46 protein-coding genes and 1 pseudogene (1 of these 47 cut by a window edge) are annotated in these 57671 nt (G+C 72.9%); 26 read left to right on the top strand and 21 right to left on the bottom strand.

What is annotated here, in order from left to right:
* A protein-coding gene (locus ACWPWW_RS11835) for a TetR/AcrR family transcriptional regulator (protein ID WP_454050573.1) crosses the window boundary here: on the top strand, positions 1-552 show its 3' portion. Its footprint begins 135 nt before the window's first position; 552 of the gene's 687 nt are visible here — the last part of the coding sequence; its start codon lies beyond the left edge, outside the window; it ends in the stop codon at positions 550-552.
* A gap of 44 nt (positions 553-596) precedes the next feature.
* Here the strand turns inward: ACWPWW_RS11835 and ACWPWW_RS11830 are convergent, their stop codons facing one another.
* Positions 597-1451: an SDR family oxidoreductase gene (locus ACWPWW_RS11830; RefSeq protein WP_454050572.1), complete on the bottom strand. Its 855-nt coding sequence runs from the start codon at positions 1449-1451 to the stop codon at positions 597-599.
* A 79-nt stretch (positions 1452-1530) separates the two neighbouring features.
* Entirely contained in the window at positions 1531-2196 is a 666-nt protein-coding gene (locus ACWPWW_RS11825) for a TetR/AcrR family transcriptional regulator (protein WP_454050571.1), read from the bottom strand.
* Positions 2197-2308: 112 nt separating this feature from the next.
* Here ACWPWW_RS11825 and ACWPWW_RS11820 point away from each other — a divergent pair, with 112 nt between their 5' ends.
* From ACWPWW_RS11820 to ACWPWW_RS11805, 4 genes are all read left to right on the top strand, one after another.
* Positions 2309-3241 (top strand): NADP-dependent oxidoreductase, encoded by a 933-nt coding sequence (locus ACWPWW_RS11820; protein ID WP_454050570.1) that lies wholly within the window; start codon positions 2309-2311, stop codon positions 3239-3241.
* A gap of 77 nt (positions 3242-3318) precedes the next feature.
* The gene (locus ACWPWW_RS11815; protein ID WP_454050569.1) at positions 3319-4371 is read left to right on the top strand and encodes an LLM class flavin-dependent oxidoreductase; all 1053 of its coding nucleotides are present in this window, start codon (positions 3319-3321) and stop codon (positions 4369-4371) included.
* A complete protein-coding gene (locus tag ACWPWW_RS11810) occupies positions 4368-5045 on the top strand; it encodes an NADPH-dependent F420 reductase (protein WP_454050568.1) in 678 nt (225 codons plus the stop codon). The genes ACWPWW_RS11815 and ACWPWW_RS11810 overlap by 4 nt, the downstream gene beginning before the upstream one ends.
* Positions 5046-5162: 117 nt before the next feature.
* Entirely contained in the window at positions 5163-5567 is a 405-nt protein-coding gene (locus ACWPWW_RS11805) for a DUF6640 family protein (protein ID WP_454050567.1), read from the top strand.
* Between the two features lie 78 nt (positions 5568-5645).
* Here ACWPWW_RS11805 and ACWPWW_RS11800 read toward each other — a convergent pair whose 3' ends face one another.
* Together ACWPWW_RS11800 and ACWPWW_RS11795 are read right to left on the bottom strand one after the other, a co-directional pair.
* Positions 5646-7430, bottom strand: coding sequence for a glycoside hydrolase family 3 protein (locus ACWPWW_RS11800; RefSeq protein WP_454050566.1), 1785 nt, complete (start codon positions 7428-7430; stop codon positions 5646-5648).
* Positions 7427-8710, bottom strand: coding sequence for an MFS transporter (locus ACWPWW_RS11795; protein WP_454050565.1), 1284 nt, complete (start codon positions 8708-8710; stop codon positions 7427-7429). The genes ACWPWW_RS11800 and ACWPWW_RS11795 overlap by 4 nt, the downstream gene beginning before the upstream one ends.
* A 101-nt stretch (positions 8711-8811) precedes the next feature.
* Between ACWPWW_RS11795 and ACWPWW_RS11790 the strand changes: the two genes are divergently transcribed.
* Both ACWPWW_RS11790 and ACWPWW_RS11785 read left to right on the top strand, forming a co-directional pair.
* Positions 8812-10035, top strand: a complete 1224-nt coding sequence (locus ACWPWW_RS11790) for a TetR/AcrR family transcriptional regulator (protein ID WP_454050564.1) — start codon at positions 8812-8814, stop codon at positions 10033-10035.
* A gap of 191 nt (positions 10036-10226) precedes the next feature.
* On the top strand, positions 10227-13124 hold the full coding sequence (locus ACWPWW_RS11785; RefSeq protein ID WP_454050563.1) for a sugar-binding domain-containing protein: 2898 nt from the start codon (positions 10227-10229) through the stop codon (positions 13122-13124).
* 257 nt (positions 13125-13381) lie between these two features.
* Here ACWPWW_RS11785 and ACWPWW_RS11780 read toward each other — a convergent pair whose 3' ends face one another.
* The 6 genes from ACWPWW_RS11780 to ACWPWW_RS11755 form a co-directional block, all read right to left on the bottom strand.
* Complete coding sequence (locus ACWPWW_RS11780; RefSeq protein ID WP_454050562.1) at positions 13382-14158, bottom strand: glucosamine-6-phosphate deaminase; 777 nt, start codon at positions 14156-14158, stop codon at positions 13382-13384.
* Positions 14155-15186: an SIS domain-containing protein gene (locus tag ACWPWW_RS11775; RefSeq protein WP_454050561.1), complete on the bottom strand. Its 1032-nt coding sequence runs from the start codon at positions 15184-15186 to the stop codon at positions 14155-14157. The genes ACWPWW_RS11780 and ACWPWW_RS11775 overlap by 4 nt, the downstream gene beginning before the upstream one ends.
* Positions 15183-16850 (bottom strand): hypothetical protein, encoded by a 1668-nt coding sequence (locus ACWPWW_RS11770; RefSeq protein ID WP_454050560.1) that lies wholly within the window; start codon positions 16848-16850, stop codon positions 15183-15185. The genes ACWPWW_RS11775 and ACWPWW_RS11770 overlap by 4 nt, the downstream gene beginning before the upstream one ends.
* A gap of 5 nt (positions 16851-16855) precedes the next feature.
* Complete coding sequence (locus ACWPWW_RS11765) at positions 16856-17764, bottom strand: carbohydrate ABC transporter permease (protein WP_454050559.1); 909 nt, start codon at positions 17762-17764, stop codon at positions 16856-16858.
* Positions 17754-18713, bottom strand: coding sequence for a carbohydrate ABC transporter permease (locus tag ACWPWW_RS11760; RefSeq protein WP_454050558.1), 960 nt, complete (start codon positions 18711-18713; stop codon positions 17754-17756). The genes ACWPWW_RS11765 and ACWPWW_RS11760 overlap by 11 nt, the downstream gene beginning before the upstream one ends.
* A 65-nt stretch (positions 18714-18778) precedes the next feature.
* On the bottom strand, positions 18779-20035 hold the full coding sequence (locus ACWPWW_RS11755) for an ABC transporter substrate-binding protein (RefSeq protein ID WP_454050557.1): 1257 nt from the start codon (positions 20033-20035) through the stop codon (positions 18779-18781).
* Between the two features lie 288 nt (positions 20036-20323).
* Between ACWPWW_RS11755 and ACWPWW_RS11750 the strand changes: the two genes are divergently transcribed.
* From ACWPWW_RS11750 to ACWPWW_RS11740, 3 genes are read left to right on the top strand one after another with little or no spacing between them, the layout of a single operon-like run.
* Positions 20324-21481, top strand: a complete 1158-nt coding sequence (locus ACWPWW_RS11750) for an ROK family protein (RefSeq protein WP_454050556.1) — start codon at positions 20324-20326, stop codon at positions 21479-21481.
* Positions 21474-22424: an N-acetylglucosamine kinase gene (locus ACWPWW_RS11745; protein ID WP_454050555.1), complete on the top strand. Its 951-nt coding sequence runs from the start codon at positions 21474-21476 to the stop codon at positions 22422-22424. The genes ACWPWW_RS11750 and ACWPWW_RS11745 overlap by 8 nt, the downstream gene beginning before the upstream one ends.
* Positions 22421-25369 carry a glycoside hydrolase family 2 TIM barrel-domain containing protein gene (locus ACWPWW_RS11740; RefSeq protein WP_454050554.1) on the top strand — a complete coding sequence of 983 codons (2949 nt, stop codon included), beginning with the start codon at positions 22421-22423 and terminating at the stop codon, positions 25367-25369. The genes ACWPWW_RS11745 and ACWPWW_RS11740 overlap by 4 nt, the downstream gene beginning before the upstream one ends.
* Here the strand turns inward: ACWPWW_RS11740 and ACWPWW_RS11735 are convergent.
* Positions 25353-25505: a hypothetical protein gene (locus tag ACWPWW_RS11735; RefSeq protein ID WP_454050553.1), complete on the bottom strand. Its 153-nt coding sequence runs from the start codon at positions 25503-25505 to the stop codon at positions 25353-25355. The genes ACWPWW_RS11740 and ACWPWW_RS11735 overlap by 17 nt on opposite strands.
* A gap of 347 nt (positions 25506-25852) precedes the next feature.
* Between ACWPWW_RS11735 and ACWPWW_RS11730 the strand changes: the two genes are divergently transcribed.
* Together ACWPWW_RS11730 and ACWPWW_RS11725 are read left to right on the top strand one after the other, a co-directional pair.
* Positions 25853-26599 carry an MFS transporter gene (locus ACWPWW_RS11730; protein WP_454050552.1) on the top strand — a complete coding sequence of 249 codons (747 nt, stop codon included), beginning with the start codon at positions 25853-25855 and terminating at the stop codon, positions 26597-26599.
* 99 nt (positions 26600-26698) lie between these two features.
* Positions 26699-27592 (top strand): alpha/beta hydrolase family protein, encoded by an 894-nt coding sequence (locus tag ACWPWW_RS11725; RefSeq protein WP_454051803.1) that lies wholly within the window; start codon positions 26699-26701, stop codon positions 27590-27592.
* A 451-nt stretch (positions 27593-28043) separates the two neighbouring features.
* Here the strand turns inward: ACWPWW_RS11725 and ACWPWW_RS11720 are convergent, their stop codons facing one another.
* Positions 28044-33125, bottom strand: a complete 5082-nt coding sequence (locus ACWPWW_RS11720) for a GH92 family glycosyl hydrolase (protein ID WP_454050551.1) — start codon at positions 33123-33125, stop codon at positions 28044-28046.
* On the opposite strand from ACWPWW_RS11720, the gene ACWPWW_RS11715 reads away from it, so the two are divergent.
* Positions 33100-33408: a hypothetical protein gene (locus ACWPWW_RS11715; protein WP_454050550.1), complete on the top strand. Its 309-nt coding sequence runs from the start codon at positions 33100-33102 to the stop codon at positions 33406-33408. The two genes, ACWPWW_RS11720 and ACWPWW_RS11715, sit on opposite strands and share 26 nt — an antisense overlap.
* Before the next feature lie 80 nt (positions 33409-33488).
* Positions 33489-33827 (top strand): STAS domain-containing protein, encoded by a 339-nt coding sequence (locus tag ACWPWW_RS11710; RefSeq protein ID WP_454050549.1) that lies wholly within the window; start codon positions 33489-33491, stop codon positions 33825-33827.
* Between the two features lie 108 nt (positions 33828-33935).
* Here the strand turns inward: ACWPWW_RS11710 and ACWPWW_RS11705 are convergent, their stop codons facing one another.
* Positions 33936-34265 carry a VOC family protein gene (locus tag ACWPWW_RS11705; protein ID WP_454050548.1) on the bottom strand — a complete coding sequence of 110 codons (330 nt, stop codon included), beginning with the start codon at positions 34263-34265 and terminating at the stop codon, positions 33936-33938.
* 414 nt (positions 34266-34679) lie between these two features.
* Here ACWPWW_RS11705 and ACWPWW_RS11700 point away from each other — a divergent pair, with 414 nt between their 5' ends.
* From ACWPWW_RS11700 to ACWPWW_RS11680, 5 genes and pseudogenes are all read left to right on the top strand, one after another.
* Positions 34680-35678, top strand: a complete 999-nt coding sequence (locus ACWPWW_RS11700; protein WP_454050547.1) for an IS481 family transposase — start codon at positions 34680-34682, stop codon at positions 35676-35678.
* Between the two features lie 1145 nt (positions 35679-36823).
* Positions 36824-38341 carry a hypothetical protein gene (locus ACWPWW_RS11695; protein WP_454050546.1) on the top strand — a complete coding sequence of 506 codons (1518 nt, stop codon included), beginning with the start codon at positions 36824-36826 and terminating at the stop codon, positions 38339-38341.
* On the top strand, positions 38341-38766 hold the full coding sequence (locus ACWPWW_RS11690; protein ID WP_454050545.1) for a hypothetical protein: 426 nt from the start codon (positions 38341-38343) through the stop codon (positions 38764-38766). Before ACWPWW_RS11695 ends, ACWPWW_RS11690 begins: the two co-directional genes overlap by 1 nt.
* Before the next feature lie 89 nt (positions 38767-38855).
* Positions 38856-39236: pseudogene (locus ACWPWW_RS11685) on the top strand (hypothetical protein); the annotation flags it as partial.
* Between the two features lie 114 nt (positions 39237-39350).
* Complete coding sequence (locus ACWPWW_RS11680) at positions 39351-39683, top strand: hypothetical protein (RefSeq protein WP_454051863.1); 333 nt, start codon at positions 39351-39353, stop codon at positions 39681-39683.
* Positions 39684-40046: 363 nt separating this feature from the next.
* Here ACWPWW_RS11680 and dnaB read toward each other — a convergent pair whose 3' ends face one another.
* A complete protein-coding gene (gene dnaB / locus ACWPWW_RS11675; protein ID WP_454050544.1) occupies positions 40047-41417 on the bottom strand; it encodes a replicative DNA helicase in 1371 nt (456 codons plus the stop codon).
* Between the two features lie 329 nt (positions 41418-41746).
* Here dnaB and ACWPWW_RS11670 point away from each other — a divergent pair, with 329 nt between their 5' ends.
* Positions 41747-43081, top strand: a complete 1335-nt coding sequence (locus tag ACWPWW_RS11670; RefSeq protein ID WP_454051802.1) for an MATE family efflux transporter — start codon at positions 41747-41749, stop codon at positions 43079-43081.
* A 193-nt stretch (positions 43082-43274) separates the two neighbouring features.
* Here ACWPWW_RS11670 and rplI read toward each other — a convergent pair whose 3' ends face one another.
* The 5 genes from rplI to ACWPWW_RS11645 all read right to left on the bottom strand — a co-directional run bounded on the left by rplI (position 43275) and on the right by ACWPWW_RS11645 (position 47519).
* Complete coding sequence (gene rplI / locus ACWPWW_RS11665) at positions 43275-43724, bottom strand: 50S ribosomal protein L9 (protein ID WP_454050543.1); 450 nt, start codon at positions 43722-43724, stop codon at positions 43275-43277.
* Positions 43725-43738: 14 nt separating this feature from the next.
* Positions 43739-43975 (bottom strand): 30S ribosomal protein S18, encoded by a 237-nt coding sequence (gene rpsR, locus ACWPWW_RS11660; protein WP_013772910.1) that lies wholly within the window; start codon positions 43973-43975, stop codon positions 43739-43741.
* Positions 43976-44094: 119 nt separating this feature from the next.
* Positions 44095-44637, bottom strand: coding sequence for a single-stranded DNA-binding protein (locus ACWPWW_RS11655; protein ID WP_454050542.1), 543 nt, complete (start codon positions 44635-44637; stop codon positions 44095-44097).
* Between the two features lie 61 nt (positions 44638-44698).
* Entirely contained in the window at positions 44699-44992 is a 294-nt protein-coding gene (gene rpsF, locus ACWPWW_RS11650; RefSeq protein ID WP_454050541.1) for a 30S ribosomal protein S6, read from the bottom strand.
* Between the two features lie 178 nt (positions 44993-45170).
* Positions 45171-47519: a transglycosylase domain-containing protein gene (locus ACWPWW_RS11645; RefSeq protein WP_454050540.1), complete on the bottom strand. Its 2349-nt coding sequence runs from the start codon at positions 47517-47519 to the stop codon at positions 45171-45173.
* A gap of 271 nt (positions 47520-47790) precedes the next feature.
* Between ACWPWW_RS11645 and ACWPWW_RS11640 the strand changes: the two genes are divergently transcribed.
* Both ACWPWW_RS11640 and ACWPWW_RS11635 read left to right on the top strand, forming a co-directional pair.
* On the top strand, positions 47791-48447 hold the full coding sequence (locus ACWPWW_RS11640) for a PadR family transcriptional regulator (RefSeq protein ID WP_454050539.1): 657 nt from the start codon (positions 47791-47793) through the stop codon (positions 48445-48447).
* Positions 48444-49538 (top strand): inositol-3-phosphate synthase, encoded by a 1095-nt coding sequence (locus ACWPWW_RS11635; protein ID WP_454050538.1) that lies wholly within the window; start codon positions 48444-48446, stop codon positions 49536-49538. The genes ACWPWW_RS11640 and ACWPWW_RS11635 overlap by 4 nt, the downstream gene beginning before the upstream one ends.
* Before the next feature lie 60 nt (positions 49539-49598).
* On the opposite strand, the gene ACWPWW_RS11630 is transcribed toward ACWPWW_RS11635, so the two are convergent.
* Entirely contained in the window at positions 49599-50075 is a 477-nt protein-coding gene (locus ACWPWW_RS11630; RefSeq protein ID WP_454050537.1) for a hypothetical protein, read from the bottom strand.
* Positions 50076-50135: 60 nt separating this feature from the next.
* Between ACWPWW_RS11630 and ACWPWW_RS11625 the strand changes: the two genes are divergently transcribed.
* A complete protein-coding gene (locus ACWPWW_RS11625; RefSeq protein WP_454050536.1) occupies positions 50136-51437 on the top strand; it encodes an MFS transporter in 1302 nt (433 codons plus the stop codon).
* A gap of 5 nt (positions 51438-51442) precedes the next feature.
* Here ACWPWW_RS11625 and ACWPWW_RS11620 read toward each other — a convergent pair whose 3' ends face one another.
* Positions 51443-52909, bottom strand: a complete 1467-nt coding sequence (locus tag ACWPWW_RS11620; protein ID WP_454051801.1) for a CCA tRNA nucleotidyltransferase — start codon at positions 52907-52909, stop codon at positions 51443-51445.
* 171 nt (positions 52910-53080) lie between these two features.
* Between ACWPWW_RS11620 and ACWPWW_RS11615 the strand changes: the two genes are divergently transcribed.
* From ACWPWW_RS11615 to murJ, 3 genes are read left to right on the top strand one after another with little or no spacing between them, the layout of a single operon-like run.
* Positions 53081-53626, top strand: a complete 546-nt coding sequence (locus ACWPWW_RS11615) for an NUDIX hydrolase (protein ID WP_454050535.1) — start codon at positions 53081-53083, stop codon at positions 53624-53626.
* On the top strand, positions 53623-55860 hold the full coding sequence (locus ACWPWW_RS11610) for a DUF6049 family protein (RefSeq protein ID WP_454050534.1): 2238 nt from the start codon (positions 53623-53625) through the stop codon (positions 55858-55860). The genes ACWPWW_RS11615 and ACWPWW_RS11610 overlap by 4 nt, the downstream gene beginning before the upstream one ends.
* Positions 55857-57560, top strand: a complete 1704-nt coding sequence (gene murJ, locus ACWPWW_RS11605; RefSeq protein ID WP_454050533.1) for a murein biosynthesis integral membrane protein MurJ — start codon at positions 55857-55859, stop codon at positions 57558-57560. The genes ACWPWW_RS11610 and murJ overlap by 4 nt, the downstream gene beginning before the upstream one ends.
* Positions 57561-57671 lie beyond the last annotated feature (111 nt).

Raw genomic sequence — 57671 nt, 5'->3', positions numbered from 1 at the left:
AACGAGATCGCCCGCCGCGCGGGCGTGGGAGTGGCGACGCTGTTCCGCCGGTTCCCCTCGCGTGACGAGCTGATCGGCGCGGTGTTCGCCGACAAGATGGCCGGCTACGCCGCCGCTGTCGAGGACGCCCTGGCCGACCCGGATCCCTGGCGCGGGTTCTGCGGGTACATCGAGCGGGTCTGCGCGATGCAGGCCGACGACCGCGGCTTCGCGGGCGTGCTCACCATGACGTTCCCCAGCGCCCCCGCCCTGGAGGCCGAGCGGAACCGCTCCGCTCACGCGCTGACCGAGCTGCTCGACCGGGCCAAGGCGACAGGCCGGCTCCGGCCCGACTTCGTGCACCAGGACGTCCCGCTGGTGCTCATGGCCAACGCCGGCGTCGTGTCCGCGACCCGCGACGCCGCCCCTGGCGCCTCGGCGCGCCTGGTCGGCTACCTGCTCCAGTCGTTCACGGCGAGCGCGGCCGAGCCCCTGCCGCCCGCACCGAGCCGTGGGCAGATGTACCGGGCGCTCATCCGGGCCGGCGGCGGGGCGCACGCGGTCCCGGCGTGAGCGGACGCACGAGGGCCCGCGGTACACGCGGGCCCTCGTGCCGGTCAGACCAGCGGGCGCAGGCCGTCGACCAGCGAGGTGGTGGGCCGGCCGAGCAGGCGGGCGAGGTCTCCGTTCCGGTAGCTCATCGCCCCGGCGCGCATGCCGGCGTCCACGTCGACCGCCATCTCGGCGTAGGGCGTGGGCACACCCGCCGAGGTGAGCGTCGCCAGGTGCTCCCCGGCGCTCACGGGCCGGTACTCGACGTCCCGTCCGAGCACCTGGGCGAACGCCGCCGCGAGGTCGTCGTACGTCCACGCGACGTCGCCGGACAGCTCGTACGTGCTGCCCTCGTGCCCGTCACCGGTCAGCACGACGCCCGCGGCCTCCGCGAGGTCGGCGCGCGCGACGGACGCCACCGTGGCGTCGCCGGCACTGGACAGCAGCACCCCGCTCTCCCGGGCCGCGGCGAGATCGCCGGCGTAGTTCTCGATGTACCAGCCGTTGCGCAGGATCGTGAACGGGACCCCGGCCCCGCGCACGTCGGCCTCGGTGACGGCGTGGGCCGCGGCGAACCCCAGGGGGTTGCCCTCCGCCCGCAGGCCGCTGGTGTAGACCAGGCGACCGGCGCCGGCCCGCACCGCCGCGGTGACCGCCTGCTCGTGCTGCACGTTGCGGCGCACGAGGTCCTTGCCGGAGACCAGCACGAAGGTGTCACCGGTGGCGACCGCCGCCTCGACGGTCGCCGGGTCGTCGTAGTCCACGACCGCGGTGCGGACGCCCGCGTCGGCCAGGTCCCGGACGGCCTCGAGCGAGCGGGCACCGGCGACGATCTCCGTCCCGGGCACGCCGCGCCCGAGCAGGTCGCGCACAATCAGGCGGCCGAGGTGTCCGGAGGTGCCGGTGATGACGAAGGACATGGTGCGGATCACTCCTGGTGGCTGGCGCAGCGGGCCCCGGTGGCCCGCCATCACCCACCCAACCGGGGGACCGGAATCGCTATTCCGTTTCCGTCGCTGCCATGCCGCCGCGATCGGCGGCCAGCTCCGGCGGCACCGGAGGCAGCGGCTCGCGGTCCGGGGCGGGGCGGAAGGCGTCCAGCAGCATGCGCGCCAGCCTCTCGCTCGCCGCGGCCCGGCTCGCGGTCAGCACCCGCGCGACTCCCGCGTTCGCCAGCGTCGCGAGGAACAGGTCCGCGTGCTCGAGGTCCGGGCGCACGGCCCCCGCGCGGCGCGCGCGATCGACCAGCAGGATGGACGCACGGAAGGCGCGCGCGTGCTCGGCGGCGAAGATCGTCGACCCGGAGAACGGCGCCATGAGCAGGTCCGCGAACGCCGGATCGGCCGCCTGCTCCCGGAGCAGCATCGCGACGTAGCCGGCGAACGCCGACCACGGGTCGTCACGGGCCAGCTCGGCGGCCTCGACGGTCACGTCGGCGTACCGGCGCATCTTGTCCTCCATCACCGCCTGCACGAGCTCGTCGCGGTGCGGGAACCGGCGGTAGAGCGTGCCGACCCCGACGCCGGCCTCGCGCGCCACGGCGGCCGGCGGCGCATCGGTCCCCTCTCGGGCGAACACCCGTGCAGCAGCGGCCAGGATCGCCTGCCGGTTGCGCTCGGCGTCGGCGCGCAGCCCGCGTGCGGGCGCCTCCTCGGATGCGGTCATGGCGGTGAACCTACCCGGCCGCGCCTAACTGGAATACATGCTCCGGATGAGGTGTTAGGGTCCGATGAAGCGGAGCAACCGTTCCGCTTAGCAGCTTCACGAGGAGTTCGTCATGCGTGCCATCGCCATCGCCGAGTCGGGCGCCCAGCCCCAGGTCCACGACGTCGCCACCCCCGAGCCCGCCGAGGGCGAGGTCCGCGTGCGGGTGCACGCCGCCTCGGTCAACGGGTTCGACCTGTCCGTCGCCGGCAGCCACCTGGTCGGGATGATGGAGCACCGCTTCCCCGTCGTCATCGGCAAGGACTTCGCCGGCGTCGTCGACGCGGTCGGGTCCGGCGTCGAGGGCTACACGGTCGGGGACCACGTGTTCGGCGTCGTCACCAAGGAGTACCTGGGCGACGGGTCCTTCGGCGAGTACGTCACCGTGCCGGTCGCCGTCGGCCTGGCGCACCTGCCGGAGTCGCTGAGCTTCACCGAGGGTGCCGCGCTCGGCCTCGCCGGGACCGCCGCCGTCGACGCGATCGACGCCGCGCAGGTGCAGGCGGGTCAGACCGTGCTCGTCGCCGGGGCCACCGGCGGCGTCGGTAACCAGGCGGTGCAGCTCGCGGTGCACGCCGGTGCGACCGTCATCGCCACCGCGCACAGCGACCCCGAGCGCGACCTGGTCACCCGCCTGGGCGCGTCCGAGGTCGTCGACTACACCGAGGACGTCGCCGCGCAGGTCCTGGCCGCGCACCCGGGCGGCATCGACACGGTCCTGCACTTCGCGGGTGACCCGACCGCCCTGCTCGCTGCGGTGCGTCCCGAGGGCCGCCTGGCCTCCACCCGCATCATGTCCGCCGACCAGCTGCCGTCCGAGCACGTCACCGTGGCCTCGGTCTACGCCACGCCCTCGCAGCAGACCCTCGAGACGCTGGCCGACCACCGCGCCGCGGAGCGGACCACCGTCACGATCGAGCGCACCTACGCCCTCGAGGAGGTGCCGCAGGCGTTCGCCGACTTCGCCGCCGGCACCCTCGGCAAGCTCGTCATCACCATCGCCTGACCCACCCCCCTGGCTCGAGCAGGGGGCGGAGCCGCTCCGCCCCCTGCTCCGGCCGCGACCCGCAGGACGGACCCACCATGGAGCTCGGAGTCTTCTCCCTCACCGACATCGCCGCCGACCCGAACGGTGGCCCGGCGCCGAGCGTCGGGCAGCGGATGGACGAGATCGTCGGCTACGGCGTGCTCGCCGACCGCCTCGGCCTGGACGTCTACGGCGTCGGTGAGCACCACACCCACCAGTACGCCGTCTCCTCGCCCGCGGTGACGCTGGCCGCCGTGGCGCAGGCCACCGAGCGCGTGCGCCTGATCACGACGGCGACCGTGCTCACCACGCTGGACCCGGTGCGCGTCTACCAGGACTTCGCCACCCTCGACCTGCTCAGCCACGGCCGGGCCGAGGTCGTCGCCGGGCGCAGCGCGTTCGCCGAGCCGTTCGCCCTGTTCGGCGTCGACCCCGCGGACCTCGACCGCACCTACGCCGAGAAGCTCGATCTCCTGCTGCGGCTGCGCGACCAGGCGAACGTGACCTGGAGCGGGAGCACCCGCCCGCCGCTGCGCGACGCCGAGATCTCCCCGCGCGCCCACGCTGAGCAGCTCCCCGTCTGGGTCGCCGTGGGCGGGACCCCGACCAGCGCGCAGCGCGCCGGGCGCCTCGGCCTGCCGATGATGCTCGGCCTGATCGGCGGCACGATCGGCCACGCCCGCCGCCTGGTCGACATCTACCGCTTGTCCGGCGAGCAGGCCGGGCACGCGCCCGGGACCCTGCGGGTGGGCATCACCAGCCACTTCTACGCCGGCGCCGACCCCGTCGCCGCGCGCAACGAGATCTACCCGTACTACCACCAGTACCTGTCCCCGCGGACGAACGGCGGACGCGGCTGGGAGGTCAGCCGGGCGCAGATGGACGCGCTGTCCGAGCGCGGCGGCGCGTTCATGGTCGGCGGCCCCGAGGAGCTGACCGAGAAGATCCTCGACCTGCAGACGGTGCTTGGCGTCGACCGGTTCGTCGGCCAGGTCGACTTCGGCGGCATGCCCCACGCCATGGTCGAGGACTCCATCGCGCGGCTCGCCACGGAGATCGCCCCCGCCGTGCGCGAGGCCGCGTCCGCCCCCGCCGGGACGCCGCGGTGACCGGGCGCGACGGCACGGAGCGCCCGGTCGGGACCATCGGGGTGCTCGGCGCCGGACGCGTCGGCACCGCGGTCGCCCGCCAGGCGATCCGCGGAGGCTACGACGTGCTGATCGCGGCCTCCGGCGATCCCGCCGACATCGAGCTGATAGTGGGCGTAATGGCGCCGGGAGCGCAGGCCGTCACCGCCGCCGAAGCGGCGGCCCGCAGCGACGTGGTCATCCTGTCCCTGCCGCTCCGCCGGTACCGGACGCTGGACCCATCCACGCTGCGTGGCAAGGTCGTCGTAGACGCGATGAACTCCTGGCCCGAGACCGACGGGGACATCCCCGAGCTCGCCGATGCGCCGTCGTCCTCCGAGATGGTCCAGGCGTTCCTCACCGGCGCGCGCGTGGTCAAGACGCTCAACCACATCGGCTACCACGAGCTGGAGACCGACGGCACCACGCCCGGCACCCCCGGGCGGCGCGCCCTCGCGGTCGCCGGCGACGACCCCGACGCCCGCGGCGTGGTCATGGGACTGATCGAGCAGATCGGCTACGACGCCGTCGACGCCGGCTCGCTGGCCGCGGGAGCCGCCCTCGAGCCGGGCACGCCCGTGTTCGACGGCCGGCACGACGCCGCGGCCCTGCGCGGCCTGCTCGCGGCTGGTCAGGCCGCGGCCACGGCGGCGTGACGGCGGCCTTTTCGAGGAGCAGTCTCGACCCCTGAGCCCCTCGGGCCGGAGCGCGCACTCCCCCTGCGCCGCTCCGGCCCGAGGTCCTTTCGCACCCGGCGAACCACGGAGGATCAGATGAGACCACGCACGCTGCTCGGCGCGCTGGGAGCGGCCACGGCCGTCTCCGGCTTCGCCGCCGACTGGAACCGCACGCACCTGTTCAACCCCGCCTGGCCGCCGCACGCCCGGTTCCACGACGCGCAGACGATCACCACCGCCGCGCTCCTGGGCACTGCGGCGGTCGCGGTGCTGCGGCACCCGGATCCCCGCGCCGACACCGTGAGCGCCGGCCTGACCGGCGCCTTCTGGGCCTCCGTCGCCGCGAGCTTCCTGTACCCGGGCACGGGCGGCCTGGGGGCCGAGCGGCCCGACCTGATCCCGCACCTCGGGAAGTTCCCCCTCGACGAGCGGGTCGCCGCCACGGCGATGCTGGCGCTGACCGCTGCCGGCTGGGTCCGGGCGCGGCGCGGCCGCGGCTGACCGGCGGTCGTCCGCGGGTCCCGGCGGGCGCCGGCCGGCCGTGGCTGCGTGCTCACGGCCGGCCGGCGCCCACGAACCTCAGCTGTAGCGCAGCCCGTGGCCGAACCGGAACAGCGGGTCGGCGGTGTCGAACGGCACGTCCGGCCGGCTCGCCCGGACCGCGTCCATGCTGCTCGGCAGGTCGAACGGCAGCCGCCCCTGCGGCTCGGCGGCACCGACGAGCACGTCCAGCAGCGCCGACGGGCTGGCGCCGTAGGTCCCGGTGACGGCCGCGACCTCGTGCACGAACGGGGTGAGGATCGCCGGGCGGTCCAGGAACACGTCCACGACCGTCGGCACCGCCGCCGCGACCTCCCCGACGTGCGCCACCTGGTCCGCGGGGAAGTCCAGGGAACCGGAGTGGAACATGTTCTCGAACGTCGCGCTCCGCTCCTCGTAGGGCGCCTGCAGCCGCAGGATCGCGACGTCGGCCTCGTGCGGGTCCGTCACCACGACCCCGTACGCACCGGCGACCTCGGCGTCGATGCCCTCGACGTACAGCTTCAGGCCCCCGCGCAGCGGCAGCGTCGGGCGACCGTCCACCACCGTGTTGGTCACGAGCGTCACGGACGCGCGCTGCGCCGCCTTCCCCGCGGCGACGAACTCGGCGTTGCCGACCACGCGCCGGGCACGCTCGACGTCGACGTAGCGCTGGTCGTCGAACAGGCCGAGCACGAACTTCTCGCGCAGGACGCGGCGGGCGGAGACGTCGATGCGGTCCTCGCCGAGGTCGCCGGACCGCACCAGGTCGACCAGCAGCTCGGGGCACGCCTCGCCGCCGAACTGATCGACCCCGGCCTCGAGGACCTTGAGCATCCGCTCGCGCGGCGTGAGGTGCTCCACCCCCCAGGCCCGGGCAGGGAACGGCTCGCCGAACACCGCGTTGTCGGTGATCAGCCCCCAGTCGGTGCAGACGACTCCCTCGAACCCGTACCCATCCCGGAGGAGGCCGGTGATGACGCTCTTGTTGAACCCGAAGCCGACCTCCTCGTACTCGGTCCCGACCGGCATCCCGTAGTACGGCATGATCTGGCTGGTCCCGGCGGCGAACGCCGCCTCGAAGGGCTTGAGGTGGTGCTCGAACAGACCACCGGGGTACACCTGCTCGCGACCGTGCGCGAAGTGCGCGTCCTCCCCGTCGAGCTGCGGACCGCCCCCGGGGAAGTGCTTGGTCATGGTCGCCACGGAGTCGGCACCGAGCCGGGACCCCTGGAAGCCGCGGATGTAGGCGGCACCCAGCCGGGACGTCAGGTCGACGTCCTCCCCGAAGGTCTGCAGCTGGCGGGACCAGCGCGGCTCGGTCGCGAGGTCGATCTGCGGGTGCAGCGCGACCCGGATGCCCACGGCCGTGTACTCCTGGCGCGCGATGTCCGCGAACCGCTCGACTAGGGCCTCGTCGCCGATCGCTGCCAGCCCGAGCGGCTCGGGCCAGAGCGAGAAGGTGTCGGTCGCGACGCCCATGAGCGGGTTGTCGGTGTACGAGTGCCGCGGGTCGCTGGAGATGGTGACCGGGATGCCCAGTCGCGTCGAGGCGGCGAGCTCCTGGAGCCGGTTGTGCCACGTCGCCATGGCCTCGACGGTGGGCGCCGTGCCGAGGATGTTGAAGTGGGTCATCAGCCGGCCGGTGACGTACTCCTCGTTGCTCGGGAGGCCGAACACCGGGTCCCCGTCGCTGAGCTCGCCATCCGGACCCATGCTGATCATGGTCTGGAACAGCAGGCCGGCCTTCTCCTCGAGGGTCATCTGCGCCAGGAGGCGCTCGACGCGCTCGTCGACGGGCAGCGCCGGGTCGAGGTGGGTGGTGTCGATGCTGGACGTGGTCACTTCACTCCCTTGATGCGGTACACGAGGATGGCGCCGGCCAGAGCGACGAGGGCGCCGAACAGGTAGAACGTGGCGTAACCGCCGAGGGCCGTCGTCGCCCCGAAGGCGATGATCACGGGGGCGATCGAGGGTGCGAGCGACTGCGGCAGGGCGTTGGCCATGTTGAGCACGCCGAGGTCCTTGGCGGCGTCGTCGGGGTTCGGGAGCACCTGTGTCGCCAGCGCGAGGTCCACCGACATGAAGGAGCCCACACCCAGCCCGACGATCGCCTGGCCGACCACCACCGCCGTGACGCTGGGCGCGAACGCCAGGACGACCAGGCCCACGACCATGATCAGGCCCGCGACGGCGACGAACGGGCGCCGCTTGCCGACCTTGTCCGACAGGATCCCGCCGAGCGGCCCCGAGACGGCCAGGGCACCCATGAAGGCGACGTTCGCCAGGAGGACGGCCTGGATCGCGTCCTGCTCCCCGAGGCCGAACTGCTCGGTCAGGTAGAACGGCAGGAAGGTGGCGACTCCTGCGTAGCCGAACATCACCAGGAACTTCGTCAGCCACGTCCACCCGAAGTCGGGGTGCTTGACCGGGTTGAACACGAACGACCCGAGGAACTCCTTGACGGTGAACGCCGTCGTCGGCCGCTCCGTCAGGACCCGGTCGGGCAGCGCGCGGGCGAACACCAGGACGAGCGCGACGGCGACGACGGCCGGGACCGTGAACCGGGCGAAGTCGCCGGGGAGCACGTTGGCGACCGCCGTGCCGACGAGCATGCCGACCGGCCCTGCGAGGCCGACGATGCCGGAGACCATCCCGCGCCGAGCGGTGGGCACCTGGTCCGGGACCGTGGCGTTGGCGGCAGCGAGCACGGCATTCATCGCGGCCTGAGCTACGCACCACGCGATCAGCACGAGCCACACGCTCGTCGCAACGCCGATGACCATGAACGCGAGGAGCCCGGTGAGAACCCCGCCGACCAGCCACGGGCGTCGCATGCCCCAGCGCGACGTCGTTCGGTCGGACAGCCGTCCCGCGAGCGGGTTGGTGATCAAGGCGAACACCGCACCGACGCCAGTGACGAGCCCGAGGGCCGAGGTCGCCTGTGCCGACGTGGTGGTGATGTGCTGCACCTTGAACGCCAGCGTCACGAGCGCCGGCGTCATCAGCGCGAGCATGATCCCGAAGTTCGCAGCCGCGAAGGTGGGGACGTACCCACGCGGCGGACGCGCGGGCTCGGTCGACGACGGCACGGCCGCAGGCTGGATCAGTGACGACTCTGTCATGGCGGAACTCCTTGGACGGCGCCTTCGTCGGCGCGGGTGGCGTAAGTGAAACAGGTGGTAACTGAAAATGCAACGCTCGGTAACTCGCGTAGGCTGATCGCATGAGCGACGCCGCGACCGCCGTACGACCGCCGCGGGCGCGTGAGAACTCCGCGGCCCGCACGCGTGCGGCGATCGTCGACGCGGCCGCGGTGCTGTTCGCGGAGCGGGGCTACCGGGCGGTGTCGCTGCGCGAGATCGCCGCCGCCGCCGGCATCAGCCACCCCGGCCTGCTGCGGCACTTCTCCTCAGCCGACGACCTGCTCCGCGCCGTCGTCGACCGGCTCGACGACCTCAACCGGCACCTGCCGTCGAGCGAGGCCACCTCGCTCGATGCCTTCGTCCAGGTCGCCCGCCGGAACGACGCCACCCCCGGCTACTCCCGGCTGCTGCTGGGGCTCATCGGGCTCGCCGTGAGCCCCGAGCACCCGGAGCACGCCGCCGTCGCCGCGCGGTATGTGGCGGCGCGTGACCAGTTCGCCGACATCCTGCGGCGGCACGCCGACGACCTGGACGCCATGCTCGACCCGCTCGCGGAGGGGACGCGGACAGCCGCGGCCTGGGACGGCATCCAGCTGGTCGCGCTCTACCTGCCAGAGATCCGCGTTCCCGACGCGCTCCGCCGCCGCCTCGCCGCACTGGGAGCCGGCGCGCCGGGATCCCGCATGCCGCCGCTCGAGCCGTGCGACCCGCCTGCGACACCAGCCGAAGTACGGGCCACGGGGTATGCCACCGGCAGGGAACGGCGCGCGCAGATCATCGCCGCCGCCGCCGAGCAGTTCGCCAGGTCGGGCTACCACGTGACGAGCCTGCGGGAGATCGCCGCGGCGGTCGGCACGGGTGCCTCCACGCTCAAGCACCACTTCGGTGACAAGGAGCGGCTGCTCGTCGCCGTGCTCGAGCAGCAGGAGGCGGTGCTGGCCGACGGCGGTGACTGTCCGGCCGGCCTGTGGGGGCTGCCCCAGCGGTTCCGCCGCAACCTGGAGACAGCGCCCGGCTTCGTCGAGCTGCAGACCACGTTGTGCATCGAGGCCGCTGCGCCGTCACATCCCGCCCACGGCTACTTCGCCGAGCGCTACCAGACGCTCATCCGCTCGTTCGCCGACGACGTGATGCGGGCGCAGGAGGCCGGCACGGTGGCCCCGGGCAGGGACCCGTGGTTCGAGGCGCTCTGGATCGCCGGCCTGCTCGACGGGCTCTACATGCAGTGGCTCTACGACCCCGACGCGGTCGATCCCTGCGCGCTGCTGGCCGAGCACCTCGACCACCTCCGCGCGGTCCCGTAGTCCGGGCCTGCCGGACGACCGGCGACGGGAGCGTGAGCGGACGCATTGCGCCTGCTCGCACGGCGGGGAGATCCGATCGTCCATGCGTTGCGCGGTTTCTTCCATTCTCGTGCTGACGCCGCGTTCCGTACCGTCGTGCGCGCCGCCGCCCCGCGACGAGAAGCGGCTCCCTGCCCGACAGAAGGACCACCGTGGAACATCAGCGTGCGACGCCCGAGCGGCACCCTCCCGTAGGCCGGCCCCGAGCCGCCGCTCCGGGCAGCCCGCCGGAGGCCCGCCTCGACCTGTCGGGCAGGTGGGCGGTGGCGCTGGACCGCGACGGCGTCGGCGAACGCGAGCTGTGGTTCACCGGACTCGAGCAGTCGAGCACCGACGTCCGGGAGGTGCAGCTGCCGGGATCCCTGCAGGAGCAGGGCATCGGGGATCGCGTCGGGCCGGACACGCAGTGGACCGGCCTGGTCGTGGACACGTCGTTCTACACCGAGGACCGGTACGCCCCCTTCCGTGACCCTGCCGGCTACGCAGTCCCGTTCTGGTTGCAGCCCCACACCTACTACCGCGGTGCGGCCTGGTTCCAGCGGACCGTCGTGGTCCCGCAGGCGTGGGCCGGCAGCCGGCTCGGACTCTACCTGGAGCGGGTTCACTGGGAGTCGACGGTGTGGGTCGACGGCGTCCGGATCGGCTCGGAGCGGAGCCTCTCCACGCCGCACGAGTTCGCCATCGGCCGCCTCGCGCCCGGCGAGCACACCGTGGTCGTGCGGGTGGACAACCGCACCGTCGTGGATGTCGGCCCCAACGCGCACAGCATCAGCGACCACACGCAGGGCAACTGGAACGGCCTCATCGGGGACCTCCGGCTGCACGTCCTGCCGGAGGTCCGGATCCGGCAGATCCGCGTCGAGCCGGTTGTGGCGGACCGCGTCGCGCACGTCGCGGTCGACATCGAGTCCTCGGCGGCGGGTGCCGGCCGCGGCGTCGTCACCGCCGTCGTCCGGTCGCGCTCGGCGCTCGACGAGGTGCTCGGCCGCGCGTCGGCCGCGTATGACGCGGAGCACGGGCAGGACCTGGCTCTCCGTGGCATGACGGGCGGCGGTGCCCACGTCGACCTCGTGGTCGCGCTGGGTCCGCAGGCCGCGACCTGGGACGAGTTCGACCCCGCGCTGCACGACCTCACCGTGGAGCTGACGGCGCACGCCGACAACCGGGACCACCGGGACACCTCTCGCGCGACCTTCGGCCTGCGGGAGGTCGGGACGGAGGGCACCCAGATCACCGTGAACGGGCGGCGAACGTTCCTGCGCGGGACGTTGGAGTCGTGCGTGTGGCCGCTGACCGGCTTCCCGCCGACGGACACGGAACCGTGGCGCCGCGTGTTCCGCACCGCTCGCCGGCACGGGCTGAACCACCTGCGCTTCCACTCTTGGTGTCCGCCCGAGGCCGCGTTCGTCGCCGCCGACGAGGAGGGGTTCTACCTCCAGGTCGAGGCGCCGATCTGGGCGAACCAGGGTGCCGCCGTGGGCGAGGGCCGCCCCGTGGACCGCTTCCTGTACGAGGAGACCGAACGGATCCAGGACACCTTCGGCAACCACCCCTCCTTCCTGCTGATGGCCCACGGCAACGAGCCCGCGGGCCGGGACGCCGAGTTCCTCGGCACGTGGGTCGAGCACGCCCGCAGGCGGGACCCCCGCCGGCTCTACACCAGCGGGGCCGGCTGGCCCGCGATCGAGGAGAGCGACTACGACGACATCCCCGGGCCCCGCACGCACGGCTGGGGCGAGGGCCTGGCCTCCCGGCTGAACGCCCGGGCCCCGGAGACCGGCACGGACTACCGGGACTGGGTGGGCAGCACGCCGCGCCCGATCGTCAGCCACGAGATCGGGCAGTGGTGCGCCTACCCGAACTTCGCCGAGACGACCAAGTACAGCGGGCTGATGCAGCCGAAGAACCTCGAGGTCTTCGCCGCCTTCCTCGCCGAGGCCGGCATGGCCGACCAGGCGCAGGAGTTCCTGCACGCCTCCGGCCGGCTGCAGCTGCTCTGCTACAAGGAAGAGGTCGAGGCTGCACTGCGCACCCCGGGCTTCGGCGGTTTCCAGCTGCTCGGGCTGAACGACTTCCCCGGTCAGGGCACGGCGCTGGTCGGCGTCCTCGACGCCTTCTGGGACGAGAAGCCGTACGCCACGGCGGCCGAGTTCGCTCGCTTCTGCGGACCGGTCGTGCCCCTCGCCCGGCTACCCCGCCGGGTCTGGACCACCGCCGACACGATGACGTTCGAGGTGCAGGTCGCCAACTTCGGTTCGAGGGACCTCGATGCGGAGGTCACCTGGCGGATCCGGGCCTCCGACGGTGCGGTCGTGCGAGCCGGCACGTCGTTCGAGGGCCAGATCCCGCTCGGCAACGCCGAGCGCCATGGCGCCGTGCGGGTCGACCTCGGCGACCTGGAGACTCAGCGCCTGACGCTGGTGGTCACCGTCACGTCGGGCGAGCAGACCTGGGAGAACGACTGGGACGTGTGGGTCTACGCGGCGGCCCCGGCGCTCGACCGTCCCGACCCGGTGGTCGAGACGACCGACGTCGACGAGGCACTGCGACGGGCGAGCTCCGGTGCGACCGTGCTCCTGACGCCGCCCGCCCACGAGGTGGCGGGCGACGTGGCGCTGGGATTCACGCCGGTCTTCTGGAACACCGCCTGGACCAAGGACCAGGCACCCCACACGCTCGGCATCACCCACCCGAGCGATCACCCGCTGTTCCAGGAGTTCCCCTCCGAGGGGCACACCGACTGGCAGTGGTGGGAGCTGCTCCACGGAGCGGCCCCCATGGTGCTCGACCACCTCCCCGCGGCGGTGCGGCCCCTCGTCCAGCCGATCGACACCTGGTTCCGGGCGCGTCGCCTCGGACTCCTGATCGAGGCCCGCGTGGGGAGGGGTCGCTTGGCCATCTGCACCCTGAACCTGAGCCGAGGGGATCATCCGCGCCCGGAGGTCGACCTGTTCCGGCACAGCTTGCACCGGCACCTGTCGGACACCCCGCCCGAACCGTTGACGGAGCTCGACGCCGGTCAAGTTCAGCGCCTGTTCCGGGCACGCTGAGAACAAGTACCGCCCGCCGGGCAGCAGCGCATGCCCCCGATCTGGCACGAGATCGGCCGCGACGAGATCGCACGGCAGTCGCCGTCACGGCACGTCCCCGTGTGGTCATGGAGGTCTGCCGGCCAGGTCGGGCCAGGGCGCCGGGCCCAGCCGCGAGCCCCCCGTAGCCAGCCGTTGCCGATCGGCAGGGGCACCCGTCCACCGGCTACGCGTGCGTTCTCAGCACCACGGGTCCGGGGTCGGGTGCACCCGCGGGGTCACCGGGTCGGCACCCCTGCGGACGCCGGGTGCGCTCGGCAGCGCGACGACGGCAGCGCGCTCGCCGCCGCCTCGTCCAGCAGCACGGTCACCTGCGCGTGCCGCTGGAGCACGGAGGCCGGGACCCCCGGCGTGATCGGTCCGGTGAGCGCCGCGGCGACGGCGTCGGCCTTGTCCGCACCGGTCGCGACGAGCAGCAGGTGCCGGGCGGACGTGATCGTGCCGAGCCCCTGCGTCAGGGCGTGGGTGGGGACGGAGTCGACGGTTCCGCCGAAGAACCGCGCGTTCGCGGCGCGCGTCCGCGCGGTGAGCGGGACGACCCGGGTGCGCCCGTCGACCGGCGAGCCGGGTTCGTTGAACGCCAGGTGCCCGTTGTGGCCGATGCCGAGGATCTGCAGGTCGGCGTAGCCGGCCCGCGCCAGCCCGGCCTCGTAGGCCGCTGCTGCGGCGTCCGGGTCGGCGGCCGCGCCGTCGGGGACGTGCACGCGGACCGGATCGAGGCCGAGCGGCTCGGTGACCGTGCGCCGCACGACCGCGCGGTAGGACTCGGCGTGGCCGGCGGGCAGGCCGACGTACTCGTCGAGCGCCCACGCCCGCACCCCGGTCACGTCGAGCCCGTCGCGGACGTGCGCGGCGAGGGCGGAGTACAGCGGCTCCGGCGAGGAGCCCGTGGCCACACCGAGCACGAGGTCCGGCCGGAGGCGGATCTCGGCGACGACGACGTCGGCCGCGCGGTCGCCGACCGCCGCGGCGTCGGGCAGGACCTCGAGCCTCACGCGGGCACCGCCTTGCTGCCGAGCCGGCGGTGGAAGTCGGGGAACACGTCCTCCTCCGGGCTGAGCCCGCGGGCTCGGGTGAGCTCGACCGCGAGCAGCTGGAGCGGGACGACCGCGGCCAGGCGCGCGGCGTCGCCAGCCGGCGGCAGCGCGATGCGCACCTCGGCGGCGCCGACCGACGTCGTACCGCCGGCGATCACGTGCAGGGCGCGACCGCCGAGCTCGACGACGACCTGCGCGAGGCGGTCGGCGCGGTCGGCCAGCTCGCCGCGCTCCCCCACGACCACCAGGAGGCTGCCGTGGTGCAGGCGGCGGTGCGGGCCGTGCAGGAACTCCTCGACGTCCCACACCCCGGCGGGGACGCGGGCGGTCTCGAGGACCTTCAGCGCGCCCTCGTCGGCGACCGGGCGCCACGGGCCCCAGGTGACGACGTGCACGTCGGTCGGCGGCGGTGCGGCGACCAGCGCGGCGACCGGGGCGCCCGCGTCCGCGATGGCGGTGACCACGGCATCCGGCGCGGCCGCGAGGTCGCCGCCGTCCTGCGCGTCGAGCGCGCGGCCGAGCAGGTGCAGCGCGAGGACGGTGGCGGTGCAGCCCTTGGTCTTGGCCCCGACGGTCTCGGGGCCGCAGGCGATGTCGAGCGCCGGGTGCGGGCCGTCCGACGGCTCGCCCGTGACCAGGAGGGTGGCGGCCCCGGCGGCGCGCGCCCGGTCGAGGACGGCGCGGGTGCCGGTGCTGCGCCCGCTCTGCGAGACGCCGACGACGAGCAGGTCCGGGCCGAGCACGAGGTCGCCCGGGAAGTGCAGGGCGTCGGTGGGCACGAGCGCCCGCACCGGCCGCGCGAACGAAGACGCCGCCAGGCGCGAGGCGTGGTGCGAGGTGCCGGACCCGACCAGCAGCACGCGGGAGGTCCGGTCCGCGCCGGCGGCGGCGAGCGCGTCGCGCACCGCCGCGGGGAGCGTCGCGAGCTGGTGCGCGAGCACGTCCGGCTGCTCGCGGACGTAGGTCTCCACGGTCCCGGCGGTCATGACGTCCCCTCCGTCGTGACCTCGATCCGCAGGGGACGGTCGGTCCAACCGCCGATCAGCACCCGGGTGCCGGGCACGCGGTCCTCGCCGTGCACGTAGGTGAACAGCTCGCCGTCGTCGTACCGCGGCGGGAGGCCGCTGTCGTGCCCGGTGACGTGGACGCGCAGCAGGTCGCCGCCCGCCCGCAGGGTCAGCGCGCCGTCACGCAACCACCACGCATCGGTGAGCTCGGGATGCGGGTCGACGCCGAGGAGGTCGCCGGGGCCGAGGACCAGCTCCACCGCCAGGCGGGTCCGGGGACCGTCGCAGCGGACCTCGACGTCGGCCCCGTCGGCGCGCAGGTCGACCGCGACGGTGGTGGCCAGGCCCAGGTCGCTGCGCTCGCGCCGGGGGAAGTCCATCTGCGCGAAGAACCGTCCCTCGTCGGTCAGCCGGTACGCGCCGTCCGCCCTGCGGTCGGCGGCGGCCAGCGGCTGGTAGTACCCGCTGACCGTCTCCCCGGTGAGGAGCACCCGCTGCCCGTCGACCGCGAGGACCTCGGGGCGGAACGCGCCGGTGTCGAAGAACGCGGGGGCCACGCGCAGCGCGTGCAGGCGCGCCGCGCCCCGCCGGTGCTGCACCAGCGTGGCGGAGTTCGCCAGCCCAGAGGCGATGCGCCGGGTCCGGGCGTGGTCGGAGCCGCCGAACACGGTGCTGGCGGCCGGGCCGATCCGATTCCGGACGAGCCCGACGGTCGGCAAGGCCACGAGCCCGTCGGTCGCGGGGGCCGCCGGGGGCAGTGGCGCGAGCCGCACCGGGTCGACCAACCCGTCCGTGAGCTCTCGGGATGCCTCCAGGCGTGGGTCGCCGCACGCGAGGACGGCGAGGCGGGCGAGCGCGCCGTCCTCGTCGGTCACCGCGAACCGCCGGAGCTGGCCGGCGAACGACCGTACGTGGAACGTCTCGCGCTGGTCCTGCCGGCGGGAGTGGACGCTGACGACCTCGCCGTCCTCATCGACCAGCGGCACCAGGGAGCGCAGTGAGGCGCGCACCGGCTCCAGGAGCGCGGGCCGGTCGAGCAGCCGGGCGAGGGTGAGGAGCGAGGGGTTCGAGACGTAGGCGGCGTAATTAGGGCTGCGCTCGGAGTAGAAGCCGTCGGCGTCGATGTCCACGCCCTCGGCGAGCCACTCGTCCACCCGGTCGACGAGCCGCCGGTCGCCGGTCAGCCGGTGCAGGCCGGCCAGCGCGGCGGACAGCTCCCACCGGTGGTTCGGGGTGTGCACCCCGCCGACCAGCAGCGCCTCGACGGACCGCTCGGCGACCGCGCGCAGCCGCCCGGCGACGTCGGCCGGACCGGGGGCTCCCTGGGCGTCGAGCAGCTCGAGGGTCAGGCAGAGGTCGTTGACGGTGAACGACGAGTCCGGCGGGGAGACGAGGTTGTCCCCGTCGAACAGACCGGTCGGCCCCTGGGACGCCTCGAGGTGCGTCACGAGGGCCGTCGACGCCGCCGCGCGGTCCGGGTGCGGATCGTCGACGAGGTCGGCGAGGACCAGCACCCGCACGGCGTGCATGGTCGCCCGGTGCGGGAACGCCGTCGGGACGCCGACGCGGAGCGTGTCGAGCACCGCGTCCGCCTCGGTCAGGGTGCCGGCGACGAGGCGGTCGCGGTAGGACGCGTCGACCACGGGCGTCAGTCCTTCAGGCCGGAGTTGAGGTCGGCGCTCAGCACGTACCGCTGGGCCACGAAGAACATCACGACGAGCGGGATGATCGAGATGACCGAGGCCGGCAGCAGCAGCGTCCAGTCGATGTTCTCCGCGCCGACCAGGCTGCGCAGGGCGACCTGCAGCGTGAACTGGTCGGGGTCCGCCAGGACGATCAGCGGCCAGATGTAGTCGTTCCACCGCCACTGGAAGCTGAAGATCGCCAGGGTGATCGCGATCGGCTTGGCCAGCGGGAGCATGATCCGGAAGAAGATCGCGAGCTCCTTGGCGCCGTCGATGCGGGCGGCGTCGAGCAGCTCGTCGGGGACGGTCAGGAAGAACTGCCGGAACATGAAGATGCCGGAGGCGGTGATGACCGACGGCACGATGATCCCCGCGAGGGAGTTGTACAGGCCCAGGTCGCGGATGACGGTGAACGTCGGGGTCAGGATGACCTCGGTGGGCAGCATGGTCGTGGCGAGGATGCAGACGAACAGGGCGCTGAGCCACCAGGCCCGGTACTTCGCCAGGGCGTACCCGGTCGCGGCGCTGAAGAACACCGTCAGGACGGTGGTGATCGTGGCGACGACGAAGGTGTTGCGGAAGTACAGGGAGAAGTCGACCCGCTCCCAGGCGCGGAGGTAGCCGTCGAACGTCCAGGTCTCGGGCCAGATGGTCAGCGGGAACCGGAACAGCTCACCGCCCGGCTTCACGGAGCTGAGGAAGAACCAGACCAGCGGGAACAGGAACAGCACGACGAGCACCGCCAGGACGACGGTCGACGGCAGGGACCGGGCGAACCGCACCCGCAGCGGCACGCGGCGCATCCGCAGCGGCGGACGGTCGGGCGTCGGCGGGGTCGGGGCGGCGGGCGCGGAGGTGGTCTCAGAGGCCATCGCGGATCCTCTTCTCGAAGCGGAGCTGGACGAGGGCGACCACGAGCAGGATCACCATCAGGACCATCGAGACGGCGCTGGCGTACCCGACCTGGGCGCGGTCGAAGCCGGTCTCGTAGATGTACTGCACGATCAGGCGGTTCTCCGTGCCGGGCCCGCCGCCGTTGAGGGCCTGGACCATGGCGAACTCCTTCATCGACCCGATGGTCGACAGCAGCACGACCATGAAGGTCGTCGGGGCGATGCCCGGCAGGGTGATGGCACGGAACCGCTGCCAGGCGTTGGCGCCGTCGAGCTGAGCCGCCTCGTAGTAGGAGACCGGGACGTTCCGGATCGCCGCGACGTAGAGCAGCATGTTGAACGCGGTGTTGGCCCAGGCGGTGGCGATGATGACGACGGCCATCGCGAGGTTCGCGTTCGAGCTCCAGGCCAGCGGGTCCATCCCGAGACGGCCGAGGACGTCGTTGACGATGCCGAAGCTCTCGCCGAACAGCCACCGCCACACGACGCCGGTGACGATCGGCGACACGAGCCACGGGATGAAGAACACGACCTTGGCGAACCCCGTGCCGCGGGCCCACCTGTTGGTCAGGAGCACCGCGATGCCGAGCGAGAGCGCGACCGTCGCCGGCACCGACAGCACCACGTACACCGCGGTGCGGCTGAGGGCCGACCAGAAGTCGCTGTCGCCGACGAGCTCGGTGTAGTTATCCAGGCCGACGAACTCGAGGTCGCCGATGCCGCGGTAGTCGGTGAAGGAGTACAGCAGCCCGAGCGCCCCGGGCCAGACGAAGAACAGGGCGAACAGCGCGATGACCACCGCGGTGAGCAGGAGCGGCGCGAGCGTGTACTTCCCGTACGGGCGGCGGCGCGGTCGCGGCGCAGGGACGGTGGGCGATGGCGCCGCGACGGGGGCCGCGTCCGCACGGGGTGCGTGTGCCAGGGTCATCAGGTCCTCCCGGGTGGAGCGGGCGGGTGCGCCGGCCGCCCGTGACGGGCGGCCGGCGCACGGGGTCAGTCGGCGTACGCCTCGGTGGTCTGCTCACCGATCTCGCGCACGGTGGTGGCGAGGTCCTGCTCGCCGTTGAGGTACTTGACCGTCTCGTCCTTCAGCGGCTCGTACTCCAGGACCAGGCCCTCGTACCCGTTGCGCAGCGCGGTCGTGGCCTGGTCACCGGCGATCGGGTCGGATGCCTCGATCTCGGCGTAGTACATGTCGAACGCCTCGGCGTTGTCCGCGTACGCGACGTCCAGGCCCTCGACGGCCGGCAGGAAGCCGGAGATCTCCGAGAGCTCGGCGTAGTTCTCCTGGGTGTACATCCAGTCGATGAACGCCTGGGTCTCCTCCTCCACGCCGGTGCCGTCGAACGCGACCATCCAGTTGGTGCCGAGGTTGGTGGCGCGGGTGGGCTGCGCCGGCATGAGGGCGGTGGTCCACTCGAAGTCGGTGATGTTCTGGGAGAAGTCGGTGATCTGCCAGACCCCGGAGTAGTACGCGGCGACCTGCCCGCTCTTGAACATCGCCGAGGGGTCCTCACCGGACAGCCACACCGAGCGCGGCATGAGCTGGTCGTCGTTCATCGCGGCGAAGTACTCGAGCGCCTCGGCACCCTCCTCGTCGAGCGCCCAGGTGCCCGCGTCGTCGGGCTGCACGCCCTGGGACCCGAACTGGTACATGAACGAGCGCAGCCGGTGGGCGGAGCCGTCCATGACCATGCAGTACCGGGCTCCGGTCGCGGCCTGGACCTCCTGGAGCGCCGCGGTGAACTCGTCCCAGGTCCACGGCTCGTCGTCGATGCCCGGGTAGGCGACGCCCGCCTGGTCGAACAGCGACTTGTTGAGGAACAGGCCGACGGCGGTCAGGTCGCTGGGCAGCGCCTTGATCTCGCCGTCCTCGTTCTCGACGAGCAGCGACTCCATGACGTCGCGCTCCTCGGCGACGCTGGTGAGGTCGAGCAGCTGCGACTCCCACAGCGGGTCGATCTCGGAGGCACGGGCCAGCGCGGGCAGGTCGCCGGCCTGGGCACCGGAACGGAGCCTCGTGACGAGGTCGTCGTAGGGCACGTCGACGATCTCGACGTGGACGCCGGTCTCCTCCTCGTACTTGTCGGCCATGGCCTGGTAGCCACCGCCCTGGTTGGCGTCGCCGGACAGCACGAACTCCAGGGAGACCGGCCCGTCGGACGCGGCCTCGGAGCTGCCGCCGCAGGCGGTGAGGGTGAGCGCGGCGACGGCCAGCGCCGACGTCGCGGTAAGGGTGCGGAGCTTCACGTTTCCTGACCTCTCGGGGGACCACCGCCCGGGTTGCCGGGCGGCGGGAAGGACGGGCGGGGAGCGGACTGGGGCGCGTCCCCGACGATCCGGAGGTAGCGCGTGGTGGCCTTTGCTATCAGTGCGATGGCAAAGATTTCAAGGCGCCGTCCGCCGGACCTGCGGCACGAAACACAGAATTTACCCGGCGTCACACAGCCGCTACATCGGGGCCGATGGGGCTTGCCGGACCGTCGCGGGGATGGTTTTATCTCGCACTGATAGCAAAGTCACGGAGAGGCGGAAGCAGTGGTCAGGAACGCGGCGCGCACCGCCACCACGCGCACGGTCACGGACATCAACCGCACCGCCGTGCTCGACGCGCTCAGCACGCAGGGTCCCCTGTCCCGGTCCGCGCTGCGCCGCGTGACCGGCCTGTCCCCCGCGACGATCGACCGGCTGTGCGCCGCGCTGCTCGAGGAGCAGCTGGTGGCGCGCGCGGGCGTCGAACGCTCGTCCGGTGGACGCCCCTCGACCCTCCTGAGGTTCGCCGGGGAACGGCGGGTGATCGTCACCGTCGAGGTCACCGCTGCCGGGCCCCGCGGCATGCTCATGGGGCTGGACGGCTCGCGCACCGACCGCGTGGACCGTGCCACCGCGCGCGACGCGGACCCGAGCGCGCACCTCGACGCGCTGCTCACGCTGATCGGCGACCTGGTCGCCCGTGCCGCGGACGCCGGGCGCACCTGCCTCGGGATCGCCGTCGTGGTCCCCGGCGTCGTCGACGACCACGGACGCGTGTCCAACTCGGCCGAGCTCGGCTGGCAGCAGCTGGACGTCGGTTCCATCGTCGGGCACCGGTTCGGTCTGCCCGCCCTGGTCGAGAACGACGCCAACGCGATCGCGTTCGGCGAGTGGGCGCGCGGTTCCGGGGACGGCGTGCACAGCCTGGTGGCCGTCGTCCTCGGCGTCGGTGTCGGCGCGGGCATCGTCTCCGACGGCACGCTGGTGCGCGGCGCCCGCTCGGGTGCCGGGGAGATCGGGTACCTGGTCGCCGATCGTTCGGCGTTCGGCCGGGTGTTCGCGCGCCAGGGCGACCTGGAGTCCCGGATCGGCGCCGTCCCCGCCCGGTACGCCGGCACGGGCGCGCCGGCCGACGCCGCCGCGCTGCTGGCCGCCGCGGCCGCGGGTGACCCGCTCGCGACCGATCTCGCCGCCGAGCTGCTGGACCACCTCGCCTTCGCCGTCATCGCCCTGGCGACGGTGATCGACCCCTCGGTCGTGGTGCTGCACGGGCGACTGCCGGCCGACGGCGACTGGGTCGTCCGCCAGCTCGAGCAGCGCCTGGCCGGCCGCATCCCGTTCCCGCCCACCATCCACCGGTCCGGACTCGGTACCGACGCGGCCCTGGCCGGCGTCGGCGAGCTCATGGCCCGGCGCACGAAGGGATCCGTCTACCTTGCCTGAGATCGCGCCCGAGCGGGTCGACCGCTCTCGCACGACCCGCGGTGCGCGCACCGCGACCGTCGGCGTCGACGTCGGCGGCACCAAGACCCACGTCGTGGCCCTCGGGCCCGACGGCGGCCGCGCCGACGTCGTCGTGCCCTCGGCGGACTGGCGGGACGGCTCGCTGTTCGCCGGCACCGACAACTTCGCCCGGCTGGCTGCGCTCGTCGCGCGAGTCGTGCCCGCCGGCGCGGTCGCCCGGGTCGCCTACGGGATGCACGGGGTCGACACTCCGGCCCAGCAGGCGCTCGCGACGGCCGAGCTGGTCCGGCACTCCCCCGGCCCCGTCCTCGTCGTGAACGACGCCGGCCTGCTCGGCCCCGCCGCGGGGTACACCGAGTGCCTGACCCTCGTGGTGGGCACCGGAGCGGCGCTGCTCGGCACCGCGGCGGACGGCACCGCGCTCAGCGCCGACGGCTACGGCGCCGTGCTCGCCGACCACGGCAGCGCACCGGCGCTGGTGCGCGAGCTGGTGCGCGCCGCGCTGCGGTCCGCGGACTGGGGCACGCCGACGGCGACGCTCGCCGACCCCGCGGTCCGCGCGCTCTGCGGGGCGTACGCCGTCACGACGCTGCAGGACCTCGCACTCGCGGTGTCGCTGCAGCCGGCGATCTCCTGGGGGGTGCACGCGCCGCTCGTCTTCGAGGCAGCGGCCGGCGGGTCGACGCTGGCGGAGGGGGTGCTGCGCGACGCCGCCGACGTCCTCGCCCGCAACATCGCCGCGCTCCGGCGGCGCGGGGCGGTCGGAGACGTCGTCGTGGCGGCCGGGGGTGTCATCACCCAGCAGCCCGTCCTGCGGGAGCTGCTCGCCGCGCGACTGGCCGAGGAGGCCCCGGGTCTCCGTCTCGAGGTCCTCACCGCACCGCCGGTGGACGGCGCGCTCGCGCTGGCGGCGACGCTGTGAGCCCCGGCACCGACCTGCGCACGCCCGACCTCGTCACGGACCTGGCGTCGACCGACCCGCCGCGCGGCACGCGCGCGCCCCGCGCGCACCTGCGGTCCGACGCGCCGCGGCACAGCCTCGACGGGATCTGGCGGGTGCGGACCTGGCCGTCGCCGCGCCACGTCGTCGACGACGGCTGGACCCGACCGGGGGCCGCGCCGAGCGACCCCGCCGCGTGGTCCGACGTCCGGGTGCCCGGGCACTGGGTGCTGCAGGGGCACGGCGGTCCGGCCTACAGCAACCTGCAGTTCCCGTTCCCGGTCGACCCGCCGCACCCGCCGGACGACAACACGATCGCCGACCACCTCCTCGTGTTCACCGCCGACGACGCCGTCCTCGCCCACCCGAGCGTGCTGCGGTTCGAGGGTGTCGAGGGCGCCGCCACGGTGTGGCTGAACGGTGAGGAGCTCGGCACCCTGCGCGGCAGCCGCCTCACGCACGAGCTCGACACGACCGGGCTGCTGCACCGCGGCGAGAACGTCCTGGCCGTGCGCGTCGCGCAGTGGTCGGCGGTCAGCTACCTCGAGGACCAGGACATGTGGTGGCTGCCCGGGATCTTCCGGTCGGTCACCCTCCTCGCCCGTCCGGCAGGCGGCGTCCGGGACGTCTTCGCACATGCCGGCTACGACCACCGTGCCGGCTCGGGCATGCTGCGCGTCGACGTGCAGACCGAGGACGGCGACGCGGGGCCTCCGCTGCTCGACGTGCCCGCGCTCGGCCTGACCGGCGCGGAGGTCGGCGTCGAGCACCGGATCGCCGCGGTGCGGCCCTGGTCCGACGAGGACCCGCACCTGTACGACGCGACCGTCCGCACCGGCACGGAGACCGTGCGGTTGCGGATCGGGTTCCGGACCGTCCACGTCGAGGACGCGGTCCTGCTGCTCAACGGCCGCCCGGTGCTGCTGCGCGGGGTCAACCGGCACGAGCACCACCCGGTCCGTGGCCGGGCCGTGACGACTGAGGACGACCGCGCCGAGCTGCTGCTCATGAAGCGGCACAACATCAACGCCGTCCGGACCTCGCACTACCCCCCGCGCGCCGACCTGCTCGACCTCGCCGACGAGCTCGGTCTCCTGGTCGTCCTGGAGAACGACCTCGAGACGCACGGCTTCGAGCTGGTCGAGTGGCGCGGCAACCCCTCCGACGACCCGCGGTGGGGACCGGCGATCCTGGACCGGGTGCAGCGCACGCTCGAGCGGGACAAGAACCACCCGAGCGTGCTGATGTGGTCGCTGGGGAACGAGGCGGGGACCGGGCAGAACTTGGCGGCCGCCGCCCGCTGGGTCGCTGAGCGCGACCCCGACCGGCTGGTGCACTACGAAGGGGACTGGTCCTCGACGTACGTCGACGTCTACTCCCGGATGTACGCCACCACCGACGAGGTCCTCGCGATCGCCACGGAGCCCGCCGGCGGGACCACCGACGCCGAGCCGCACCGACGCTCCCTGCCGTTCGTCCTGTGCGAGTACGCCCACGCCATGGGCAACGGGCCCGGAGGGCTGACCGAGTACCAGGAGCTGTTCGAGACGTACCCGCGTCTGGCCGGCGGGTTCGTGTGGGAGTGGGTCGAGCACGCGCTCCTCGACCCCGCCGCACCGGCTACCGGGGACGACGGCCCGCGCTGGCGGTACGGCGGGGACTTCGGCGAGCGGGTGCACGACGGGAACTTCGTCGTCGACGGCCTCGTGCACGCCGACCGCACCCCCGGCCCCGCGCTGGCGGACCTCGCGCAGGTGTTCGCGCCCGTCCGGCTGGACCTGGCGGACGACCTCGGGCTGCTCACCGTGCGCAACGTGCGGCACACCCGCGACACCGGCGACCTCGAGATCGCCTGGTGGTCCGACGCACCGGGCCACGAGCACGCCACGGCCCTGAACGTCCCCGCGGTGGCGGCTGGGACCGCGGCACACGTCGCACTGCACCTCCCGACCGCGGTGGCGGGGGCGACCGTGACCGTGACCGCCCGCACCCGCGAGGCGACGCCGTGGGCGCCCGCCGCGCACGAGATCGCGTGGACCCAGCGGGTCGCACCGCCCACCGTGCCCGTGGTCGGCGCCGCACCCGTCGCGCCGTCCGCGACCGCATCCGGGATCCGGCTCGGTCGCGCGCTGATCGACCCGACCACCGGGATGCCGGTGCGGCTCGGCACGCTCGACCTGCACGACGTCGCCCTCGGCCTGTGGCGCGCCCCGACCGACAACGACCGCGGCGTCGGCTGGGACGAGCCGGACCTGCCCCCGGTCGCCGACCGGTGGGCGGCCGCTCGCCTGGACGACCTGCGCTCCCGCCTGCTCGCGCTCGAGCTCACGACGGACGGCGTCGTCGCCCGGACCCGGGTCGGGCCTCCGGTCCTCGACGCCGGAGCGGACTGCACCTGGCGCTGGAGCGCCGACGACGGCGGCCTCGCGCTGGAGCTGACCGTCGAGCCGTACGGGACGTGGCCCTGCGACTGGGCGCGCGTCGGGGTCGACCTCCGGCTCGACCACCCGACGCGGGAGGTCCGCTGGACCGGCTACGGGCCCGGCCCGCAGTACCCGGACACCGGCCAGGGCGCGGCCTGGGGCACGCACGCGGCCGACCGCGACGCCTTCGCGGTGCGGACGGTGCGGCCCCAGGAGCACGGCGCCCGCGTGCTGGACGACGCCCTGGTCGTCACGGGAGGCGACGCACCGGACCTGCGCGTCCGCACGGAGCGGGCCGCGCTGACCGTCCGCCCGTGGTCGCGGACGACGGTCGCCGCCACCACCCACGACGACGCGCTACCCGCCGCCACCTCGACCCATCTCTCCGTGGACGCCGCCCGCTCGGGGGTCGGCACGGCGTCGTGCGGTCAGGGGGTGCTGCCGCAGCACCGCCTGCCGCCCTCGCGGCACGTCCTGCGGCTCGTGCTCAGCGCGGGCTCGTGACCGCGACGCGGGACCCGGACGCCGGCGCGACGTCCCCGGCGAGGGTGCGCGCCTGGCGGCTGCGCGCGATCGTCCTGGCCGCGTACTGCGTGAACGGGTTCAGCCTCTCGGCCTGGAACGTCCGCCTGCCGGCCATCGGCGAGCAGGCCGGTCTCGACGCCGGCGGGCTGGGCCGGTTCCTCATGGCGAACGCGCTCGGTACGCTCGTGACCATCCCGCTCGCCGGCCGATGGGTGCAGCGCGCCGGGGCGCCGCGAGCCTACGCCGGCGCCACCGTCGGGTTCGTCGCCGCGTACGCCGGGCTCGCGGTCGCCCTGCACGCCCGGTCGGTGGTCGGGCTGCTCGCGGCGGCCGCGGTGCACGGCGCCGCGTTCGCCCTGACGAACGTGCCCCAGGCGGTGCTCGGCACGGAGGCGGAGCGACGGGTCGGGCGCACGATCCTGCCGCAGTTCCACGCCGCGTACTCGATCGCCGCCGCCGGCGGTGCCGCGCTCGGGGGGGGTCGCCGCGGGCGTCGGGTGGGGACCTGCACCCCAGCTGGTCCTGCTCGCGGTCCTCGCAGCGCTGGCCCGGGGGGCGATCAGCCTGGCGCTGCGCCGCGACGCTCAGCTGCCCATCCAGACCGTCCGGGTGGACTTCCGAGGCGAGGCCGGCTCGACGCCAGCGCGCGCCCGGCGCGGCGGGGTGTGGCTGGAGACGCCGACCCTGCTGCTCGGGACCGTGGTGTTCGGCGCGGCGCTGTCCGAGGGCGCCGCGAACAACTGGATGGCCCCGCTCGCCGTCGCCGAGCTGCGCGTCGATGAGACGCGCGCCGCGATGTTCGTCTCGGTCTTCCTGGTCGCGCAGACCGCGGGCCGGCTGATCGGCGGGCCCCTGGTCGACCGGCTCGGACGCTCGGCGACCCTGGTCACCTCGGCGCTCGTGTCCGCACTCGGCGTCATCGCCTTCACCACCGCGCCCGCACCGTGGGTCGCGTGGGCGGGAGCGGCGGTCTGGGGCCTGGGCGCCGCGCTGGCCGTCCCGGTCGCCGTCAGCATCGCGGCCGGGCAGGGACGGGCGGCCGAGCGCATCGCGGCGGTCACGTCGCTGTCGTCTCTGGCGAACGTCGCCGGCCCGCCGCTCATCGGCTCCGCCGCCGAGTTCGTCGGCCTGCCCTGGGCGATCGGCGCCGTCGCGGTCGTCCTCGTCGCGGGTGCCGGCGCGGGGCGCGCCGTCCGGAGGTTCACCTGAGCGACCCGGCGTCCGCGGCCCTGCGGGGCAGGGACGAGCGGTGGACCGGAGCACCGCCGGGACCACGGGCCGGCAGCTCGTCACCCTGATCGCGCGCTCATCGCGGTCAAGCCCATCACAGTTCCCACCACCGGTCACGGCGTCGACCGCGGCCTCGACCTGCAGGTCAAGGTCACCGCACCCGTCGACGGCCAGGACCTGCCCGTCATCGTCTTCTCCCACGGCAACGCCTGGTCCATGGACGGCTACGAACCCCTCGTGGATCGCTGGGCGGCCGCCGGGTTCGTCGTCGTCCAGCCCACCCACCTGGACTCCCGCCGCAACCGCATCGGCTTCAGTGACCCGCGCTTCTCCACCATCTGGCGGGTCCGCATCGCCGACCTGCACGCGGTCCTGGATCACCTCGATGACGTCCTCGGCCAGGTCCCCGGCCTGTCTCCCCGCGTCGACGCGGGCCGCGTCGCCGTCGTCGGGCACTCCTGGGGAGGGCAGAGCACCGGGGCCCTGCTCGGGGCCCGTGTCCTGGACGCCGACGGCGCCCCGGGGGAGGACTTCACCCACCCCACCGTCAAGGCGGGCGCGCTCATCGCCACCACCGGCACCGGTGACACCCTGACCCCGTTCGCGCTGGAGCACCTGCCGTTCATGCGCCCTGGCTACTCCACCATGACCACCCCCGCCCTGATCATCACCGGCGGCAAGGACCAGTCGGCGATGTCCACCCGCGGACCGGACTGGTTCACCGACGCCTACCACCTCAGCCCCGCCCCCAAGGCCATGCTCACCATCACCGACGGCGAGCACACCCTCGGCGGCGTCGCCGGGGAAGCCGTCCGCGAGACCAGCGACGAGGACCCCTCCCGCGTCGCCCTCGTCGCCGACGCCGTGGCCGCCTACCTCCTCGACGCCCTCCATGCTGACGCCAGCGCATGGCAGGACCTGCAGGAGAAGGCCGCAGCCAGTTCCGGCGTCTTCAGCATCGACAGCAAGTAGACCCGACGCGGCCGGGCTCAACCGTCTCCCGCGGCGGGCCCGGTCGCGGACCTTCCTGGCCCAGTCAGTGACCAACGAACGGCTGTACCCTGCACTCCTCCTGCAGCCCGAGCACCCTCGCCGACACCACAGGGCCATGCTCCGTCGCCGATCAGCTGCTGGGCCGCAGAACCTGCACCTGCTCACCGTCGAGCGCCTCGATCCCGACACCGACGCCGAGCATCCGCGGGGGCTGCTGCGCCTGACCGTAGAGACCGAACGTCCCCTCCACGACTTCCTCGTATCGGCGAGAGCGTGCCGGCCCCCACCGATGCTCAGCATGACGACGATCGAGAGCGGCCGGCCATCCCCGAACGACGCGCCGTTCGTCCCGCCGTGCTCGACGCTGAGTTCTCCGAGACGACAACGCGGACCCCGATCCGTGACCGGGGCCCGCGTCCTGTCGGAAAGCTCAGCGTGAGATCTGCCCCGCGCTGCGCCGCCGGAGCGCCAGCACCGCGCCGGTGACGATCAGCATCGCCGCAAGCAGCGCCAAGGTGCCCACCGTCGCGCCCGTGGAGGCGAGCGCGCCTGGCCGTGCCGTGTCGGATGCGGCGACCGTGAGCTCGGCCCAGCCGATGAGCGTGCCGTCAGCGGCGGTGACCGCGATCCGGTGCTGGCCCGGCGCGGTGTCGGCCGGGATCCGGAACATCGTCTCGCCTGACGCGTTCACCGTCGCGACGCCGAGGTCGACCGGCGTCGAGAACAACCAGCCCCGCACCTGGGTGCCGGCGTGCTGCGTGCCGACCGTGACCGTCACCGTGCCGCCGGCCGTGACCGGACCGGTGACCGTGATGCCGCCGCGGGTGCCGTCGACCAGTTCGCCGGCGGTCGGCGGTGCCGGGGTGCCCGGGGTGCCCGGGGTGCCGGGCGCGGGGATGGGCGGCGAACCGGGGTCGGTTCCTGGGTCCCCGGGCTGGCCCGGACCGCCCGGCTCACCCGGGCCAGGCTCACCCGGCCCCGGGTCGACCGGGAGGTCGGTGAACGCGAACGTCCACTCGGACTGCGCCCCGTCCGTGAGCGCGAACCCGTCGAGCGCTCGTGCGGTCACCGTGACCGTGCCGGTGCCGGCGTGCGTGCCCGCGGTGACCACGGCGCCGTCGACCACGTACTCGACGCCGGTGGACAGCGGCACCGTATAGGTGTCGGCGGCGGTGCCCAGGGCGTCGTGGAACGTGACGGCCCCCGGCGTCACGACGGTGTCGGCCACCTCGGCCTGCAGCAGCGTGATCCGGTCGATCGCGATGGTGCCGGCGTCGAGCCGGAGGCTGACGGTTGGCGCCCAGCCGGCGAGCTGGTCGTGGGTCATCGTCAGGTCGAGCATCCCGGTCCGGATCGGCGACCAGGTGCCGTCGCGCTCGATCCAGGACGTGAGCTCGCCGTGGTCGACGACCGTGGCGAACCGCACGCCGGGCTCCCAGGCGACGGCCCGGTCCCCGACCCCCGCTGACAGCCCCTTCGCCTGCCCGCCGACCACCACGTCGATCCCGCCGCGGGACCGCGTGTTGTTGAACCAGCTGTGCGCGCGGTTCTGCGGGCCGTCCGTCAGCCCGACGAACAGGCTGTCCTCCGCGGTGCCCGTCCCGACGAAGGACGCCGGCTCCACGACCAGCGCGAACCGCTCCGCGGGGTCGACCGGCAGCGCCAGGTGGCTCCACCGCCGGCCCGGCGCGGTCGCGGTGAGCACGCCGGCGTCGGTGTCCACGGCCAGGTCCGCCGCGGCCTCGCCGATGTCGCCGAACGCCTCGTACTCGCCGAGCCGGTCGGTGTCGAAGTCGTCGTCCCAGGCGACCTCACCGAACGTCACGTCGTCGAACGCCTCCCCGGAGGGGTGCTGCACGTTCACCGGTGCGACCTCCGGGCCCGGCACCGCGGTGCCCTGCTCGGTGACCCACTTGGCGCCGTCCGCGCGCTTGGTGATCGTGAACGCGTCGAGCTCGTCGCCGACGGCGACCGTCGCCGCGCCCCCGGGGCGGGTGTACGTGACGACGGAGGAGTAGCTCAGGGTGTCGCCGTCGACCGAGATGGCCTGGTAGGTCGACGTGTCCTGGGCCCGGACGACTGCGGTGGCGCCGTTCCGGTTCCAGATGTGGTCGTCGCCGGCGGGCAGCGTGTACTGCTTCTGGCCGGCGTTGGACACGACGTAGACCGGCCCGGCGCTGACGCCCGGCAGGTCCGTCCCCGTGGAGCCGTGATAGCCGCGGCCGTAGGTGTGGTCGTGGCCCTGGAGCACCAGGTCGACGTTCCGCCGCTCGAGCACCGGCAGGACGTACTGGCGCCAGTCGGCCTCGTCGCGCAGGCCGTTGCCGCTGACCCCGGTGGAGAACACCGGCTGGTGGGCCAGCACGACGCTCCACTCGTGCGGGTTCTCGCGCAGCACCCGGTCGAGCCAGGTGGCCTGCGCGGTCATCCACGCCTTGCGGCCGGTGTCGCAGCTCGACGTCGAGCCCGGGGGCTGGACGATCGTGCAGATGTCGTCGCGGTTGGCGTTGAGGTTCACGAACCGCACGCCCTGGTAATCCGTGACGTACACGGTGTCCTTGAGGACGGACGCCAGGTGCTCGCCGTACTCCGTCGCGTACTCGCCGGCGTCGGACGGGACGGGCCCGTTGGCGTCGTACTCGAAGCTGTCCGTGTAGGTCTCGATCCGCGGCTGGCCGCCGATCTCGTGGTTGCCGAGCGTGGTCAGCACGTTCGTGCGGTCGCCGACCCCCTCGACGCCTGCGAACCAGTCGGTCCACTCCTGCTCGATCGTCGCGGTGTTGACCAGGTCGCCCGCGTACAGGCCGAGCTCGGCGTCCGGGTGCGCGGCGACGGCGGCGTCCACCGTCTGGTGCCACACGGAGTCGATGCCCTCCTGCGCGTCCCCGAAGTACAGGAACGTGAACGGGTCGGCACCGGCGGAGGCGGTGGTGAAGGAGAACCAGCCGCTGGCCCGGTCACCCGACAGCACGCGGTACTGGTACTCGGTGCCGGGGGTCAGGCCCTCGATCCGGGCGCTGTGGCTGCGCGCCGGGTAGCCGTCGACGGTGCGCTCGGGCTTCTGCTCGGCGGCGACGGTCCGGGCCGTGCCGCCGACCGGGCGGACCTCGACGGAGCCCGTCAGCGGCAGCGCGCTGCGGGACCGCCACGTGACGTACTGCGAGGTGGACGGGTCGGCCGTCGGGTTGAGCACGACGCGCTCCGGCGTGCCGTCCGGCGCGTCCGGGTCCGTCCACGCACCCGCGCGGGTGGCGACGTCGAACACGTGCATGACGCCCTGGTCCGAGCCCAGCGGGAGCCGCACGGCGTCGACGGTCTTGGTGGCGTCCAGCGAGACGGGCTTGGTGCCGAACACCCGGAAGGTGCCCGTTCCGGTGCTGTTCGCGCCGTTGTTGCGGCCGGAGACCTGGACCAGCGTGCTGCTGCCGGCGCCGGGCTGGGCGGCCCAGTCGGTCAGCTCCAGCACGACGTCCTGCGTGCTGCCGTCGGTGTACTCGACGACTGCCGTGCCCCGGGCCGGGCCGTTGGTGGCCAGTCCGAGGAACGCGATCGCGCCGGCCTGCTCGTCGGCCAGGTCGATGCGCTGGCCGTGCGGGATCCAGTTGTCCGGCTCGCCGGGGGCGGTGTCCGGCCAGGTGAACGTGATGCCGGTGTCGCCGTGCGGGATCTGCTGGCCGGGAGCTGCGCCGGCCGTCGCGAGGGTCTCGCGCGAGAAAGACCAGTCGGACAGGTCCATCGAGCCCAGCTCGCCGCGCCCGGCGGGCGTGGTGCCGATGCTGTTCCGGGCGTCCACGCCGTCGGTGTACGACGGCGGGGCGTCGTCGGGGCCGGTGCCCCAGGTGCCCGGGACCGCGCCCATCGTGAAGTCGAGCGTGCCGCCGGTGCGGACGAAGTCGGCGTCCACCCACGACGCCGTCTGCGGCGTGCCGTTGACGGACAGCGCCCTCGTGTACCGGTTCGTGCTGCTCGCACCGGGCGCGGAGATGGTGATCGCGCGGTCGCTGCCGACCGGGTCGATCACGAGGTGCTCGAACATCGGCGCGGTGACGACGAGATCGCCGGTGCCGTAGATCGCCGGGTACACGCCCATCGTGGCGAATGCGTACCAGGCGCTCAGCGAGCCCTGGTCGTCGTTGCCGGGCAGGCCGGCCGGCGTCGTGTCGTACATCTCCGTGGCCGCGCGGTAGAGCACGTCCGTGGCCTCGTGCGGCGCACCGAGCCAGTTGTAGACCCAGGGGGTGTTCATCGCCGGCTGGTTGGACAGGTAGTTGCCCGACTTGTCGTAGGCGCCGGCGTCCAGGTCGGCCATGAGGGAGTCCAGGGCGGCCGTCGACGCCGCGACGCCACCCTTGCGCTCGATCAGCGTGCCGAGGTTGTGCGGCACCATCCAGCCGTACTGCAGGCCGGTCGACTGGTTGAACTGGCCGCGGCCGCTGCCGTCCTCCCGGACCTGCAGGTTCATCGCCCGGTCGAACCCGGTGCGCTCGCGCGGCCGGATCTGCTGGGACTGCGGGTCGAACACGTTCATCCAGCTCTGCGACCGGGCCATGAACGTGTCGTGCGCGGCCGTGTCGCCCAGGCGCTCGGCGAGCTGCGCGATCGCGAAGTCGTCGACCGAGTACTCCAGGACCCGCGAGGTCGCGAAGTCGTTCTTCCGGTTCTCGATCATCCCGGTCGCGAAGTACTGGAACGCGTCCGTGCGGTCGGAACCGGAGGCGGGCAGCACCTGCGTGCTGAGCATCCCCGCGAGCGCGTCCTCGCGCCGGTAGTCCGTGATGCCCATGTCGTCGAGCGTCGCGATCATGACCTGCAGGCTGTCGCCCTGCATGCGCGCGGCGCCGGGCTGCCAGCCACCGGTCTGGTCGTGCAGCAGCACGATCGACTCGGCGATGTCCGCCGCGACCTCCGGGTGCGTCAGCGCGATCAGCTGGATCTGGCTGCGGTACATGTCCCAGCCGGAACCGGCGAAGTTCTGGTAGAAATCGCGCCCGTCCTCGACCTGGTGGGTCTGGCCGTCGTAGCCGCGGTACTCCCCGTTCACGTCGTTGCGGACGTTGGGGTGCAGCATCGCGTGGTAGAGCGCCGTGTAGAGCTTGGTCCGTTCCTCGTCGGTGCCGCCGGTCGCGTCGACCGTGCCGAGCGCCTCGGTCCAGGCCGCCTTCGCCGCGCCCCGGACGTCGTCGAACGACGTCGCGCCGACCTCGGCGTCCCGGTTCTCGGCGGCGTTCTCGACGCTCACGTAGCTGAGGCCGGTGCGCGCCGTGACCTGCGCGCCGTCGGCGAAGGTCACCCAGGCGCCGGTGTCGTGCCGGAAGTCCGCACCGGTGTCCGCGCTGTCCTTGCCGGCTTCGGTCCGGCCGGCGGTCAGCGTGCCGTCCTGCCAGGTGCCGTGGAACACGAACGGCTGGTCGTACGTCGTGGAGAAGTACGCGGAGTAGTAGTTGCCGTTGTCGCAGATGTCCGCGCCGCGCATCCAGCCTGACACCGTGCTCGTGGCCGGGTCGATCGTCACGTCGGCGGCCTGCACCAAGTTCGGGCTCACCGCCGCCACGGAGGCGTGGCGGCAGGAGTACACCCGGCGCGGAGTCCGGTTCGCGTCGGTGGAACCCGGAGCCACCGCGACCGAGCTCTTCGACCAGCAGGACGGCGCCAGTGAGGGATACGCACGGATGTTCGCGGACGTCGAGCTGCTCAACCCCAACGACATCGCAGACGCTGTCGAGTACATCGTCACCCGCCCCCGACGAGCCGCCGTGAACGAGATCCTCATCCGCCCCACCGACCAGCAGGCATGACAGTCGGGCCGGCCGGCGCGTAGTCCTCAAGCGTGCCGGCGCGGGTCCGGGCTGACCGTGCGCCAGGAGGAAGGGCAGACGTGGAGATCGCAGTGCAGCGGATCAGCGGGTCCGCCGTGGTCGTCCGCCCAACCGGCCGGCTCACCACCGCCGACGCCGCCAAGCTGAGAGCCGCGCTGTCGGACCTCGTCGGCGCGGGCAGCGCCCGGGTCGTCGTCGACCTCGAGGCGACCACGTTCCTCGACTCGACCGGCCTCGGCGCACTCGTGTTCGGCCTGCGGGCGGCTCGCACGGCGGGCGGCGACCTGACGATTGCGCGTCCGAGCGGTCAGGTGCTGAACGTCCTGGAGCTCACGACGATGATCCGGGTGCTGCCGCCGCACGAGACGGTGGCGGACGCGTTCGGCGCGCTGTCCTGATCCAAGGCCCGGAACGACACCCGGTCCCCTCGCCTTGGCGCGTCCGCTGCTCCACTAAGCCGTCGGCGCCCGCTCACCGAGTGCCCCCTACGTGATGGCGGTCTACTGCTAGACCCCGGGCAAGTCGAAGACGTAGAAGACGTTCCCGCCCGGTCCACCGACCCCGGCAACCGTGCCGCCGGGGATCTCATACGGCGTGACGACAAGCTCCAGCTCCGAGTGCTCCGCGAGCCACGCGTCCAGGTCGTCGACTCGGTACATCGGCCCCGCGGGCTGCGGGTCGGTGGAGATCATCAACTGAGTCTCCGACCCCGGTAGGGCGAGCGCGACCGTGTCGTCTGCCTCCCGCCACGCCTCCTCCCACCCCAGCCTGTCGCGGTAATACGCGACAGCCTCGTCCAGGTCCCGCACCGGGTGGTAGATGAAAGTGAGTAGCACGAAGTGCCTCCGGGGGACGGCTGCGCAGTGATCACCCAGCCTGCCGGATCGGGAAGCCCGACGTCGAGCGTCACGGAGGACGGCTTGCGGCGCTGCGCGCTTGGCCCGCGAGCGCGCAGCCCCGGAGGGTGAGGCCGACCTCGAATCCCCCATGCGTTCCGTCGCTGTGTGAGCGACCTCTAGCCCCGGGGCGAGACGTCACCGTCGTGCTCGCTCCGCGGCACCGCACTCGACCTCCCGAGCACCTGAGCGCGTCAGGCCGTGGGCGTGTGCGCCCCGCGGTGGCACGGTGGGCACGACCTGGCCTAGCTGTAGTTCCTCGGGACGTTGTGATCAGCGTGGTCCGGGACAGATGACGAGGACCTCCGGTATTCAAGGGGTTACCACACCGTCCTCGAACACCCGGAGGTCCTCGTGACCCACGCTAACGCCCCGTTGACACCGACCGGCAGGCTCCGGCTCGCGCGCGTCGTGGTCGAGGACGGCTGGTCCGTGCGCCGCGCCGCCGAGCGGTTCCAGTGCTCACCGGCCACGGCCGCGAAGTGGGCCAGGCGGTATCGCGCCGGTGAGCCGTTGACCGACCGGTCCTCGCGCCCGCGGCGCTCGCCCGGGCGCTGCCCGCGCCGCACCGAGCGGCGGATCATCGCGCTGCGGTTCACCCGCCGGTGGGGGCCACACCGCATCGGCTACCACCTGGGCGTCCCGCGGGCGACGGTCGGGCGGGTCCTGGCCCGCTACCGGATGCCGCACCTGGCGCACCTGGACCAGGCCACCGGCCTACCGGTGCGCCGACCAGCACCGGTCCGCTACGAGGCCGCCGCGCCCGGTGACCTGGTGCACGTCGACATCAAGAAGCTCGGACGCATCCCCGACGGCGGCGGCTGGCGCGCCCACGGACGCGGCTCGGCCCAAGACCGCGCCGCCGGCGTGACCCGTGACCGGGCTGCGCGCGCCGGGGCGAAGGGCTCACGCGGCTACCGGTTCCTGCACCACGCGGTCGACGACCACTCCCGCCTGGCCTACTCCGAGATCCTGGACGATGAGCGCAAGGACACCGCCGCTGCGTTCTGGACCCGAGCCCGCGCGCACTTCGCGGGCATCGGGATCCAGGTCACCGCGGTCATCACCGACAACGGCGCCTGCTACCGGTCCCGGGACTTCGCCGCCGCCCTCGGCGAGGCCAAGCACCGACGGACCCGCCCCTACCGACCGCAGACGAACGGCAAGGTCGAACGGTTCAACCGCACCCTGGCAACCGAGTGGGCCTACGCCGCGACCTACGCCTCGGACGAGGCACGCACCGCGACCTACGAGACTTGGCTGCACGACTACAACCACCACCGACCCCACACCGGCATCGGCGGCGCCGTCCCCGCAGACCGCGTTCACAACCTCACGGCGAACTACACCTAGCTCGTCGGTCGCCCCGAGTGGAGGGGTGCGTCGTGGGCCACTGCTCCGGCGCCCCACCACGCACGCGGGCTTCGGCGTCTGCTGTCGCCACGCACCGTTCGAGCAGGACGGCAGCCTCAGCGCTGTTGCGTTCCTTCCCTCAGCTGGGCCACCAGAGGCTTGAGGGCGGTCCAGTGCTCGCCGCTCGAGACCGGCTCCTCAGGCTCCCGGCAGTCGCGGGCGCCGTCAGGCCGTGTCGCCACCGTCGACCAGCAGCGTGCTGCCAGGCCGTGACCTGTCGCGTACCCCGATTTCGACGATCTCCCCACCGCAGACGACCGCGACACGATGGCTGATGTGTCGCATAACGGAGATCGTGAGACACACATCGATAGGCGACGTCGGTGTGCCACTCTCCCGCGACCTTGTGAGGCTCCGTCCGGCGCGTGTGCTGGGCCCGGGCGGGAACACCTGTCGGTGTTCCCGCCCCTCGCTGCGTTCCGCTCGTCTACGCGCTCACTGCTCGACTGCCGCGCCGTGAGAGCCATACGGCCAACAGGGCGACGCTGGCGATCACACCGGCGACGGAGATGAGTGCCGCGGGCCAGACGATGGCTCCTGCAGTTCCGGAGTCCCGACCCACATCGCTGCGATCGAACGCGATCGAAAACGACACGGCGTACGAGATCACCGCCGCCACCGTCGCAGTCACTGCGACGATGAACCACCCCTTGGGATGACGTTCTGCCATTGTTGCCCCCTTTTCACCTGCGAACGTAGAGCAAGCCGCCGTTCGCGCGCGCCGGTTCGCGCGAGACCTTCACATCCGCGGCAGCAGCGGCCCGGGGCTGCACCTCCTCGACACGCGTAGCGCTGCACGAGGGCATGGGACGGCGCGAGCCGGCGGCTTGCTCACCGCCGCGGCCCTCGCAAGCTTGCACCCGACAAGCTCATCGTTTCCAACGGTCGCCTTTGTGGAGGGGTCGTCGGCGGCAGAGGCAACTACGTGCCGGGGACGACTGCGGTCTCTGGAGGCTCGAATCTGGCGCTCGACGTGCTGCTGAGCGGCGCACAGTCCGCCTCCCGCTGAGCCAGGCGGGCGTATCTCCTGGCCAGAACGGCGTGTCACGTGTCGCTACGTCAACGTGCGGCACCATGCTGCGCCTATGAGCGGCAAGGACGTGGCCTCCGCCTCGCGCTTCGCTCTGCTCCTGGACACGAACGCTTTCATCGCCCTCGAGCCGACGTCGCCGTCGTTCCAGGCTGATCTGCCAGACGCTGCCGAGCTCGTGCGCCTTGCCCAGCAAGGCGATCACCGCTTCTACCTTTCCGCTGGCACCGCCCACGACATCGACCGGGACACACGGACAGACCGCCGGCGAGCGAATCACGCGCTCGCCGGCAAGTACCAGCACCTCGACCCGATCGCTCCGCCGACGGACCTGCTCGTGGTGCTCGGCGAGGACGCCCCACCACCCGGACGACACTCGAACAACGACGTCGATCTGGAGATGCTCTCCGCGGTCTGGGTCGGTGCGGTCGACTTCCTCGTCACGCAGGACAATCGGCTTCGGCGTCGTGCCGTGCGGGCAGGGCTCGGTGACCGGGTGCTCACCATCGTGGAAGCCGTCGCGTTCCTGCGCCGACTCTCCCCGCGTGCCAGCACACCTCCGCCCGCGGTCACGCCGGTTCGGACGTACAACCTCGACGTCCACGACCCGATCTTCGAGTCGCTCCGGGAGGACTACGTCGGGTTCGACGAGTGGTTCGCGGGCGTGCGGCTCGCACCGGGCCGGCCGGCATGGGTCATCCAGTTCGACGACGGCGGTTACGGCGCGCTGATGATCGTCAAGGACGAGCCGCCAGGTGCTACGGAGTTCCCCGGCAAGGTCCTGAAGCTCTGCACCTTCAAGGTTGCGGAGCACGCGTACGGGCGCGCCTACGGCGAGCTGCTGCTCAAGACGTTGTTCGGGCACATGCACAGCGGCGTTCACGACACCGTGTACGTCACCACCTTCCCGAAGCAGGACCGCCTGATCGAACTGCTCGAAGACTTCGGCTTCGTCCGACACAACCATCCTCAGGGTGACGACGAGGAGCTGGTGCTGGTCAAGTACCGGCGGCCGGCCGATCCGACACTGACCGACCCCTTGGTCGCGCACCGGATGCACGGACCGCCGTACGTCCACCCCGACGCGCGCACCTTCGTAGTCCCGGTCATCCCCGTGTGGCACGACGCCCTGTTCCCCGACTTCGAGATGGGCTTCGGGCTTTGGACCGGGAGCCACGCCTATGGAAACGCGCTGCGCAAGGCGTACGTCTCCGGGTCCAGGTCACGTCTCGTGAGCGCAGGCGACATCCTGCTGTTCTACCGGTCGGAAGACCTGCAGGCGGTCACTGTCGTAGGCGTAGTGGAAGATGTGCACGTCTCAAGCGACGCAAGGACGATCCAGAGGTTCGTCGGAAGGCGCACCGTGTACACGCCGATGGACCTGGGGCTCATGGAGCTGGAACACGCCGAGCTTCACGCGATGATTTTCCGACAGGACCGGCTGCTCGATCCGCCCGTGTCACTCAAGACCCTGCGGCTCATGGGAGTGCTCAACGGCCCGCCGCAGAGCATCACCGAAGTACGTAGAGGAGGACGACCGTGGATGCACCAGCAGCTGGCCGCGTCGCAGTAATGTCGATCAGGCCGCAGTTCGCCGAGGCGATCCTCAACGGGACGAAACTCGTGGAGTTCCGCAAGCGACGCCTGGCACCGGACGTCACGACAGTCCTCATCTACGCGACGATGCCCGTCGGCCGCGTCATCGGAGCGTTCGAGGTCCACGGGTATGACGTGGCGTCGCCAACGGCCGTGTGGGAGCGGCACAAGGGTCACGCTGGCATCGCACGGTCCGGCTACCGCGACTACTACCGAGGGTCCGAAGCCGCGGTCGGCATCCTCGTGAAGGGCGCGCGCAGGCTCCCGCGCCCGCTGACTCTCAAGGAGCTGGACGCATCCTTGCCCGTGCCGCAGAGCTTCGTGTACCTCACGCTCAACCCGCGCGGCCCACACGCCGACACGCAGGCGCGCCTGCATGACGAGCTCGCGACCGCGCACTGAGAACGAAGGGCACAAGCGCGTGAATCCAGACAAAGATCCCATGCACAAGCTCACGACACGCTCGTCGGCATCCTAGGGGACCACTGCAAATGGGTAAGGCTCGTCCGCAGCTGTGCAAGACCTTCCGGGCCGTGGCCAGGACTACCTTTCGCGACTACCAAGCGGGTCGCCCCGTCGGCCTGGTGCCATGGGAGACGTCCTTCACTGACGCCGCGTTGCTCCGGATCGCTACCCAGCATCCGCGTGAAGTCCTCGCGCACCGCTTTGACGGACGGTCTGAGCGCGCAACGGGAGCCGACTGGGAGTGGTGGTTCTGCAGCCCCAGAGGATTCACCGGCCTACGAGTACAGGCGAAGCGCATGGCCCCGAACACGAACACGTTTCCCGTGTCGAAGTCCGTCGATGGAGTGCAGCAGGCCGAAGTGCTCATTCGCGCCGCTCGATACCGACGAGCGACGCCCTTCTACGTTCTGTACGGAGACAGAGTGCCAACGGCGACACAGCCTGCAGTCGCCCCTGGACCTTGCCCACACGGGCCGTCCGACCCCACTCTATGGGGCGCCGCACTCGTGCATGCGGGAGTTGTGCACCAGCGCCTCCTCGGTCCGCGCCCTCGCCACTCGCTCCTCGCGGACGCATGGCCTTGGCATCATCTTGTCTGCAGCTCCTGCGAAGACGACACCGTCGATGAGGCCGCCCGGCGCTTCGTGCTGGAGGACGAAGCACACCGTGCCCGCCACCTTGATCCCGAACGCCAGAGCATCGCGATGGAAGGCCCGATCGACCGCGCGTACTTCGCCGAAGGCGCGCCTTCCGACGTGATCAGAGCGTACGAACGACGAGATCCGTCTTTGATCGAAGGTGGAGACGGGCTCGGCGGGGCCGTACTTGTGCTCGACGCGGGACGGCGACGCTAGGAGATGGAGGTCTGCACTCCTCGGGTCAGAAGCGCTACAGAGGGACCCCCGGCAGCGCGGGTCGCGGCCGCCCGCCCATCAGTCACTACTTCACGGTGCCCGCGGACGCATCACCACCAAGGCGCGACAGGAGAGCGGCGCGAAGCAAGTCACCGCAACCTCGGCAGTCACGCCGCCGGCCTCAGAGCGCACCTCACACAAGTCGGGCCGTCGCGCTCCCGAGCCCGTCGCGGTAGAGCGGCGCTCACAGATCGCCGAAACTGAAAATCTAGGCCAAAGCGCCACAACGGTCTCCGGAACGCCACAAGGGCGCCACAATTTCCCGCCGGAAACCACGCCGCTTAATCGGAACCTACAGCAGGCTCAGGACTGCATGTCCACGAACCGCGAGTAGTGACCCTGGAACGCCACGGTGATCACGTCCGTCGGCCCGTTACGGTGCTTGGCCACGATCAGGTCGGCCTCGCCCGCACGCGGCGACTCGCGCTCGTACGCGTCCTCGCGGTGCAGCAGCACCACCATGTCGGCGTCCTGCTCGATGGAGCCGGACTCACGCAGGTCGCTCATCGCGGGCTTCTTGTCGGTGCGCTGCTCCGGGCCACGGTTCAGCTGCGACAGCGCGATGACGGGGACCTCGAGCTCCTTCGCGAGCAGCTTGAGCGCACGCGAGAACTCGGAGACCTCCTGCTGGCGGGACTCGACGCGCTTGCCGGACGACATCAGCTGCAGGTAGTCGATGATCACGAGCTTGAGGTCGTGCTTCTGCTTGAGCCGCCGGCACTTGGCGCGGATCTCCATCAGCGACATGTTCGGGGAGTCGTCGATGAACAGCGGCGCCTCGGTGAGCTTGCCCTGGATCTGGGCGAGCTTCTGCCAGTCCTCGTCGCCCATGGAGCCGTTGCGCATCTTCTGCAGGGGCACGCGGGCCTCGGCGGACAGCAGACGCATGGTGATCTCGGAGCGGCTCATCTCGAGCGAGAACACGACGGACGCCTGGCCGTGCTTGATCGACGCGGCGCGGGCGAAGTCCAGGGCCAGGGTCGACTTGCCGATGGCCGGCCGGGCGGCGATGACGATCATCTGGCCCGGGTGCAGGCCGTTGGTGAGGCGGTCGAGGTCCGCGAACCCGGTGGGGACGCCGACCATGCCCTCGCCGCGGTGCCCGGCGGACTCGATCTCGTCCAGGGTGCCGGCGACGACCTCGCCGAGGCGGTGGTAGTCCTCGGTGGTGCGGCGGTCGCTGACGGCGTAGACCTCGGCCTGCGCGTTGTTGACGATCTCCTCGACGTCGCCGCCGTCGGTCGCGTAGCCGAGCTGCACGATGCGGGTGCCGGCCTCGACGAGGCGGCGCAGGACCGCGCGCTCCCGGACGATGCGGGCGTAGTACCCGGCGTTCGCGGCGGTCGGGACCATCGCGATGAGGGTGTGCAGGTACGGCACGCCGCCGATGCGGGCGATCTCGCCGCGCTTGGTGAGCTCGTCCGCGACGGTGACGGCGTCGGCGGGCTCGCCGCGGCCGTACAGGTCGAGGATCGCGTCGTAGATCGCCTCGTGCGCGGGCCGGTAGAAGTCGGTGCCGCGGATCTCCTCGACGACGTCGGCGATGGCGTCCTTCGAGATCATCATGCCGCCGAGCACGCTCTGCTCGGCGTCGAGGTCCTGCGGGGGCATCCGGTCGTAGTCCGCCCGGCGCTGCCCCGACGATGCCCCGTACTCGAGATCCTCGATCGTCACCGTGCTGCCCCGCCCTCGTCGTCCTGCTCCGTCGTGACGGTTCTAGCACCGGCCTCCGACACGCCCGTGCCCCCCGGACCTGGTCCGGCGGGCGCCGGTCGGTCCTCGAGGACTCGCGCGCGACGTGACAGTAGGCGCCTCGCGGACCGGTGTCGAGCGAGTCGTGCACAGGGCCTGGGGACGACGTTGTGGAAGGCTGTGGACCGCAGCCCAGGGTTGTCCACAGTCCGTGGACACAGGTGTGGACAAAGTCCGAATCCGTCCCCACCAGGGCCTTCTCACCGGCGCAAATGCCGTGAACCGATGTGGACAGGAAGAAGTTGGCTCTCATTTCACGCCTCGGACACGTGCCGTCCACGGTCGACCGGCAGATTCTGGGTCTGGCTGTGCCCGCGCTCGGGGCGCTGGTCGCCGAGCCGCTGTTCGTCCTGGTGGACTCCGCGATCGTCGGGCGCCTGGGGACGACGGAGCTCGCGGGACTGTCGCTGGCCTCGACCCTCCTGGTGACCGTCGTGGGGCTGTGCGTCTTCCTCGCGTACGCGACCACGGCCGCGGTGGCCCGCCGCTCCGGTGCCGGCGACCGCGCCGGCGCGCTGCAGATGGGCGTCGACGGCCTGTGGCTCGCGGCCGGCCTCGGCGTCGTGCTGGCGGTCGTCGCGTTCGCCGGGGCGCCCTGGGCCGTCGGCGCCCTCGGAGCGACGGGCGACGTCGCGCACCAGGCGGTGCTGTACCTGCGCGCGTCGGCGCCGGGACTGCCGGGGATGCTGCTCGTGCTCGCCGCCACCGGCGCGCTGCGCGGGCTGCAGGACACCCGCACCCCGCTGGTGGTCGCCGGGGTGGGCGCCGCCGTCAACGCGGTGCTCAACGTCGCGCTGGTGTACGGCGCGGGCCTCGGGATCGCCGGCTCGGGGCTCGGGACCGCGCTGACCCAGATCGGGATGGGAGCGGCGCTCGTCGTCGTGGTGGTCCGGGGCGCCCGCACCGTCGGCGCCTCCCTCCGCCCGGCGCCCGGCGGGATCCTGGCCGGCGTGCGCGCGGGGACTCCCTTGCTGCTGCGCACCGCGTCCCTGCGCGCCGCGATCCTCCTGACGGTCTGGGTGGCCACCAGCCTCGGGCCGGTGGCGCTGGCCGGGCACCAGGTGGTCAACGCGGTGTGGGGCTTCGTGGCGTTCGCGCTGGACGCGCTCGCCATCGCGGCACAGGCCCTCGTCGGGCACGCCCTCGGGGCGAGCGACGTCCCGCAGGCCCGGGCGCTGCTGCGGCGGATGCTCGCCTGGGGCGTCGGCGCCGGAGTGGTCCTCGGCGTCGTGACCGGGACCGCCGGGTGGTGGCTGTCCGCCCTGTTCACCAGCGACCCGGAGGTGCGGCACGCCGTCACCGTGAGCCTGGTGGTGGCGGCGGTGCTGATGCCGATGGCGGGGTGGGTGTTCGTGCTCGACGGCGTGCTGATCGGCGCCGGCGACGGCCGGTTCCTCGCCGCAGCGGGTCTCGTGACGCTGGCCGCGTACGTGCCGGTGGCGCTCGCCGTGCGGGCCTGGGCGCCCGACGGCTGGGCCGGGCTCGCGTGGCTGTGGGCGGCGTTCGCCGGCGTGTTCATGCTGGCCCGCGCCGTCACCACGGGCCTCCGCGCCCGCGGCGACCGCTGGATGGTCACCGGGGCCTAGCCTCCCCGCGCCGCCCCCCGACCGCTCGGCCCGCGAGGTCGAGGCTTTGCCGCGAAGTCGAGGGCTTCGCGCCCTGCTACGGAGGCAAACCCTCGACCTGGGGGGCGGCAGCGGGCAGCCGCGGCGCCGGGACGACGAACGCCCCGCGCCCGGCGTGAGCCGGAGGCGGGGCGTTCGTGCGGTACGGCTGCGATCAGGCCGCGACGACCTTGACGGTCAGCTTCGCGGAGACCTCGGCGTGCAGGCGGACCTGCACCTCGTACTCGCCGGTGGCCTTGATCGGCTGCGCGACCTCGACCTTGCGGCGGTCGATCGACGGGCCGCCGGCCGCCTTCACGGCGTCGGCGATCTCGGCGGTCGTGATGGCGCCGAACAGGCGACCGGAGTCGCCCGCCTTCGCGGACACGGTGACCGGGTTGCCCTGGAGGGAGTCACGCACGGCGCGCGCCTCCTCGAGGGTCTCGATCTCGCGGACCTTGCGGGCACGGCGGATCGCCGTGACCTCCTTCTCGGCTCCCTTGCTCCACGGGGTCGCGAGACCACGCGGGACGAGGTAGTTACGGGCGTACCCGTCCTTGACGTCGACGACGTCGCCGGGAGCGCCGAGGCCCGTGACCTCGTGGGTCAGGATCAGCTTGGACATCTGTCTGCTCCTTCTCAGCGCGCCGACGACGAGTACGGCAGCAGAGCCATCTCGCGGGCGTTCTTGACGGCACGCGCGATCGCGCGCTGCTCCTGGACGGACACGCCGGTCACGCGACGGGCGCGGATCTTCCCGCGGTCGGAGATGAACTTCCGCAGCAGGGCGGTGTCCTTGTAGTCGACCGACTCGATCTTCGCCGCCTTGAGCGGGTTCTGCTTCTTCTTGGGCTTCCGGACAACGGCCTTGGCCATCGTGGTGCTCCTTGTTCTGTGTGGAGCCCGGGGCGTTGCCGTGCCCCGGGATGGGGTGTGCTTGTGCGGGCGCGCGCCCGTGGGGTGCCGACCGAGGTCAGCGGTGCGTGATCAGCCGATCAGAACGGGGGCTCGTCGGAGTAGCCGCCGGCGCCGCCACCACCCGCGGGCGTGGCCCACGGGTCGTCCTGCGCCTGGCCGCCGCCACCGTTGAAGCCGCCGCCACCGCCGCCGCCCTGGTTGAAGCCGCCACCGCCGCCGCCACCGCCGTTGAAGCCACCGCCACCACCGCCGGAGCGCTGGGTGCGGGTGACCTTGGCGGAGGCGTAGCGGAGCGACGGGCCGACCTCGTCGACCTGCAGCTCGTACACGGTCCGCTTCTCGCCCTCGCGGGTCTCGTAGGACCGCTGGACGAGCCGGCCCGAGACGATGACCCGGGTGCCCTTCGTGAGCGACTCGGCGACGTTCTCCGCCGCCTCCCGCCAGATCGAGCAGCGGAGGAACAGCGTGTCGCCGTCCTTCCACTCGTTGCTCTGACGGTCGAACGTGCGCGGCGTGGACGCCACGGTGAAGTTCGCGACCGCGGCGCCGGACGGCGTGAACCGCAGCTCCGGGTCGGCGGTCAGGTTCCCGATCACCGTGATGGTGGTGTCACCAGCCATGCCAGCTCCTCGTTCTCGTCGAAAGGGGGTGGGTCCGCACGGTACGCGCGCGGTCCGACACTCAGGCGTCCTGGCGGAGGACCTTCGTGCGGAGGACGGCCTCGTTCAGGCCCAGCTGACGGTCGAGCTCCTTGGCGGTGTCCGACGTCGAGGAGAAGTCGACGACGGCGTAGATGCCCTCGGACTTCTTCTTGATGTCGTACGCCAGGCGGCGACGGCCCCAGATGTCCACCTTGTCGACGGAGCCACCGTCGGTCTTGACGACCGACAGGTACTTGTCGAGGGACGGAGCGACGGTGCGCTCCTCGATGTCGGGATCGAGGATGATCATGATCTCGTACTGACGCAGGCTCATACCCACCTCCTCTGGTCTCGGCGGCCACGGTCGTTCCGTAGCAGGAGGGTGTTGTGCGTCGCGGTGCCCGGACCCGAGATGTCGATCTGCGACGGCCGGACGGGCACAGCAGTCCGCCAGTCTACCCGGTCGCACGGCCCGTCCGGGCCGCCCGTCCGGGTGGCGTGCGGCACGCGGCTCAGCCGCCGGCGCTGCCGTTCCCGTTGCCGGTGCTCTGCCCCTGGCCCTGGGCGGGCGGCGCGGTCTCGGTCGGCTGCGGCGCCGGCTGCTGCTGCGGCCCGCGCGAGACCCGGATCGTCACGGTCGCGCCGGGCTCCACCTGCGTCCCCTCGCCGGGGTTCAGGCCGAGCACGGTGCCGGCCGGCTGGTCGGAGTCCTCCTGCGCCACGGCGGGCACCAGCCCGGCGTTGGTGATCGCGGCCTGCGCGTCGCCGGACAGCCCGCCGGTCAGCCCGGACGGGACCGCCACGGTCGTCGGCTCCTCGACGACCGGGGGCGCCGTGGTCGGCGCCGTGGTGGTCGGCTCCTGCGTGGGCACGGCCGCGGCGTTGACGTTCGCGCGCTCCGGGAACGGCGTCGGGGTGGCGTACTTCTCCAGCTGCAGCACCGGCGTCATGTACGCGGCCCAGAGCGCGGCCGGGTACGTGGAGCCGGTGATCTCGTCGAAACGACCCCACGGGGTGATCGTGACCTGGTCCCGGCCGTTCTCCCCGGCCTGGCTGAGGCCGACCGCGGTCGCGATCTGCGGGGTGAACCCGACGAACCAGGCCGACTTGTTCTCGGTCGACGTGCCCGTCTTGCCGGCGATGTCGCGCCCGATCGGCTCGATGTACCGCTCGCCGGACCCCTCCTCGACGACCTGGGTCATCGCGTAGGTGGTGTCCGCCATGACGCCGGCGTCGAACGTCTGCACCGGCTGGGTCTCGCCGGTGTACGCGAGGTCGCCGTCCGGGTAGGCGGCCTGGGCCACCATGAACGGCTTGTGGTAGACGCCCTGCGCGGCGATGGTCGCGTAGGCGGAGGCCATCTCCAGCGGACTCACGGTGTCGCTGCCGAGCACGTTCGACGGGACCGTCGTCAGCGGGCTGTTCACCACGCCGGCGCGCTTCGCGACGTCGGCGGTCTTCTCGGGGCCGACCTCGAGGTTGAGCTGCGCGTACACGGTGTTCACCGACTGCTCGGTCGCCTTGACCAGGTCGATGGTGCCGAAGTCCTCGCCGCCGAAGTTGGTCACCTGCTGGGGACCCCACGCATCGAACTGCTGCGGCGAGTAGCCCGGGTAGCGCTTGGTCAGCGGGATCCCGTTCTCCAGCGCGGCGATCAGCGTGAACGGCTTGAAGGTCGAGCCGGCCTGGATCCGGTCCCGGCTGGCGCGGTTGATCTGGTCGGTCAGGAAGTCGGTGCCGCCGAACATCGACACGATGGCGCCGTTGGTGGGGTCGATCGACACGACGCCGACCTTGAGCGACTCGGACGGCGTGGCCCCGTCGGACAGCCCGCCGGCCTTCATGTTCGCGACCTGGTCGACCGCGGCCTGCTGCACCGGCGGCTCGATCGTGGTCGTGATCGTCAGGCCGCCGGTCTCGAGCGTCTCCTGCGTGATGGAGCCCGTGGCGGTGAGCTCGTTGCTCACGTACTCCATCAGGTAGCCGTTCGGCCCCGCGAGCCGGTTGCTGCGCACGTACTCGATCGGCTCCGGGAACACGAGGGCGTCCCGGTCGGCCTGGGTCAGGTAGCCGTCCCGGACCATGCCGTCGAGCACGTAGGCCCAGCGCTGCTCGGACTTCTCGCGGCTCACCGCCGGGTCCCAGTTGTTGGGCGACGGGATGATGCCGGCCAGCATCGCCGCCTGCGACACGTCGAGCTCCGCGGCGGGCTTGCCGAAGTACGCCTGCGCGGCGGCGTCGATGCCGTACGCGTTCCGCCCGAAGTAGATGGTGTTGAGGTACCGGCCGAGGATCTGCTCCTTGGTCTCGCTCTGCGCGATCTTGATCGCGAGCAGGGCCTCCTTGGCCTTCCCGGTGTAGCTCGTCGTCGTCTGGCCGACGTAGTAGCGCTCGACGTACTGCTGCGTCAGCGTGGACGCACCCTGGGTCGCGCCGCCCTGGATGTTGTTGAGGAAGGCGCGGGCCATGCCGGTGATCGAGATGCCCTGGTTCTCGAAGAACGTGCGGTCCTCGGCCGACACGACCGCCTGCCCGACGAACTCCGGCAGCGACTCGTACTCCACGAGGTTCCGGTTCGGCCCGTCGTAGGTGCCGAGCTCCGTGCCGTCCGCGTAGAGGACGGTGGACGCCTGCTCCTCGGCGAAGTCGTCCGGGTCCGGCACGTCCGTCAGGGCGTAGGCCGCGACGACGAGCCCGAGCACCAGGAACACGCCGACGGTGATGGTGCCGACCACGAACCGCCACGAGGGCAGCCAGCGGTGCAGGCCGCGGTAGCCGCGCCGGGGGTAGTCGACGATGCGCCGGCGACCGCCGGACGTGCCGCCACCGGCCGGTGCCGACCGTCGGTTCGAGCCTGCCAACGCACTGCCTTCCTGTGGACTGCTGAGGGGGCGGGGAGCGGCAGGGAGCCGTCCGGGCCCGGATCAGTATGCAAGAGCGGACCCCTCGGACCCCGGGTCAGAGGCCTGTGGCTGCGGACTTTCACGTGATCACCACCTCGTGCGCGCTCCGGCTGCCCGCGTCCGCCACGCCGTCCAGGGCCAGCTGTTGCCCGGATCGCCCCGTTCGCCCTACTCTCCACGATGTATCAACTCGATACATCGTGAAGCAGGCGACGAGGGGAGGGCTGCCGTGCGCGGACGTTCCGACGTGCTCGAGTCGGCCATCCTCGGGCTGCTCCACGACTCCCCGATGCACGGGTACGAGCTCCGGAAGCGGCTCAACCTCCTGCTCGGGTCGTTCCGCGCGCTGTCCTACGGCTCGCTCTACCCGTGCCTGAAGACGCTGGTCGCGCGGGGCTGGATCGTCGGGTCCGACCCCCAGGAGGCGCCCGCGCACGGCCTGGCCGGCAAGCGGGCGCGCATCGTCTACCAGCTCACGGCGGAGGGCAAGGAGCAGTTCCAGCACGTGCTGGCCTCCTCCGGCCCGGCCGCGTGGGAGGACGAGAACTTCGGCGTCCGGTTCGCGTTCTTCGGGCAGACCGACCGCGAGACCCGGCTGCGGATCCTCGAGGGCCGGCGCACGCGCATGGCCGAGCGCCTCGAGATGATCACCGACTCCGTCGCCCGGACCCGCGTCCGGATGGACGAGTACACGCTCGAGCTCCAGCGTCACGGGCTCGAGCAGGTGGAGCGCGAGGTCCGCTGGCTCGACGACCTCATCGACCACGAGCGCAGCGATCGCAGCGCCCGTCCCCAGGGTGCCGGTCAGCCGACCGGTCCCCGCACAGCAGCTGTCGAGGATGACCCCATCGTCGCGGCACAACCCTCTGAGAAGGAGCGAGGATGACCTCCATCCGCGTTGCGATCGCCGGTGTGGGCAACTGCGCCTCGTCGCTGGTCCAGGGCGTGCAGTTCTACGCCGACGCCGACCCCAGCACCAAGGTGCCCGGGCTCATGCACGTCCAGTTCGGGGACTACCACGTCCGCGACCTCGAGTTCGTGGCGGCGTTCGACGTCGACGCGAAGAAGGTCGGCTTCGACCTCTCCGAGGCGATCGTGGCGTCGGAGAACAACACCATCAAGATCGCCGACGTCCCGCCGCTCGGCGTGACCGTCCAGCGGGGCCCGACCCTCGACGGCATCGGCAAGTACTACGCCGAGACGATCGAGCAGTCGGACGCCGAGCCGGTCGACGTGGCGCAGGCCCTCCGCGACGCCAAGGTCGACGTCCTCGTGTCCTACCTGCCGGTGGGCTCGGAGGAGGCCGACAAGTTCTACGCGCAGGCCGCCATCGACGCGGGCGTGGCGTTCGTCAACGCCCTGCCGGTGTTCATCGCGTCCGACCCGGAGTGGGCCGCGAAGTTCGAGGCCGCCGGTGTCCCGATCGTCGGCGACGACATCAAGTCGCAGGTCGGCGCCACGATCACGCACCGCGTGCTCGCCCGCCTGTTCGAGGACCGCGGCGTCGTGCTGGACCGCACGTACCAGCTGAACGTCGGCGGCAACATGGACTTCAAGAACATGCTCGAGCGCGACCGCCTGGAGTCCAAGAAGCTGTCGAAGACGCAGGCCGTCACCTCGAACATCGAGGACGGCCCGCTGGCCGGCAAGAAGGCCGACCGCAACGTCCACATCGGCCCGTCGGACTACGTCGCCTGGCTCGACGACCGCAAGTGGGCGTACGTCCGCCTCGAGGGTCGCGCGTTCGGCGAGGTGCCCCTGAACCTCGAGTACAAGCTCGAGGTCTGGGACTCCCCCAACTCGGCCGGCATCATCATCGACGCCGTCCGTGCCGCGAAGATCGCGCTCGACCGGGGCACCGGTGGCCCGATCCTGTCGGCGTCGACCTACTTCATGAAGTCCCCGCCGGTCCAGCACGAGGACCAGCACGGCCGGGAGCTCGTGGAGAAGTTCATCCGCGGCGAGATCGAGCGCTGATCTCGCTCCCCTGAGCGGCCCGAGGCCCCGGTGACATCACGTCACCGGGGCCTCGGTGCGTCAGGACGCGGCGATCTCCGCGCGGAGCGTGCCGAGCAGCTCCGCCAGCCCGTCCGCGAGCGCCGCTGCCTGCGCACGGGTGGCGGTCGCCGACACCGTCCACACGGTCGCGGGTCCGCCGTCGGCGCCCGGGACGGCGACGAACTCCTGCACCTGGGTCATCGGCACCCCGACGCCGTCGACCGTGGTGGTGAAGTGCACCTCCTGCGCGACCCCGGTGTCGCCCTGGAGCTCCCGGCGGTGCACGGTGACGTCCTGCTCGGTCGCCTCGATCGCCCGCACGGCCTCCGTGCCGAGCGCGACGGCCAGCCCGGGGTCGGCCGAGCGCTGGACGCCCACCGTGACGTTGGCGGTGAAGCCGGCGTCCGGCGTCTCGTGGGCCGCGGCGAAGGCGATGCCCGGCGTGCCGAGCGTCTCCGGCGGGATCAGGTGCCAGCCCTCGGGCAGCGCGGGTGCGTCCTGCGGGTCGGTGCTCATGCGTCTCCTCCGTCGATCGGGCGGCGTCGAGTGTATGTGCGACCCCGATAGCCTGGCCCGGTGCAGGTGGTCTCGGATCTGAAGCAGCTGTGGCCCCTGGTGGACTTCCGGCGGCTGCTCGCGGTGCGCCTGGTGAGCCAGTGCTCCGACGGCCTGTTCCAGGCGGGCCTCGCCACGCTGTTCTTCTTCTCCCCCGAGAACGCGACCACGGCGACGGGCGTCGCGGCGGCGTTCGCCGTGCTGCTGCTGCCGTTCACGGTGGTGGGCCCGTGGGCCGGGGTGCTGCTGGACCGCTGGCGCCGCCGGCAGGTGCTGCTGGTCGGCAACCTGGTCCGCGCCGGGCTCACCGTCCTCGTCGCGCTGGTCATGGCGACAGCGGGCGTCGGGCCCGCGGTGTACGTGCTGGCCCTCGTGACGCTGTCGGTCAACCGGTTCCTGCTGTCCGCGCTGTCGGCGTCCCAGCCCCGGGTGGTGGCCGGGCCGCTGCTGCTGACCGCCAACTCGATCACCCCGACGCTCGGCACGGTGTCCGCGGGGATCGGCGCCGGCATCGGGTTCGGGCTCGGGCTGGTCCTGCCCGACGGCCGCGGCAAGGACGTCGCCGCCCTGCTCGTCGCCGCGGCCCTGATGACGACCGCCGCGCTGCTCGCCACCCGGCTGGGCAGGGACCGGCTCGGCCCGGACGCCCGCGCCGACGCCACGGAGCTGCGGCGGGCGCTGTCCACGCTCGCCCACGGGCTCGTCGACGGCGCGCGGTACCTGGTCCGGCGCGGGACCCCGGCGCGGGCGCTGGGCGTGATGGCGGTGCACCGGTTCCTCTACGGCGCGGTGTTCATCGCCAGCCTGCTCATCTCGCGGAACCTGCTGTCCGACCCGTCCGACGCCCGCGCCGGCCTCGTCACGTTCGGCACCGTCGCCGCGGTGACCGGTGCCGGCTTCGCGCTGGCGATCGTCGTGACCCCGGTCGTGTCGCCGGTGCTGGGGCCGCACGGCTGGATCACGCTCTGCCTGCTGCTGGCCGCCGGGACCCAGGCCCTGCTGGCGGTCACCGTCGCGTACCCCGCGGTCCTCGCGGGCTCGCTCGTGCTCGGGCTCGCGGCGCAGGGCGCCAAGATCGCGGTGGACACGATCGTGCAGCGGGACACCGCCGACGCGTTCCGGGGCCGGGCGTTCGCGCTGTACGACGTCCTCTACAACGCCGCGTTCGTCGGTGCGGCGGCGCTGGCCGCCGTGGCCCTGCCCGACACCGGCTGGTCGCGCGGGGTGTTCGCCGCGCTGGCCGCGGCGTACCTGGCGGCCGCGCTGGTCTACCGCACCCGCGCGACGGAGCCGGCCGAGGTCCCGGTCCGGGCGAGCCGCTAGCGGCGTCAGCCCTGCGGCTGCTCCGCCCACCACGCCAGCAGGGCCTCGCGGGCGGCGTCCGGGTCCATCGGGCCCTGCTCCATCCGCAGCTCGAGCAGGTGCTTGTACGCCGCGCCCACCTGCCGGCCCGGCCCGATGCCGAGGACCTCCATGATCTGCGTGCCGTCCAGGTCGGGCCGGATCGCGTCCAGCTCCTCCTGCTCCTTCAGCTGCGCGATCCGCGCCTCGAGGTCGTCGTACGCCTCGGACAGCCGGCGGGCCTTGCGCTGGTTCCGCGTCGTGCAGTCGGACCGGGTCAGCCGGTGCAGCCGCTCCAGGAGCGGACCCGCGTCGGTGACGTACCGGCGCACGGCCGAGTCGGTCCAGGCGCCCTCGCCGTAGCCGTGGAACCGCAGGTGCAGCTCGGTCAGGCGGGCGACGGCCTGCACGGTGGCCTTGTCGAAGTGCAGCGCGCGGAGCCGCTTGGCCGCGAGCTTGGCGCCGACCACCTCGTGGTGGTGGAAGCTGACGCCGCCGGCGGACTCGAACCGCCGCGTCGCCGGCTTGCCGATGTCGTGCAGCAGCGCCGCCAGCCGCAGCACCAGGTCCGGTCCCGGCACCGCGCCGTCCGGACCGGTCTCCAGCGCGATGGCGCGGTCGAGGACGGTCAGCGAGTGCTCGTAGACGTCCTTGTGCCGGTGGTGCTCGTCGATCTCCAGCCGCAGCGCGGGCAGCTCCGGGAGCACGTGGTCCGCGAGCCCGGTGTCCACCAGCACCCGCAGCCCGGCCCGCGGCTGCGGCGACAGGAGCAGCTTCACCAGCTCGTCGCGGACGCGCTCCGCGGACACGATGGCGATCCGGTCCGCCATGTCGGTGGCGGCGGCGAGCGCGGCGGGGTCGACGGCGAAGCCCAGCTGGGCGGCGAACCGGGCGGCGCGCAGCATCCGCAGCGGGTCGTCGTCGAAGGACTGCCGCGGGTCGACCGGCGTCCGCAGCACGCCGCGGGCCAGGTCGCGCAGGCCGTCGAACGGGTCCACGAACGTCAGCCCGGGCAGCCGGATCGCCATCGAGTTGACCGTGAAGTCCCGGCGCGACAGGTCGCCCTCGAGCGAGTCGCCGAACGCCACCTCCGGCTTGCGGGACGTCGGGTCGTAGACGTCGGACCGGTAGGTGGTGACCTCGACGACGACGTCCTCGGTGCCCCGGCGGGCGTGCCGGCGGGCGCCGATCGTGCCGAACGCCCGCCCGATGTCCCAGTGCGCGTCGCCCCAGGCGGCGAGGATGCGCTCGGTCTCGTCCGGGTCGGCGGAGGTCGTGAAGTCGAGGTCGACGCTCGGCCGCCCCAGGAACGCGTCCCGCACAGGACCGCCGACCAGGGCGAGCTCGTGCCCGGCCTGCTGGAACAGCTCGCCGAGCTCGAGCGCCGCGGGCGCGAGCCCCGCGATGACGCCGAGGGCACGCCGCTGCAGCGCGAGCAGCGCGTCGGCGTCCACCCCGTCGCCGGCGTCGGCGGCGGGGGCGGGCTGGGGGGTCAGGTCGTCGGACGGCACGACGCCCAAGCCTGCCAGATCGCGGCGGCGGCCCGCCGGTCCCCGGTGATCCGGCACAGGTCCTCCACCCGGAGTTCGGTCGGTGCGCAGGCCGGAGTCGTTACAGTGGCCTGCATGCCTGAGCCCGCGAGCGCCCTGCCCCCGGGCGTCCCCGCGCCGCCGGGCGGTCACGCGCTGCGGATCGACCCGCGGTCGACCCGGGCCCGCCACCCCCACCTGCCGGTCGTCGAGGAGACCTCCGCGGGCGGTCTGGTGGTGCGGGTCGAGGGCGGCGTGCACGTGGCCGCGGTGATCGCGCGGCGCAACCGCGCGGGCCGGCTGGAGTGGTGCCTGCCCAAGGGCCACCTCGAGGGCGACGAGACGCCGGAGCAGGCGGCCGTCCGCGAGATCGCGGAGGAGACCGGCATCCGGGGCCGCATCGTCCGGCGGCTCGGCGTGATCGACTACTGGTTCACGGGTGACGACCGGCGGGTCCACAAGATGGTGCACCACTATCTCCTCGGTGCGGTCGGCGGCGAGCTGACCGTGGAGGACGACCCGGACGGCGAGGCGGAGGACGTGGCGTGGGTACCGGTGCTGGACCTGCCCGCACGCCTGGCGTACCCGAACGAGCGACGACTGGCCGAGACCGCGCACGTGGTCCTCGTCGGCGAGGCATGAGGCTGCGCGCGAGGCACGTGCGGGCGGGCGTGGCGGCGGTGCTGACCGCCGGCCTGCTCGCGCTGGCCGGCTCCCCGGCGCAGGGCGTCGCGTCCGCGGCACGCCTCGTGGCCACGCCGGCACCCGCGGCACCCTCGACCGAGGACCTGCCGGTGAGCGTGGCCGTCACGGCCGTCGCCCCGCAGGTGCTGACCCCCGGCCAGGACCTCACGGTCACGGCGACGCTGCGCAACGACGGCGACGAGGTCGTCGAGCAGCCGCGCGCCTCGGTCCGCATCTACCGCTACCGCATCTCCTCGCGGGACGAGCTCGACACCTGGGCCCGGTCGGGCGCCTCCAGCCCGATCGGCGACGTCGCGGCCACCACCGCGCTGGAGGGCGACCTCGCCCCCGGGGCGACCGCGACCGTGACCGTGACCGTGCCCGGCACGAGCATCGGGCTGTCCCGGACCGACGACGCCTGGGGCCCGCGCGGCCTGACCCTCGACGTCGGGTCGGCGGCGGGCCGCGTCGGCGTCGACCGGACCTTCCTGCTGTGGGCGTCCGCGGACGAGGTGCCGACCGCGCAGGTCGGCGTGCTGTCGTCCGTCGTCGGCCCCGCGACCGACCCGGCGGCCGCCGCCGCGACCGAGGCCGAGGCGGGCACGGGCCAGGAGCCCGCCCCGACCCCGACGCCCACCGCCTCGGCGGCCGGTGAGGACGACGCGACGGCCGAGGAGCCCGGCGAGTCCGACGCGCGCCTCACCACGCTGACGGCCTCGGGCGGACGGCTGTCGCGGCTCCTGCAGGCCACGGGCGCCTTCCCGTTCGTCACGTGGGCCGTCGACCCGGCGCTGGTGGACCAGGCCGCCACCGGGTCCCGCGCGGCGCAGTCGTGGCTCACGGCGCTCACCGAGGGCGCTGCGGACCGGGAGGTGCTCCGGCTGCCGTGGGCCGACCCCGACCTGTCGGCGATCGCGCACGCGGACGGCCCGACGGACCTGCTCGCGCTCGCACGGGACGTCCCGTCCAGCGCGGGCGAGGCGCTCTGGCAGGACGCCGACCCGGTGCTGTGGGCCGCCGACGACGTGCCGGACCTGGTGACCGCCACCCGCGCCGCGGCCTCGGCGCCGGGCACCCCGCTGGTGGTGGGCCCGGACGCGCTGGCGGCGGAGGACTCCGAGACGCCGAGCGCACCCGCCGCGGTGCAGACGGCCTCGGGCACGGTGACCGCGCTGGTCCCCGACGCCACGCTCACCGAGCTGCTCTCCGACCCGGCGGCGAGCCAGCCCGGGGTCACGGCCGCCACGGCGGCGCAGCGCGTGCTCGCCGAGACCGCCGTGCTGGCCCGGTCCGACGACGCCGGCACGACCTACGTGCTCGCCGCGACGCCGCGGGACTGGGAGCCGACCGCCGCGATCGCCCAGGCCCAGCTCACGGCCCTGCGCGACGCACCCTGGGTGGACACCGCGTCGGTCGCCGACGTGCTCGCCGCCGACGCGGACGGGCAGGCGGACGGCGACGGCGCCCAGCGCGCCGCGCTGCCCCAGACCGACCGGTCCGCCCAGGAGCTCACGCCCGCGTGGGTCAACGCCCTGTCCGCCGAGTGGCGCTCGGCCGGCGAGTTCGCGGCCGTGGTGGACGACCCGAGCGCCCTGCTCGCGGGCCTGCCCGGTGACCTGGTCGCGCCCCTCGCGGTGGCCTGGCGGGACGACCCGGACGGCCGCGGCGCGGCGGTGAACGACGCGCTCGCCGAGGCGAAGGCGCGGCAGTCGGGCCTCTCGGTGCTGCTGAACGAGCAGTTCACGGTGATCTCGAGCTCGGCGCCGGTGCGGGTCGCCGTGCGCAACGAGCTGGACCAGGCCGCGAACGTCCGGGTGGAGCTGCGGCCGCAGAAGGGCTGCCTGGACACCACCAGGTCCGAGCTGACCTCGGTGGACCCGGACGCCGAGACGACCGTCGAGCTCACCCTGCGCGCCACCGCGAACTGCGACGTGACCGTCGACGTCAGCCTGGTCTCCGCCTCCGGGCGCGAGGTCGCCACCCCGGTGACGTTCTCGGCGCGCGTCGCCCCCACGATCGAGAGCGTCGGCGCCATCGTCGTCGGCGTGCTGCTCGCGCTCGCCCTCGGGTTCGGCATCTGGCGCACGATCCGCCGCGGCCAGACCGCGAAGCGCGGCGCCCGCGTCGCGGCCGACGCCGCCGCGGCCGGCACGACGGCGACCCCTCCCCCCGGACGACAGGACCAGCCATGACCACCCCCGCCGCCGCGGGCTCCGCCGACAGCGCGGACCCCGACGGCACCGCGGCCGGCACCACCGCCGGCGGCGGCACGGACCCCGCAGCGGTGACGCCACGCGGCTCGGGCCTCGGCCGCTCGTCGCTGATCATGGCCTCCGGCACCGCGGCCTCCCGCGTGCTCGGCGTCGTCAACACGTCGCTGCTCGGCTGGGCGATCGGGCTTCTCGGAAGCTTCGCCAACTCGTTCTCCGTCGCGAACAAGCTGCCGAACACGCTCTACCTGCTGGTCATCGGCGGCGTGCTCAACGCCGTGCTCGTGCCGCAGGTGGTGCGCGCCTACCGCCGCCCGGACGGCCAGCACTTCGTGGACCGGCTGCTCACCGTCGGCATGGTGCTGCTCGCGGGCCTCACGCTCGTGCTCACCGCGGCGGCGCCGCTGCTGGTCCGGTTCTACTCGAACTTCGCCGACCCCGACGTCACGGCCATCGCGACGGCGCTGGCGTTCTGGTGCATCCCGCAGGTGTTCTTCTACGGCCTGTACTCGCTGCTCGGCCAGGTGCTGAACGCCCGCGGGTCGTTCGGGCCGTACATGTGGGCGCCCGTGGTGAACAACCTGGTGTTCGTCGCCGGGCTGCTCGTCATGGTGCAGGTGTTCGGGCAGGTCGACGAGGACACCGCGGTCGCCGACTGGACCCCGGGTCACACCGCGATGCTGGGCGGCGCCGCGACCCTCGGCATCGTGGTCCAGGCGCTCATCCTGCTCGTGCCGCTCTACCGAAGCGGCTTCCGGTACCGCCCGCGCTGGGGGCTGCGCGGCTCCGGCCTGGGCAGCGCCGGGCGGGTGGCGACCTGGACCTTCCTCGGACTGATCATCGGGCAGGTCGGCGTGTGGCGGATCAGCGTCGTCGCCAGCTCCGTGGACACCACCGGCGCGGCGGGCAACGCCGTCTACGACCGGGCGTTCCTCATCTTCATGCTGCCGCACTCGCTGGTGACGGTCTCCCTGGCGACGGCCCTGTTCACCCGCCTGTCGGGCCGGGCGGCGTCGGGCGACACCGCAGGGGTCCGCGGCGACCTCTCCCTGGGGTTGCGGACGGTCGGCGTCTTCACCGTGCTGGCGACCACCGGGATCGCCGTGCTCGCGTTCCCGCTGGGGCGCGTGCTGTTCCCCGAGTCGACGGACCCCGAGGTGCACGCCCTGGCGCAGACCGTGGTCGCCCTGGTGCTCGGCCTGGTCGCGTTCGGCGTCTGGTCGCTGTGCCAGCGGGTCTACTACGCCTACGAGGACGCCCGCGGCATGGTGCCGATCCAGGTGCTGATGGCGGCCGTCGTCGTCATCGGCACGGAGCTCGGCCACGCGCTGCTCCCGGACACCTCCTGGGTCGCCGCGGCCTGCGCGTCGATGGCGCTGTCCTACGGCATCGGCGCGGTGGTGGCCCTCGTCGCGGTGCGCCGTCGGCTCGGCGGCGTGGACGGGCCGCGGGTCCTCGGGCTGCACCTCAAGGCGCTGGTCGGGGCGGTCGTCGCGGCCGGTGCCGGGCTCGGGCTGCTCGCGCTGCTCGGGCCGGTCGAGACCTGGGGCAGCGCGGTCGTCGCGTGCGTGCTCGGCGCGGTGCTGATGACCGGCGTGTACGTCGGGGTGCTCCTGCTGCTGCGGGTCCGCGAGCTGCGGACGCTGGCGGCGCCGCTGCTGCGACGCGTCGGGCGCGGCTGACCCTCCCGGCGGACACCCGACCGCCCGTCCCGTCTAGCATGACGGGGAGCCCTCGGCCCGGAGCGGGCCCGGCTCGGAGCGCGGACGAGCCGTCCGCGCCGCACCGACGAC

The sequence above is a fragment of the Cellulomonas sp. Marseille-Q8402 genome (assembly GCF_965119525.1).
This window is presented reverse-complemented; position numbering and strand designations above follow the sequence as displayed.

What these genes read in the sequence shown, in the direction of transcription:
- rpsR (WP_013772910.1), bottom strand. Translation starts at nt 43,975, where the DNA reads ATGGCCAAGGCCGTTGTCCGGAAGCCCAAGAAGAAGCAGAACCCGCTC.
- ACWPWW_RS11635 (WP_454050538.1), top strand. Translation starts at nt 48,444, where the DNA reads ATGACCTCCATCCGCGTTGCGATCGCCGGTGTGGGCAACTGCGCCTCG.
- ACWPWW_RS11615 (WP_454050535.1), top strand. Translation starts at nt 53,081, where the DNA reads ATGCCTGAGCCCGCGAGCGCCCTGCCCCCGGGCGTCCCCGCGCCGCCG.
- ACWPWW_RS11790 (WP_454050564.1), top strand. Translation starts at nt 8,812, where the DNA reads ATGAGCGACGCCGCGACCGCCGTACGACCGCCGCGGGCGCGTGAGAAC.
- ACWPWW_RS11775 (WP_454050561.1), bottom strand. Translation starts at nt 15,186, where the DNA reads ATGACCGCCGGGACCGTGGAGACCTACGTCCGCGAGCAGCCGGACGTG.
- ACWPWW_RS11805 (WP_454050567.1), top strand. Translation starts at nt 5,163, where the DNA reads ATGAGACCACGCACGCTGCTCGGCGCGCTGGGAGCGGCCACGGCCGTC.
- ACWPWW_RS11630 (WP_454050537.1), bottom strand. Translation starts at nt 50,075, where the DNA reads ATGAGCACCGACCCGCAGGACGCACCCGCGCTGCCCGAGGGCTGGCAC.
- ACWPWW_RS11610 (WP_454050534.1), top strand. Translation starts at nt 53,623, where the DNA reads ATGAGGCTGCGCGCGAGGCACGTGCGGGCGGGCGTGGCGGCGGTGCTG.
- ACWPWW_RS11695 (WP_454050546.1), top strand. Translation starts at nt 36,824, where the DNA reads ATGAGCGGCAAGGACGTGGCCTCCGCCTCGCGCTTCGCTCTGCTCCTG.
- rplI (WP_454050543.1), bottom strand. Translation starts at nt 43,724, where the DNA reads ATGTCCAAGCTGATCCTGACCCACGAGGTCACGGGCCTCGGCGCTCCC.
- ACWPWW_RS11820 (WP_454050570.1), top strand. Translation starts at nt 2,309, where the DNA reads ATGCGTGCCATCGCCATCGCCGAGTCGGGCGCCCAGCCCCAGGTCCAC.
- ACWPWW_RS11735 (WP_454050553.1), bottom strand. Translation starts at nt 25,505, where the DNA reads ATGGCCGGCAGGCGGACGTTCCAGGCCGAGAGGCTGAACCCGTTCACG.
- ACWPWW_RS11815 (WP_454050569.1), top strand. Translation starts at nt 3,319, where the DNA reads ATGGAGCTCGGAGTCTTCTCCCTCACCGACATCGCCGCCGACCCGAAC.
- ACWPWW_RS11825 (WP_454050571.1), bottom strand. Translation starts at nt 2,196, where the DNA reads ATGACCGCATCCGAGGAGGCGCCCGCACGCGGGCTGCGCGCCGACGCC.
- rpsF (WP_454050541.1), bottom strand. Translation starts at nt 44,992, where the DNA reads ATGAGCCTGCGTCAGTACGAGATCATGATCATCCTCGATCCCGACATC.
- murJ (WP_454050533.1), top strand. Translation starts at nt 55,857, where the DNA reads ATGACCACCCCCGCCGCCGCGGGCTCCGCCGACAGCGCGGACCCCGAC.
- ACWPWW_RS11655 (WP_454050542.1), bottom strand. Translation starts at nt 44,637, where the DNA reads ATGGCTGGTGACACCACCATCACGGTGATCGGGAACCTGACCGCCGAC.
- ACWPWW_RS11690 (WP_454050545.1), top strand. Translation starts at nt 38,341, where the DNA reads ATGTCGATCAGGCCGCAGTTCGCCGAGGCGATCCTCAACGGGACGAAA.
- ACWPWW_RS11760 (WP_454050558.1), bottom strand. Translation starts at nt 18,713, where the DNA reads ATGACCCTGGCACACGCACCCCGTGCGGACGCGGCCCCCGTCGCGGCG.
- ACWPWW_RS11795 (WP_454050565.1), bottom strand. Translation starts at nt 8,710, where the DNA reads ATGACAGAGTCGTCACTGATCCAGCCTGCGGCCGTGCCGTCGTCGACC.
- ACWPWW_RS11830 (WP_454050572.1), bottom strand. Translation starts at nt 1,451, where the DNA reads ATGTCCTTCGTCATCACCGGCACCTCCGGACACCTCGGCCGCCTGATT.
- ACWPWW_RS11765 (WP_454050559.1), bottom strand. Translation starts at nt 17,764, where the DNA reads ATGGCCTCTGAGACCACCTCCGCGCCCGCCGCCCCGACCCCGCCGACG.